We start from the raw sequence: 57,671 nt of genomic DNA, 5'->3' as shown, positions 1-57,671 counted from the left end.
TTAGAAAAATAAGCAGTTGTAGCCTATTAAACTGGTTGCCTAAAATGATTGTACAATCATTTTGAGGTAATCAGTTTTTTTGTGCTCTAAATATTTAAAAACACATGATAAACTATTTAATGATTGGAGGTGAATGAATGACATCAACTGAAGAAGGGAATACAGATACAAACCAATGGACAGCCAAAGAGCGTCGAGTCCATGAATATTGGATGAGAGAAGCGATTAAAGAAGCTCGAAAGGCTGAGAAATTACGTGAGGTACCTATTGGAGCAGTCGTTGTGTATCAGAACCAGATTGTTGGACGTGGCCATAATTTACGAGAAACGAGTCATAACGCAACCACTCATGCGGAAATGTTAGCTATTCAAGAGGCCAATCATACCTTAGACAATTGGCGATTAGCTGATTGTGATTTATATGTCACTCTAGAACCTTGTCCAATGTGTAGTGGGGCCATGATTTTAAGTCGAATTCGCCATGTTTATTTTGGCGCTTATGATCAAAAAGGTGGAACAGCAGGAACGTTAATGAATTTATTGACTGATTCACGGTTTAACCATCAAGTTGAAGTGACTGGTGGCGTCCTGCTCGATGACACTAAAGCTCTTTTACAAAATTTCTTTAAGCAATTACGTGCAGAAAAGAAAGCAATGAAAAAAGCAAAACGAGCAATAGAAAATGAGGATAAAGGGTAAATAATAAGTGTTGTTAGAGTAACAAATAAAAATTTTTTCATGCTTATAGTTAAATAGGAAGAAACTGTACGAAACCGCTTAGAATGTCTATTTGTAGAGCGTAACGACTTAAAAAGGTGTTAAAAAAATGTTATAATGAAGCGTATGCATGAATTAGGAGGTGGAATTTTTGGGAAGTAGTACAATTGATACGGTTGTGGCAACAGAAAAAGAAGCCAAAGCGATTGAAGAAGCCTTCAAAGACAAACGCGAACAACTTAAAGCTGATAATGAGCAAGCAGTTGAAACGCATAAATCTGAGGCGGACGATATTCTTGCAAAACATAAAGATGATTTGCAACGTGAAAAAGCTTCCGAGCTGGAAAGCTTTAAAGAAGCCAAAGATAATGAAAATCAAGAAACCATTCAAAAAATGGATAGTGATTTTCAAGCGAAGAAAAGCGAGCTCATTAATTACGTTGTTGGAGAGGTGAAAAAAGTTTATGGCAATAGCTAAAATGAGAAAAATCTCAATTGTTGCTGAACCTGAACTTAAAGCATCCATCTTGCGTGATATGCAGACTTTACAAAATGTCGAAGTGCGCGATTTACCGAGTGAACTAGCTGAAGATGAATTTCATGTGGAAGGAACGTCATCTGAAGCATATGTTGAATATTATACTTGGTATGAACGTGCTGAGGAGAGTTTGAGTGTATTGTCTCAATATCGGCAAAAACAATCGTTGAAGGATAAACTATTAGCCAAACGTCCAGTGATGTCAATGGATGAATTAAGCGCATCCGTTAATTTAGATGATGCCAAAGAGCTAATAGAAGACATTGAATCCTTGAAGAAACGACGGATTGCTATTCAAGATGAACGTGAAGCCGTTGAGAAAAGACAAAGTGAATTAGCAAATTGGCGTAGCTTGCCTGTTGACCCTAGCACATTTGCTTCGTTTAAATACTTTGATGCGACTTTAGGAACAATTCCTAATGATGAAAATCGAACCGCATGGAAAGCACTAGAAGCAACTGATGGGTTAAGTGTGGCTGAAGTTTATGCTAATGAAACAGAAATTGGATTAGTTGTTTTTGTGGATAATACGACAGACACTGATGTGACTGGAGTATTAAATGAACAAAACTTTAGCGAATGGGATTATCCTTATGAACAATCTCCCGACGCTAGTTTTAAAAAATTAGAAGATGAACGTAAGCAATTGATTAAAGACGAAGAGGAAGTTGTTAAATCCTTACAATCGTCTCAATCAGGACGAGAAACCTTACAATTAGCTGCCGAAGTTTTCTATAATCAAGCACAATTAAAAACTGCTGAAAATCTCACTTATGATAGTGATATTTTAACAGTGATTAGTGGTTGGGTGCCTGAAGATGAATATGCAAGTATTCAATCAACAGTTGACCATGACTACTCAGATGTTGTGTTATTAACAGAAGAAATTTCAAATCATGAAATTGAAAATAATGATGTCCCAATCAAATTAAAAAATAATGCATTTATTAGACCGTTTGAAACCGTTACGGAAATGTATAGTTTACCTAAATATACAGAAATTGATCCGACACCTTTCTTAACGCCTTTCTACATTTTATTCTTCGGAATGATGATGGCAGACTTAGGTTATGGATTAATTATGTGGATTGTGACATTATTTGCACTTAAAATGATGGACCTAAAACCAGGTCCTAAACGGTTTATGAAATTTGGTCATATTTTAAGTTATCCGACGATGATTTGGGGACTTATTTATGGGTCTATTTTCGGAGCGGCCTTGCCATTCCAATTAGTGAATCCAACAGAAGATGTTGAATTAGTTATTCTTTTATCTATTATTTTTGGTACAGTTCATATTTTCTTAGGATTAATTTTAAAAACTTATTCGGCTTCTCGTGATAAAGATTATGAGAGTGCTTATAGTGATGGATTAGGATGGTTACTATTACTACTTGGCTTAATTGTCATGCTAGTTGGTTCATCATTTGCGATGGATATTCCATTACTATTTACAATTGGTAAATGGACAGCTATTATTGCGGCAATCGGTATGATTGTTGTTCCAATGATTCTTAATGATAAAACCTTATTAGGAGCTGGACTAGGAGCTTATAACTTATACGGAATTGCTAACTATATTGGGGATTTCGTTTCATATACACGGTTAATGGCTCTTGGGGTATCAAGTGGTAGTATCGCTTTAGCGTTTAACATGTTGATTGCTTTCTTCCCAGCACCCGCGAGATTTACAATTGGGATTGTCATCTTAGCATTCTTACATATTTTTAATATGTTATTAGGATTATTGAGTGCTTATGTCCATGGCGCTCGTTTAATTTTCGTTGAATTCTTTGGTAAATTCTACGAAGGTGGCGGACGTGCGTTCTCACCAATTAAAACGTTACAAGAACATATTCGATTAAAAGATGTTAAAAATAATAATTAATTTTTTGGAGGTATAAATAATTATGGAAAACTGGATTACTTTCTTTGTTGACAATGGTGGCGAAATTTTTGCGATGTTAGGTATCGCTGTAGCAGTTATTTTCTCTGGTATGGGTTCTGCTCGTGGTGTTGGTCAAACTGGTGAAGCTGCATCAGCATTAATTAAAGAACAACCAGAAAAATTTGGTCAATCATTAGTTCTTCAACTATTACCAGGTACTCAAGGTTTATATGGTTTCGTAGTTGGTTTCATGATTTACTTACAAATTTCAGGCGGTGTTGATTTCGCCCAAGGTTTACAATACTTCATGGCTGGTCTACCAATTGGTTTTGTTGGTTTAATTTCTGGTAAATACCAAGGACAAGTATCTACATCAGCATTACAAATTTTAGCAAAACGTCCTGAAAATACATCAAATGGTATCATTTATGCTGCCATGGTTGAAACTTACGCTATCTTAGCCTTCGTTATTTCTTTCTTACTTGTTTTATCAGTTTAATCTTAGCTGAAGCAAAACAAGAAAGGAGGACTACGAGTGGCAGATATTCAAGAATTAACGCAATCGGTATTAGATAAAGTAAAAGCAAAGCATCAAGCAGATTATGATGAATACGCTGAAAAACTTGATCAAGAAAAAAATGAAAAAATGAACCGAATTGACGAAAAAATAGCAGCTGGTAAAGAACATAATGAAAAAGCTGCTGATGCGAAGTTACAACGTGATAAACAAAGTTATGTTAATGAATTACGTAATAAAACGTTAAAAGCAAAACAACAATTAATTCGTTCCGTTTACTCAGATAGTGTTACGGCACTTAATCAAATGAGTAGTGATGAGTTTAAAGAATTGATTCGTGGTGCTCTAAACCAAGTTGATACGAATAAAAATGCAACTATCCATTTGGGAGATAAAAGCCAAGACATTCTATCAACAACTGATAAAGAAGCACTACAAACAGAATTTTCAGGATTGGTTTTTGCTGATCAATCATTGAAAAACAAAAGTGGTTTTATCTTAGCAAGTGAAGGTATGGACTATAACTTTACTTATGAAGCAATTATTGATGAGCTTAAAGATCAATTAGCTCAAGAAATTGCTAAACGAGGATTTTAAGAGAGGAGTGGAACTATGCAAGATGTAGCTTATGGTGCGATTAACACCACGGTTCGAGTTAGAGAGTCCACTTTTCTAACTTCTTCTGATTATGAAGCTATGCTACGCGCCGATTCTCTTGAAGAAGCTATTTCAGTGTTACGGAAAATGGATTACCATGTGCCTGATGACATTTTAGAAACAAAAGATTTTGAGAGCTTTTTAAATCAAAGTCTAGAAGAAATTTATCGGGAATTATACGCAGGAATCCCTGATGACGCGATAGTTGATATCTTTGCTTTGCGTTATGATTATCATAATCTAAAAGTTCTATTTAAAGAATGGTATGCGGATAAAGACTTAAGTCGGATGTATTTACCATTTGGACGTTATGATGTGGACACCTTACGCCATGCGATTAAAACGAGCGAAGGTAAAACATTACATCAAGTGATGCGTCATAATATTGAATTAGTTAAATCCTATTACAATGATTATGAAGATGTGAATGGGATTTCTATTATGTTAGATAATGCTTATCTTGAACATATCGCGGCAATTAAAGAAGATATTTCTTCAGCTGATGTCGAAGAATATATTGATGTCGTGATTAATTTGCAAAACCTATCAACTTTAATTAGAGGAATGAAACAAGGCCGTTCTCAAGGTTTCTTAAGAAATATTATTAATGATAACGGATCTGTTTCTCAAGAAGAGTTGATGGCTTTAGCAGATCATAATGATTATGATGGTATTATTGAACGTTTTGCTTTATTGCCATATGGTGAGCCATTAAATGAATATGTTGGTTCAGGCGAAAATGTCGATTTAGTGTCTGTTGATGCGACAATTAGCGAAATTGAAGCAGACTTAATGAAACAAGCTAACTTACAAGCTTTTGGACCAATGCCTAGTCTGGCTTATCTTTACTTTAAAGAAAATGAAGTAAGTAATATTCGTTTAATTTTAACCGCAAAAGATTATGGTTTAGAAAAAGATCAAATTGAAGAAAGGATGCGACCTATCTATGGCTTATAAAATTGGTGTAGTCGGTGAAAAAGATGTCGTTGTTCCTTTTCAATTAATCGGCTTTGATTCATATCCAGTAGCAAATGCTAAACAAGCGAGAGAAGCAGTGGATAAATTAGCGAAAGATTCGTATGGGGTGATTTATTTAACCGAAACGATGGCGAAACAAATTCCCGATACAATCAGTCGTTATGATACGAAAGTTATTCCAGCAATTATTCTTATCCCTTCTCATCAAGGAAGTTTAGGTATTGCGAAAGAACGTGTAAACCGCAATGTTGAAAAAGCGGTTGGACAAAATATATTAGATTAAGAGGGAGGAACAGCTTTGAAAGACGGAAAAATTATTGAAGTTTCTGGACCACTGATTAAAGCAAGTGGGATGGATGAAGCAGCTGTTCGTGACATTTGTTTAGTTGGGGATTTAAACCTTACTGGTGAAATTATCGAAATGCACGGGGACACAGCGTTTATCCAAGTTTACGAAGAAACATCAGGATTAAAACCAGGCCAAGTTGTTAAGACAACAGGAGAACCACTATCAGTTGAGTTAGGTCCTGGTATGTTGACACGGATGTTTGATGGGATTCAACGTCCATTGCAAGATTTTATGACACAAACAGACTCATGGTTCCTACAACGTGGTGTACGGGTTGATGCCTTAGATCGTTCTGCTAAATGGGAATTTGAACCAAAAATGTCTGTTGGTGACGAAGTAACTGCTGGTGATATTGTTGGTACTGTCCAAGAAGGACCAGTTGTTGAGCATCGCATTATGGTTCCAGTTGGCGTTTCTGGTCGATTGGCAAGTATCGAAAGTGGCGAATTTACCATTGAAGATACAGTTTATCAAGTAGAAACTGAAAATGGTGTAAAAGATTTTACCATGATGCAAAAATGGCCGGTACGTCAAGGACGTCCAGTTCAAGAAAAATATGCACCAAACCGTATTATGTCAACTGGGCAACGGGTAATTGATACTTTCTTCCCAATTACTAAAGGTGGAGCAGCTGCCGTACCTGGACCTTTCGGAGCAGGTAAAACAGTTGTTCAACACCAAATCGCTAAATATGCGGATGCTGATATCGTTGTTTATGTTGGTTGTGGTGAACGTGGTAACGAAATGACTGACGTAATTAATGAGTTCCCTGAATTGGTTGACCCTAAAACTGGAGAATCCATCATGGAACGTACGGTATTAATTGCGAATACATCAAACATGCCGGTAGCTGCGCGTGAAGCCTCTGTTTATACAGGTATTACGATTGCAGAATACTTCCGTGACATGGGATACTCTGTAGCGATTATGGCCGACTCAACCTCACGTTGGGCAGAAGCGTTACGTGAAATGTCTGGTCGTCTAGAAGAAATGCCTGGTGATGAAGGTTATCCAGCTTACTTAGGATCACGTATTGCTGAATATTATGAACGTGCTGGTATTGTCCAAACGTTAGGACATGACGATCGTACGGGATCTGTTACTGCTATTGGTGCCGTTTCACCTCCAGGGGGAGATACATCAGAACCCGTTACTCAAAATACGTTACGTGTTGTTAAAGTGTTCTGGGGATTAGATTCTAGCTTGTCACAACAACGTCACTTCCCAGCGATTAACTGGTTGGATTCATATTCTCTATACCAAAATGACGTGACAAAACACTTATCAGAAGAACGTGGTGTTGACTGGTCAGGCATGGTTCGCCAAGCAATGGGTATTTTAAGTGAAGAAAGTTCACTACAAGAAATTGTTCGTTTAGTTGGTGTGGATGCTTTATCAGAATCAGACCGTTTAACATTAGTTGTTGCTCGGATGTTACGTGAAGACTACTTACAACAAAATGCCTTTGATGATGTCGATACAACAACATCTGATGAAAAACAAACTAAAATGTTATCTGTCATCTTACACTTCTCTGAAAAAGCACGTAAAGCAATGGATGTTGGTGCTTATTACGATGAAATCTTGAAAGGAACAAAAGAAGTTCGTGAAAAAATTAGTCGTATGAAATATATTCATGAAGATGATATTGCAGAATTTGATACCATTCTTTCTGATATTGATGAACAAATTGGAGCAACTATTCAAAAAGGAGGTCAAGAATAGTGTTAAAAGAATACAAAACAGTTTCTGACGTTTATGGACCTCTTATGATTGTCGATGATGTTGCGGATGTCAGCTATGACGAACTTGTCGAAATCCAATTACAAAACGGTGAAACACGAATCGGACAAGTACTAGAAATTGAAGAGGACCGAGCAGTTGTCCAAATTTATGGTGGCGGTTCAGGAATTAACTTACAAGAAACAAAAGTTCGTTTCAAAGGACACCCACTAGAATTTGGTGTTTCTGAAGATATGATTGGTCGTATCTATGATGGGTTAGGTAACTTAATTGATGATGGACCAGAAATTATTCCTGATGAAAGTCTAGATATTAACGGTCAAGCAATCAATCCAATGGCTCGTGATTATCCAGATGAATTTATTCAAACAGGTATTTCAACGATTGACCATCTAAATACTCTAGTTCGTGGTCAAAAATTACCGGTATTCTCAGGATCAGGTTTACCACATAAAGAATTAGCAGCCCAAATTGCTCGTCAAGCGACGGTATTAAATGATGACGAAAAATTCGCCGTTGTTTTTGCAGCGATGGGAATTACCTTTGAAGAATCTAAATATTTCATGGATTCATTCCGTGAAACAGGTGCGATTGATCGTTCTGTTATGTTCGTTAACTTAGCGGATGACCCAGCCATTGAACGGTTAGCTACTCCAAAAATTGCCTTAACAGCTGCTGAATACTTAGCTTATGAAAAAGACATGCACGTGCTTGTTATCATGACTGATATGACAAACTACTGTGAAGCGTTACGTGAAGTATCAGCTGCACGTCGCGAGGTTCCTGGTCGTCGTGGTTATCCAGGTTACCTATATACTAACCTTTCAACATTATATGAACGTGCTGGTCGTTTAGAAGGAAGTAAAGGGTCTGTTACCCAAATTCCTATTTTAACGATGCCAGAAGATGATATTACCCATCCAATTCCTGACTTAACAGGTTATATTACTGAGGGACAAATTATTTTAGATAATGATCTTAATAACCAAGGGATTGAACCACCAATCAATGTGTTACCTTCTTTATCTCGTTTGAAAGATAAAGGGACTGGTGAAGGCAAAACACGTGAAGACCATTCTTCAACAATGAACCAATTATTCGCAGCGTATGCGAAAGGTAAAGAAGCTAAAGAGTTATCTGTCGTGTTAGGGGAATCCGCTTTATCTGATACGGATAAACTTTACTTGAAATTTACCAATGCATTTGAAGAAGAATATGTCAACCAAGGTTTTGATACTAACCGTTCAATTGAAGAAACGCTAGAATTAGGATGGAAATTATTGAGTATCTTACCGAAATCTGAATTAACTCGGATTAAAGATGATATGATTGAAAAATATATGCCTGAAGGAGAGTGATGTTTAAATGGCGAATGCATTAAACGTCAAACCAACTCGTATGGAGCTTAGCAATCTAAAAGAAAGTTTAGATGTCGCTGAGCGTGGGCATAAATTATTAAAAGATAAACAAGACGAATTGATGCGTCAGTTTATTGATTTAATTAAAGAAAACAATGAATTAAGAAAACAAGTTGAAGAAGAACTATCAGGTGCCTTACAAAACTTTGTTCTTGCTTCTTCAACAATGAATGATGCTTTCGTTGATGAATTAGTTGCTATTCCAACTCAAGAAGCAACGTTAGAAATTCATCGGAAAAATGTTATGAGTGTTACTGTCCCAGAAATGCAATTTCATTATTCTGAAGAAAAAGAAGATAAAGAAAAAGATTTATCTTACGGTTACTTGAATACGTCAAGTGAACTCGATGAGTCATTAAATGTTATGAATGCTGTATTACCTAATTTATTGAAATTAAGTGAGATAGAAAAAACATGTCAATTAATGGCTGATGAAATTGAAAGCACTCGTCGTCGAGTAAATGCTTTAGAGCATCGGATGATTCCTGATCATCAAGAAACGATAAAATATATCGAAATGAAACTCGAAGAAGACGAACGGGCTTCAATTACACGAATGATGAAAGTTAAAGATATGGGTGAAGAAGAATAACACACCTAAAAGGCCTCCCGCTATTTTAATTAGTGGGAGGCCTTTTTTGTATTAACAATGACAGTTCACACAACAAGGGTCTAGTTCATTCATTGCCATCGCATTTTGTTGATACCAAGAAATGATTTTAGGATTTAAAGGATATTTTTCGCGTTGAGCAATCGTTTCGATAATCGGTAAGAAACGTTGTCTGAATTTATAAATATAACAAAGAATAACTTGATTGTGTTGAACACTAGGACCAATAACAAAGATATTTTTAGCACAAGTGGATTCATCTTGAGCGGTTAAGAGTGGTTTACCATTGGGCATAAAATCGAATAGATGATAAAACTGACGTTTAATAATAGGTTCAAATCCAGTAGCTAATAGCGGTGGTGTAGCTGATGTTATTTGTTCGCCATTAGTAAATGTTAGTCGATAGGTCTCTTGGGTTTTATCGATAAATTTTAATTGATGATTCGTGTACACAGGGATATTTTGACGGTAACGGTTAGCTCGTTGCCAATGTTCTTTGGTAATTGGAGCTAAATTGATGCTAGGATCAGGAACGTGGCTATCTAATCCAGTATGATCGGTATAAATATTGACTTCTTTGCCATTTAGATATAAATTCGTTGCTAAGTCAATGGCACTTTCATTTCCACCAATAACATTAAAATGATGCCCCTGTAGTTGATCAATGTTTTGGATATCACTATAGTGTCGTGCGAGATGGTTTCCTTGAATATCCGCCATATGGGGGTAACCATATTCTCCAGTTGCCATAACGACGTAGTTGGCAGTATACGTTGTTTGGTCGGTTTTAATTACATAGAAGGTGGGTTGGGATTTTATTAGTGTCACTTGACTATGTTCTTTGATTGGCAATTCGTAATAAGTTGCGACTCCTTTTAAATAGGTGGCATATTCTTTACCAGATAGGTGCTCTTTGCCAAAAGTATAAGCAGGTGACGTATCAGGGACGATGGCATTTAAATCTGGGAATCCGAAACCGTTAGTTGTAAAAGATGGTGTAATAAAACGTGTATATTCAGGCCAATGCAAAAAAGAATTTCCAATGGTTTCTTGTTCTAAAATAATAAAATCATTCCAATTGAATTGACTGAGAAGGCATCCCATTCCAATACCAGCTGCACCAGCTCCAATAATTGCTACTTTATAATGTTTTGACATAGGTAATCCTTTCATTGACAAATCGATAAAAGTATAATTAAATCGTAATAGTTACGGTTTAATCGTAACGTTATTTTTATTGTTTGTCAACAAGGAGGGTTATATGTTTGAATGGCTATGTTTTTTAAATATGTGGGTCATGATTTTTGCTGTCGGATTACTTTATATGGCGATGTTACCGCATGTTGCGAAAGAACAAATACTTAAACGTTTCTTTAGCGCTATGATTGTAGGAATTACAACTTGGTTATTGATAGGATATCCGCTAGCTTTTAATGACGGTAATGGTTTTATCGGTTATTGGTCTTTGGGATGGTTAAAACTGTTTACTGAGTCAATAATTAATCCATCAATGATTAAGGAAATGTTTGTTCAATTATGCTTTTGTCTATATGCGATTACAATGCTGATAGGAGGAATAATTGACCGATGTCGAATACGAGACTTATGTTTCATTATCACAATTTGGATAGTAGGATGTTACGCACCTTTAGCTCATATGATATGGACTAAGGAAGGATGGTTAGCTCAATTAGGCGTGATCGATTATTCTGGAGCACTTGTTGTTCACTTAAGTGCAGGATTTGTTGCTTATTTATTTGCTTGGTTATTTTCGCCACCAAGTGAGGATGCCAGAGAAATACCTAAAGATTACCCGTGGCAATTTATTAGTTCGATATTAATTGCTTTTGGTTGGTTCGCATTTAATATGGCTCCTGCAAAAGGATTTAATAATGAAGCGATGTTGGCATTACTCAATTCTATGATTAGCATTGTGATAGGAGTTATCGTAATGGGAATTGTCGGCTATTTTAGTCATCGGCGTATTCAATTAAGTGATTTGTGTGACGGTATGATTTGTGGGCTGGTGACGTCAACTTCAGCTGTAGGAATTGTCTCCCCATTTAAAGTGATGGTAATTTGCGGCGTGTCTTGTTTAACGATTAATTGGAGTCAGCGCCATCTATTGTCGCGTATATCGATATATGATAGTGTCGATTCTTTTTCAATGAATGGAATTGGAGGAGCTATGAGTGCACTAGTTTGTGGATTGATGTTTTCAGGGCAACAAGTAGAAAGACAATTGGTAGGAATTGTTGTAACCATCGCATTAGGAAGTTTTATTTTTGGTTTATTAAAATGTTTCGTCCGCTATTTAGAAAATCATTTGAACCAAGAGTCAATATATGATACACTACTAAGTGCCGAAAGGCCTTATGGCAAGGGTGGAGATGTGAACCGGGTCAGATCGGGAACGAAGCAGCTCTAAGCATTGTCCATTCTGTGCTATAAGATTGATAGGAAACAAACACCTCTTAAAGTAAGACAACGATATTACTTTAAGAGGTTTTATTTTGTTTGTTATTAAAATGTTAAATGAATACGATATACTATTTTTAAATGTTTAATTTCGACTCAAAGGAAGGTTAGTATGGAAAAGTTTTTACCGATTATTGTCGGTACCGATATGAATGCCTATAATATGATGACATCGTTTCATGAAGCTTATGGGGTACAATCTGTTCTAGTCGGTAAGGAAGAGGTACAATTTACACGAAATAGCGGATTGAAGAAGGCTGTCTATTTCGATGAAGATTTCGAGGACCCAGCTGTTTTTAAGCGAACCTTAAAAAAGGTAGCGGAGGGGGTGAAATCTGACGCTGAGTATTTAATTTTGATTGGTACTAATGATAAATATCAAAATTTGATTATTGACCATCAAGATGAATTGCGTCAAGATTTCCTACTGAATGTTCCAAAACCAGAAGTTCGTGATGCTTTATTTGAGAAAAAGGATTTTTATCAAACATGTGAACATTATGAGATGCCTATCCCTAAAACTTATTATTATGATTGTGATAGTCAGTTACCTTTTACGGGAGAAGTTACTTATCCAGTGGTTGTTAAACCTAACAATGGTGTTGCTTACTTTGCTCTAGATTTTCCTGGACAAGAAAAAGTTTATAAAGTGGAGTCAGCCAATGAACTCGACGAAGTCATTGAAATGATAAAGTCAGCAGGATATACGGATGAATTAATCATCCAAGATTACATTCCTGGCGATGATACTTACATGTTTGACGCGGTTTTTTACGCTAATTCGCAAGGTGAACCACAATTAATTACGTTTGCTCAAGTCGTTACTCAAGAACCGCAACCTTCAGCAGTTGGAAACTATACGGCATTGCTAACACGATTTAATAAAGACGTGATGAATCAATTAGTAACGTTTCTAACTAATTTGAATTATACAGGATTTGCTAATTTTGATTTGAAGTACGATGCCCGTGACAAAACATTTAAAATTTTTGAAGTGAATTTGCGTCAAGGTCGCTCAAGTTATTATACAACAGCGACAGGACATAATATGGCTGAATTTCTAGTCGATGATTTGATTTATCATAAACATAAGGATCTTTATTATTTAAATGAAGACTTTTTATTTAGCCTTGTCCCAGAAAGAGTGTTAGATCGTTACGTGACTAATGAATCAGTTTTACAAGATGCTAAAAGACATATTGCTGACGGAAAATGGGGAAACCCATTAAGTTACCAACCCGATTTAAATTTAAAACGGCGTATTTTTCTGAAATTACGTGCGATTAATTATTTGAAGAAATATCGTGAGCATCACTTTAACTAATCATATTGAAATAAAAGGAGGGAAAGGTAGTAACCCCATAATGTCGTACTTAATGTACGACTTTTAGAGGGTAGGCTACATACCTCCTTTTTTGCTTCCGTGAAAGATTGAATAAAATGATTGAGTTCCGTATAATGAGACTAGTATTGAGAGAGGTAAGGAGAGGCAAGTATGAGTTATCAAGCATTATACCGCGTTTGGCGCCCCCAACGTTTTCAAGATTTAGTCGGGCAAGAAGCTGTCACTAAAACGTTGAGTCATGCGATTCAATCCGGTAAAACGAGTCATGCCTATTTATTTACAGGACCGAGAGGAACGGGTAAGACAAGTGCCGCTAAAATTTTTGCTAAGGCGATTAATTGTCCGAATCAAACACATGGGGAGCCATGTAATACTTGTGATATTTGTCGCGCAATTACTGAAGGAACGTTAAGTGATGTTGTTGAAATTGATGCCGCCAGTAACAATGGTGTAGAAGAAATTCGCGAAATTCGCGATAAAGCGCGTTATGCGCCAACTGAAGCGGAATATAAAGTATATATTATCGATGAGGTTCACATGTTATCAACTGGAGCCTTTAATGCTTTATTAAAAACGTTAGAAGAACCTCCTGCTAATGTGATTTTCATTTTGGCAACGACTGAGCCACATAAAATTCCAGCAACCATTATCTCTCGAACTCAGCGCTTTGATTTTAAACGGATTGATCATCAGACGATTGAAAAACGGTTAGCCTATATTTTAGAGCAAGAAGAGATTGCAGTTGAACCAGGGAGTTTAGCTGTCATTGCTAGGGCTGCTAATGGAGGAATGCGTGATGCGTTAAGCTTATTGGATCAAGTGATTTCTTTTTCAGATGGCGAAATCACGTTACAATTAACGCGAGAAATTACGGGAACTTTGAGTGAGGAGCAGCTATTACAATATACTACTGCTCTATTGCAAGGTGAGATGCAACGTGCATTAACGACTTTACAAGATTTATTATCACAAGGACAAGACGCGAAACGATTTGTCGAAGAGCAATTATTATTTGCTCGTGATTTATTAATGAGTAAAGAAATGGATGAAGAGGCAACAGAAACATTAACTCAGCGATATGATGAAGCTTTCTTCCAGTTAGGGCAAGAAATGTCAGTTTCACAAATTCTTGTCCTAATGGATGCCTTTAAACAAACGCAAAGTGACATACGGTTTACTTTACAAGCGGATATTTATTTAGAAATTGTGACAGTTCAACTCGCACATGACTTACCAACGCAATCTCAGCAGCCATCAGAAATAACGTCTAATGAGACGGTAGAAGCTAATCATCAAGTTATGCAAGAACTCGCTAGCCTTAAAAGTGAACTTGCTGATTTGAAACAATCGATTGCTAAGGGAGATAGTAATCCAACTACGACATCATCTTCTGAGTTGAAAAAAAGAACCACGTCACGACATACTAAATCCTTTAAACCTAATTATACACAAATTTATCAAGTTCTTAATCAGGCAACTCGCCCTGATTTGGATCAATTAAATGCGGTATGGACAGATTTGATTGCTAGTTTACCTAATATGCAAGCAGCACTACTTAAACAAACTCAACCTGCTGCAGCGAGTCCTAAAGGATTTGTGATTCAATTTGCCTATGATATTTTATGTCAAAAAGTGGCGGATGATACTGAAGTTCAAGCGGTGATTGAAAATCACCTAGAAAATATGCTTGGTCATCAAAGTAAAATGTATGTCTTAACTCAAGAACAATGGCAAGAAACTCGCCAACATTATGTGACTGCTAGAAAAGAAGGAAGAACAGAAGAATTGCTAACCGGAGAAGCAACGGCAGATGAGGATGCGACTCCTGAAGCAATGACCCAAGACCATCAATCAGATCATGATTGGATAACTGAAGATGATAATCAACAAGCAGATGATATTGCGAAACAGGCAGTTGACCTATTTGGAGAAGAATCTGTTACAATAGTAGACGACTAATTAATAAGGAAGTGATTAATATGGCCGGTGGAATGGCAAATATGCAACAAATGATGCGTAAAATGCAAAAGATGCAAAAACAAGTGGAGAACACACAAAAGGAATTAGAAGCGAAAGAATTTACAGGTAAAGAACCATCAGGTATGGTGGAAGCGATTATGACTGGTGATAAAAAAATGAAAGCCATTAATATTCAACCGGATGCTGTTGATCCTGAAGACGTCGATATGCTTCAAGATTTAATTATCACTGCCGTAAACGATGGTTTATCACAAGTGGAAAAAGAAACATCAAATATGATGGGTCAATATACGAAAAATATTCCTGGTTTTTAATGTTACAGGCTAAAATAGGGACCTAGGTAGCAGTTTATTGATACCTAGGTTTTTATTATGATAAATAAACAGATTGAAAGAGAAAGGGTCGAAACATGCAATATCCAGAACCAATTGCTCATTTAATTGATAGCTTTTCGAAGTTGCCTGGTATTGGGCGTAAAACGGCTGCTCGGTTAGCCTTCTATATTTTAGATATGCCAGAAGGTGAGGTTTTACAATTTGCTAACGCGTTAATTGATGCGAAACGTGAATTGCAGTATTGTTCGATTTGCGGAAATATCACACAACATGATCCTTGTGATATTTGTACTGATGAAACAAGAAACGATGAGCAAATTCTTGTAGTAGAGCAAGTTCGTGATGTTGTGTCCTTAGAACGAATGCATGAGTACCATGGCAAATATCATGTATTACATGGTGTTTTATCTCCAATGGAAGGAACTGGCCCAGAAGATTTAAATATTCCTAGCTTATTATCGCGATTACAAGACGAAAAAATTAAAGAAGTCATTATTGCAACCAATGCAACAGCTGAAGGAGAAGCAACTGCCACATACTTATCGCGTTTAATCAAACCAGCTGGCATTAAAGTGTCACGGATAGCTTATGGATTATCGGTTGGCAGTGATATCGAATATGCTGATGAAATGACACTAATGCGTGCCCTGGAAGGACGTCGTGAAATTCGTTAAGGAGGAAATTGATATGACACCGTTTATCACTATCGAAGGACCAGATGGCGCTGGTAAAACGACATTAATTAAAGGGTTAGTATCGTTACTTAAAGAGCAATTAACAGTGCCATTGGTTTTAACGCGTGAACCAGGTGGCGAACCATTAGCAGAAGAAATTAGAGATATTATTTTAGATCCTACTCATACACAGTTAGATCCCCGAGCAGAAGCCTTACTGTATGCAGCGAGTCGTCGCCAACATCTTATGAATAAAGTGATTCCAGCTTTGCAGCAAGGACAAGTGGTGATTTGTGATCGTTTTGTCGATTCTTCGGTTGCGTATCAAGGGTATGGTCGTGAAATTGGTGTCGAAGGGATTATAGCTATTAATCAATTTGCCATTGAAGACCATATGCCAGATTTAACGATTTACTTAGACTTAACAGCTGAGGAAGGCATCAAACGAATCAAAGAACAACGGTCGAACGAAATGAATCGCTTGGATCGAGAAGAGATTGCTTTTCATGAACGAGTAGTGACTGGGTACCGTGTTGCAAATCAAAAAGCTGGAGACCGGGTAGTGACAATTGATGCCACACAAACACCAGAAGCTATGCAGCAAGAGGCCTTGAATATTATTAAAACGCGATTCCCTGACATATTTTAAAAAGGAGGGTAACGATGACAGAAACCACATGGGCTATCCAAGAAAAACAACCGCAATTATATACGATGATGGACCGAGTATTAAAAGCTAATCGTGTTGGCCATGCTTATATATTTGAGGGAATGTCTGGAGCGGGTCAAATTGATTTAGTGAAATATATTGCGGCTTATTTTGTTTGTCAAGCTGATAATAAACCTTGTGGTCATTGTCAACGTTGTCGTCGTATCCAATCTGAAGATTATCCAGATTTAATACATGTGAAGCCAGAAGGACAGTCTCTGAAAATCGACCAAATTCGGGGGATTAAACAGAAATTAACGATTAGTGCGTTGGAAAGCGACTATAAATTTTTCGTGATAGAACAGGCTGAAACAATGACAACTCAAGCCGCAAATAGTTTGTTAAAATTCATTGAAGAACCGTATCCTAATATGTTTATTTTTCTGTTAACAGCGAACAAAGATGCCTTGTTACCGACGATTTTATCACGTTGTCAAATCCTTCATTTTCAACAGTTAAATCCTAGTCAATTTGAAGTGACATTGAAAGAAGTAGGAATGGGAGATCAGATGGCACGCGTTCTTAGTCATCTGACGAATGATATAACCAAAGCACAAGAAATGGCTAATGATGAACTGTTTAACCAACAAATGAAACAAATTGTGAGATGGTTAGAATTACTAATTATTCGTGATCCTAGAGCGTTTACTATTATTCAAACCCAATTAATCAAGTTAACAAAAGACCGTGAAGACACATTAAGAGGGCTCGAATTGATGGGGTTGGCTTGGCATGATTTATTAGTGATGAAATTAAATGAGTCACAATATTTAGCAAACGATATGTTGAGTGACGAGTTAATTTATCCTCAACAAAAAGCGAAATGGACACCATTATTGCCTAAATTAACGATAGCTGATATCGCAAAAGGAGTTTATTTAGTTAATCACACTCAACGGATGATTCAGCAACAAGTGACAGTTCAAGGAGCATTAGAATATTTTGTTTTAGCATGGTGGAAAAAAGATTAAATCTATGAGATATAAAAAGAAGCTGGGAAACAGCTTCTTTTTATATTGTTAATGATTAGAATCAACTTTTTTATTAAAAGAAATTTGATAATCAGTCAATTGATAGCCTTGGCGTTTATACATTTCAATAGCCGTATCATCAACATCAGCTAGTAAGAAAATCGGACAATGGCGTTTTTGGGCTTCATCAATCACCCATTCCTGCATTTTTTGACCAATCCCTTGATGTTGGTAAGCATCAAGAACAGAAAAATTATCAATTTCTAAGCCGCCTGAAGAAGGGAAAATATCCATACTTCCGACTAAGCGGTTATCCAGAAAAGCTCCTAATTGTATCGCTTCTTGATTCTCAAAATAATAGGTAAGTTCTTTAATTTTTTCATCCACATAATCAGGTGCGATTTCACGATAAATGTGATTATTGAGGGATAAGTATTGCGACAAAGTAGCTGCTGTAATTGGCTGGACCTGGACAGTCGGATGTGAGTATCGTGTTGGTTGGAAATTAGAGGGGGATAATACCATTAACTGATTAATCGCCACCCCATATTGCTTTTGAGATAAAGTGGTTTGTAAGTCTTCAGGAATCCCTTCATTAGGAGGAAGAGCGAATGAATAATAGGAAAGATTGAGTTCTTCGATATAATCATCAAAAATACTTTCCAATAAGTTGAGCTCCTCAGTCAGTGGGACAATTTCCAATTCCATAATATTTAATGTATATGTTTGGGGGAGTTGTGAATTCCCAATAAATGTAAAATACTCTGTTTCATCGACACAATCAATCCAATGATGAATATCGTTAAAAGTAATCATAAGTCTGTTCGTCCTTTCATTGGATTAGTATACCATGCTCATTAATGTAATCACATTTACGATACTTTTTTGAGAATCTTGTGTTGGTTTCACTAGAGAGGCACAAAATATGGTATGATATGTGGTAGGTTTGTATGATAGAGTGAAGGAAGGTGTCGTGCCGTGAATAAGAAAGAAATGTCTGATAAATTACTAATGATGCAAGCGCAACTTCAAGAAATGAGCGAAACACTTGAAGAAATGAGTCAGGAATGGGATGAAGTTCTTGTAACGTCACATAATTTAGAAATGGAAAATCATTATTTGCGCGAACGATTAAATGCATCTCACCAACAATTAACATCACCAGTTAATGATGAGCCAGTTGAAGAAATCGCTCAAACAAGCGACTTAGGTCTTTCAAAAGCTCGACAAAATTTAATGAATATTTATGATGATGGATTTCATATTTGCAATATTTCCTATGGTCAACGTCGAGATAATGATGAACCTTGTATGTTCTGCTTGGATATTTTATATGGAAAACAAACAAAAGATGCTTAAAGGATAGATATTATGACGCAATTATATTCGAATGAACGATTTGATCGTCTAATTCCGCAACAATTAGATATTATTCAATCGACAGGAGCATTCACCTTTTCAATTGACGCTTTGCTGCTTGGAAATTTTGCCCGTATTCGTCCTAAGAAACGGCAATTGATTGTTGATTTTTGTTCAGGGAATGGTGTGTTACCGTTGTTACTGTCGGATAAGACAGAGGCACCAATTCATGGCATCGAACTACAAGAAGAAGTAGCTGATATGGCAAGACGGTCAGTACAGCATAATCATTTGGATGATCAAATTACAATTCATACAGCGAATATTCAAACAGCTAATAAGCTTTTTGCGAAAGATGCAGTGGATGTTATTACTTGTAATCCTCCATACTTCAAACTATATGAAGAATCCCGATTAAATCCTAATGATAAAAAAGCATTAGCGCGTCATGAGATTGCAATGACATTAGAAGATATTTTTATCCAAGCAAAATATTTATTACGAGGAAAAGGAAAACTTTATTTAGTTCATCGTCCAGAACGCCTTAGTGAATTGATTGTTGCTGGCAAATCTCGCCAATTAATTCTAAAACGGCTACAGTTTATTTATCCGAAACCAGGAGAACCAGCCAAAACGGTATTACTTGAATTTATGAAAAATGGGCAAGATAAAGGATTAATTGTTTTGCCACCATTTTATACGCAAACAGTAGATGATAATTATTCTGAGGAAGCAAGGCATATTATTTATGGCCAAGAGTAAGAAACACTATGTTTATGTGCTAGCGTGTGCTGATCAGACATTGTATACAGGATATACGACCAATCCGAAGCGACGAGAACAGGAACATCAAAGTAGGAAAGGCGCCAAGTATACACGACTCAAACGACGCCAACCTTGTCGGATGTTAATGACTAAAGCCTTTGCGTCTCGAAGTGAGGCAATGTCTTGTGAATATCGTTTCAAACAATTGACACGGTTGCAAAAAGAACGGTGCTTAAGAAAAATAGGAGTGAAGGCATTTACTGTTCAATCTAGTCAACAGCGAGTCGATTTAGATCTTCAAACCCCATTTTTAGATGATTGTTAACCTATAGAGGAGGAATGGCATGTTTCAACAACAAAGCTTTCAAACAATAGCAAGTGGTAAATTGTATTTAGTTCCGACACCCATTGGTAATTTAGATGATATGACATTTCGTGCTGTTGAGACGCTAAAATCGGTTGATTTAATCTTAGCTGAAGATACTCGCCATACACAAAAACTCCTCAATCATTTTGATATTCAAACACCAACTTTGAGTTTTCATGAACATAATTCAAAAAGTCGTTTAGATGACGTGATTCACCGTTTACAAGCAGGAGAAACCATTGCCCAAGTGAGTGATGCGGGAATGCCTGCTATTTCTGATCCAGGAGCAGATTTAGTTTCAGCTTGCGTTGAAAATCAACTCGCTGTTGTTCCGTTACCTGGAGCTAATGCCGCTTTAACGGGCTTAATTGCTTCTGGATTATCCACTGAACAATTTAAGTTTATTGGTTTCTTACCACGCAAAAAGAATGCTAAAAATGAAATGTTGGCGTCATTAAAAAATGAAACGGCTACGATGCTTTTTTATGAATCACCTTTTCGGATAAAGAATACGGTTGCTGATTTAGTGACAGCTTGGGGGGAAGAACGACAAGCAGTGGTGGTCCGTGAATTAACGAAGACGCATGAAGAATTTTTACGAGGACAATTAAGTGAATTGCAGACTTATTTTGAAGAGCATTCTGATGTTAAGGGAGAAATTTGCTTCATTGTTGCTGGTAACCCTACCCCTAATGAAGTGGATGAAGGAATAGAAGCAACGATTCGTGAAAAACCATTGTCTTGGCAAGTGGAATGGTGGATGTCAACGAAAGATTTAAGTTCTAAGCAAGCGATTAAAAAAGTGGCCAAAGAAAATCAGTTAAATAAACGAGAAGTGTATACTGCCTATCACATTGAAGGAAGTGACTAAGTGCTCTATTTAATTAGTTTTGCCCTCTTTGTGATGGGGGTATTCATTTTTGTATTAGCTCCTCAAAATTTAATTGATAATTTTATTATGATAGCAGGAGCCGTTATTTTATTTATTGCGATTCTCCTTGACCCTAATTTTGGAGAGTATACGGTTATTCAACAATTATTTATGACGGGTAGTCGAGTCGCGCTATTTTTGGCACCGTTAATTATGATTATTCTAGGAGTAGGGATGATTAGTTTTGCTATTCGTCTCTATCGAATTGAAAACAATCGTCTTCAACTGATGATTGGGTGCATGTTAGGAATTTTACTTATTGCCTTATTAGCAGTCCCTTATTATTTATTAGCATTTTTTCCAGGTACCGCTTATGAAGATTGGATAACACTTCCTAGTTTTGTTATGGCATATTTTGTGCTTTTATTTATTAATTATTTATTAGTCACACTGCGGCTATCTTTACTGGAAGATGAAGCCAAAAAAGAGTTTGTCATTGTCTTAGGTGCACAACTAAATGCAGACGGGAAACTTAACCGTGATTTAACTTCTCGTTTAGATATGGCTTTGCGATACGTAGAACGACAACAATATCTTCATCGAAAAATGCCCACAGTAATAGTAACAGGTGCGCAAACAATAGAGCATATTGCTAGTAGTGAAGCTAAACAAATGGCTGAATACTTGATAGCGCATGGATTAGATAAAAATCATATTATCTTAGAAGAAGAGGCTCAAAATACCCATGATAATTTCCGCTATACGAAAGCTTTAATCCAAGCAAAAGGGTATATTATGGAAACTACTCCAGCTGCTTTTGTGACGAATAATTATCATCTGTATCGCAGTCATTTATATGCCAACATGGAAGGGTGGTATCATATCGCGGGAATTGGGGCTAAAACACCATTTCTTGATCATCTTTTTGGTGTGTTTCGCGAATATATTGCGATTTTATTTATGCATCGAAAATTACATTTTTTAATGACTATTTTATTAATTGCGGTTGGCATTATTCATGTGATTTACTTTAGCCAAACAGCTCTTTCCTAGTGTTAGGAAGGTGCTGTTTTTTATGTGTTATTTTATTTTATATATTTTCTATTAAGCTTAACTTAAATTTTATAAGAGCTATTATAAATACAACCGATTGAAATAAGTAATAAAGGAAAGCCCATTTAACTAGGATATTCTTCTTAATAAAACAACCTTTTCTTGCATTCCTTGTGCACTTGTGATTAAATAAGTGAGTAATAATATTTGTGTGATGAGAGGGAGTATCATTGTGTTAAAAGAATTTCGTGATTTTATTGCTAAAGGTAATGTATTAGATATGGCTATTGGGGTTGTAATGGCGTCAGCTTTTACATCTATTGTGAATTCAATGGTTTCAGACATTATTATGCCTTTCGTAGAAGCTGCACTCGGCTCTACTGATTTTACTAGTATTGTAGTTAAGGTTGCAGGAATTACCTTTAGAATTGGGAATTTCATGCAAGCTGTCTTTACATTTTTAATTATCTCTATTGTACTATTTTTTGTTATGAAAGCAGTTGCTTCTCTTAAAAACCGCTTTACTCATGAGGAAGAGGAAGAAGAGGAAGAAGTTGATCCAACTGAAGCCTTACTAACAGAGATTCGTGATTTATTACGTGAAGAAAAACAATCTGCATCAAAATAAGGAAGAAAAATAGAATCCCTCTACAATAAATCTTTGACTTATTGTAGAGGGATTTTTAATTATCTCTTTTTACTAATATAATTTTCCACTGGATAGTCATCCCAATTAATTGTGGTTTGTCCATCAATATAAGAATGAGCTAATTCGTAGCCAATTAATGGGCCAGAAGTTAACCCACTAGAACCTAAACCACTAGCAACTGTAATATGAGGGGCATCAGATAAGTGACCAAAAAATGGGGCATAGTCACTCGTATAGGCCCGTGTTCCGATTTTAATTTGATCTGGTTTGATATCGGCCATGGTTGGGAAAAAGCGGTCAAATTCATCAATCAATTCTGTTAAGGGACTCATATCTTCGGTTAAATCGAAGCCTTTATCATCTTCATGGCTCGCACCAACGAAGATTTGACCTTGTTGGTGGGGAATGATATCTCCTTCTCCATCTAACATAATTAAAGGCAATTGGTCAGTTGGATAAGTTGTTTGGTAAACTGCTAACTGGCCTTTCTGTGGGCGAACATCTACATGATAATCGAGGGGTTCTAATAATTCAGCTAACCAAGCCCCTGTTACCAAAATAGCGCCCGAAAAATCTTGCCTTTCTGTATGATGACCACTAATTTGAACAGAATTTGCTGAGAGATGACGGATAGCGACTTGGTCCTCGATAATTTGCGCACCATTGTTAACGGCTAATTGTTGTAAGTCGTGGCAAAATTGCTCACCATCGATAATAGCTCCAGCATCTGTTTCAATAACATGAAAATCAGGATTAAGATTAGGAAATACGGATTGTATTTGTTCTGTAGAGATGATTTCTAATTGTTGAATGAGTGGCGCATTTTCTTGTCGCTTATGGCCAACTTTTAATAAATCATGGGCTAGCTTTTCTTTTTTCTTAACAATCCATGTTGTTTTCTTTTGATAGGCTTTTGTTTGTAACCCATCAGCTGCCATATCTTGTAATAAATCTAAGTAAAAGTGTGCTCCTTGATTCGATAAACGATACCACGGCTTATTACGTCTTTTAGAAAACCAAGGACAAATAATACCTGCTGCTGCTTTTGTGGCTTGCCCTTTTTGGTAATCAAATAACGTCACGTTTATATTTGGATCTTTAGATAAATAATAGGCGGCAGTTGATCCTACAATCCCACCGCCAATTACAGCAATATTTTTCATACAATCTCCTTCTAATCGTTAGTTTCTTCCTCTTTACTAGAAACAGAAGTATCCTTATTTTGTGAAGTATCGTCACGATATTTTAGGCGTTTAGAATGAATATCTTCAGCAGCTTTCTCTTCTTTTTCTTGTTGTTCTTGCCATTTTCGATAGGATTTTCTAGTCAATAATGGATTTTTAAGGCGGATAGTTTGCCAAATGCTCGTATTCTCTTCTTCAAGATCCTGATTATTTTCTTCATTATCCACTTCAACCGTTTGTTTTTGTTCCTGAGCTTGTTGATGGTTATCGACCATTGTAAAGATGCGATCACTGAAGTGAACTTTATCACTAAGTGCTAAGTAGCTTCCTGTAATCATTGCGATAATCCAAATTAACCAAACTGGGAAGCTGATAAGAAAGACTTGATAGTAGTGAGTGATAAATGGAATGGTAACGGCAGCCACTAATGACACAATGGTTGCTAACAAATAAAGAATGTTACCGTGACTATACCACGTTGCATCGAATGATCGATTCATCCTAAATTGAATCGCAAAAAATCCTGCTGAAAATAATGTTAAAATTTGGAGAGGAACCCCTAGTAAACTCACCGTAACAGGCATTTGAATAGCTGCTGAGATATCACCGTAGTACACACCACCACGAATGCTTTCAAAAATAGAAACAATGAACAAAGTTAGTAAGATATAGAGAGCAACATATTTAACACATACACTGACATCAATGCGATATTTGGGTGCTTTAATACGGCGCAAAATACTTTTACAATAGGATTCGCCATCCATACCAATAACCGCTTCAACAGACAATCCTTGACGTTCAGCAATTTGTAGACGCTTAATCAGTTTACTTAATTCATTATCCACAGCTACTGTTGGCGGTGTCGATAGATACAGATAGGCTTGGCAATCAAAGAAAAAATCTTGATATGGTGCTTCGAGCTGTTTAATGGCGTTTTGATTTTTTTGATAGAGCTCTTTAGAGGTAAGGGATGTTTCTTCAACCTCAATTTCTGACATAGTAATAACTCCTTTTATTCCTTAAATTTTTGGACGTAATTTTCCTGTTTTAGTCATTTGATGAATCTCAGCTAAAATGGGCTCAAAAAGCGAAACATGTGCTTTATTTTTTCCGTAATAGAGTTCATTAGGAAAATATAAACGCTGATCACCGTTTGTTTTCCCAGTAAAGGCTTGAACAAGGGTACTAGCTTGAGAGAGTTCGGTTAATGTGCCATCTTTTTCGAGTAATTCAATTTGAGTTCGTGGCTTTTTAGCTTCAGGGCGATAGAAATCATAAGGTAAATCGAAACTACTGTTCTGTGCCGTATAGTAAGTCGTATTATAGCCTAATTCTTCAATTAATTGGCATAATTCGCTTAACAAGTGCTGATCTGTCTCGCGATTATAGGTGACGGATTTAAAAGGTTTACGATTGAGAAAACGATTTGCTAAATCGCTTAAAATAGCATCATCATTTTGAGCTAGCCAATGAGCAAAGTAAGTTTGTAACACATTATCATCGAGATGTAGATAGTCAGTTAATGACCAATTTTGTTCAAAAAAGGGAATAAGAAAGGGCGCAGATTGTCCAATATTTACCCATTTAGAATGATAAAGGTCATTCGCACGTTGCATGAGTCGATTAAGTACCATTTCCATGCCGCGAGAAACAGGATGGAAATAGACTTGCATATACATTTGATAGCGACTCGTGACATAGTCTTCTACGGCATGCATCCCTGCATAATCAAAGAGAATCCCGTCCTTATAAGGATGCATAACGCGTAAAATTCGTGTCATATCAAAATTACCATAATTAGTTCCCGTATAATAGGAGTCACGGATTAAATAATCCATACGATCCGCATCAATTTGACTTGAAATCAATTGAACTACTTGTGGATTCGGATAGGTTTTATCAATGACAGAAGCGATTTTAGCGGGAAAATCAGCACTTACTTGACGCAATACCGTATTCACTTCGGTTTCTTCTGACAATATAATTGCTTGAGTGATTTCTTCATGATCCGTATTAAAAATTTTTTCAAACGTATGTGAAAATGGCCCATGACCAACATCGTGTAATAAAGCCGCACAGAGGACCACTAACCGTTCGTCGTCGTTCCATAATCCATCGTCTGGTGTTTGGGACGGATAATTGCGTTGGAATTTATCAACAATACGACGCGTCAATTCATAAACGCCTAGAGAATGCGAAAAACGGGAGTGTTCCGCTCCATGAAAAGTAAAACTTGAAGTGCCTAGCTGTTTAATACGTCTAAGTCGTTGCATCTCACGAGTATTAATTAAGTCTAGAACTAACTGATGTTGAACATGGATATAGTCGTGAACAGGGTCACGAAATACTTTTTCTGGAATTGTCTGACTAGCTTGCGTCATAGGCATCGTGTCCCTCCATTATGAAATAGCTTTTTGAATGCGTTGATTACGTTTAATCATTTGTTGGATAGGTCGTTTTAGCTGTTCAGTAGTAAGAACAACGTCCTTCGTTATTGTCTGCTCACCTTCACTGATACTCTTAATTAGTCGTTGACAAAATAATGTCTTATCCGCCAATTCAGGAATAAAGTCACTAAGATTGGCCATGGATTGTGGATCAACAGCTGGATAATCAACCGTTGTTGGTTGATCTTTGATGGTTTCTTGGTAAAATTGACGAATCAATTCCCCGCGAGCCATTTGGTTACCACTTAAAGAGAGGTAAACATAAATACCAATGGATTTTCCAATGCGTCTTTGCGCAATGCCAGCTATTTTTTTCCCTCTCATACTGACATCAAACTTTCCTGGACAATAGGAAGTTTCCACTTCACCAGTTGTTGCTACTTCACCGTATGATTTAAATATGGCATTCATACGATCTACCATGAAGGCATAGGCATCGTCAATCATCAAACGTTTATCATCACTTTTAAGGATAAGCGTAAAATTAATAATACCAGGATCGCTAACGACGGCTAAGCCTCCTGCTGGTCGTAATATTGGCATTAATTGTTTAGAATGGATTAACCAAGTGAGACCATCTGCTATAAAGGGGGCTTGCATATCCATTGCTCCCAAAAATACAGTGGGAGCGGTTGGCCAGAAATGTAACACTGCTTGAACGCCCAGTTCGTCTTTGTTTAAGGCATGCATAAAAGCATCATCCCATGCAAACGGTAAAATGAGTTCATCTTTTGATGGTTGGTGAGCTGCAATTCCTAAATTAATCATTTGGTGGTGGGGGTAAATCGTGTTTAAATTCATAGCGGAATCCTTTCCTTATAATGCTTTTATTATAACATATCAAACGAGTACACCAATTTTAAAATAAGTGTTAAAATGGACTAATTCATTGAAAATAAGATAGATTTTTGAAGTGAGGGATGGAATGAAAACGACAAATGTCGAGTTGCAAATCACATCAATTGTTGATCAAACAGCGCAAGTTGAAGAAGCATATGAGAAAAATCAGTGGCAAACGGATGGAAAAATTTATCAACGCCAACAACAATTATATCTTTGGTATGTTGAACCTCACGAAGAAGGAGACCATACTGTTCAAATTAAAGTAACTGGTGAAGATAATGTGATGATTAAACGTCGTGTTACAGGAGTTAATTACGTGTTGAATTTTAATCGTCAAAAAGCGACGCTAAATTATCATCCGATAACTGAAAAACAGGCGATAGAATTAGTAGGATTTTTAGATGACTTAGAGGTCTCTGCTGATGAGGTGAAATTTACTTATCGATTATATCAAGCAGATAACATGTTAGGGGTATATACTCATCGGTTAAATTTTGCTTCTAAAAAGTAACGTGATAAGAGAATTGTATTGAATTCATTGCCTTCCTGCATTGCAATTAACCACGGATTTGGTGTAATATAATAGAGATGTGCACTGAAGTGTCAATCATTCGTTGAAAGGATGAAATCATAGTGAAATTAAAAAAACTCGATGGCTTAAATAAAAACCAAATTGCTATGGTCGAAGTAGCGTATGCACTTTTAGAAGAAACTAATGTTGTTCATTCATTTGATGATTTATTAGTAGCAATTCAAGATTACCTAGAAATGCCACAAGATGAATTGGAAGAAAAAATGGCATTGTTCTATACAGAAATGAATGCAGATGGACGTTTTATTTCATTAGGGGATAACCGTTGGGGACTACGAGAATGGTATCCAGTTGATTCAATTGATGAAGAAATTATTTCAACGATTGAAGATGATGAAATTACGAAAAAACATAAAGGACGTCGCAAAAAAAGTAGTAGTTTTGCTTCAACTGAAAAAGATCTTATTGACTACGGATCTGATGACCCTGAAGATGAAGATTTAGATGACCAAGATGATGATTATGATCAGGACGATGATGACGATGAACTAGAAGAGTATTCTTCTGATTTAAGTTCATTTTCTAATGATGACGACGATGATGATGATTTAGAAGATGGCCTAGAAGGCGATTTAACCGAATTATCAGATGATGAAGACGACGATGACGATATGTAAGTTGTGACGTTAATAAGGATGGTTGAAATCAAATCTATCATCCTTGTTTTTTAAGTGTTATATATAAAATAAGTTAAATAACTAAGAAACCTTTTCGTTTTTCTTGTCAAATACATTGCAATAGAGTTATAATAAGTGCGAGCGATTAATCCGATGCATTTATAAATAGGAGGAATACAAAAATGGGACTAGTAAGTATGACAGACATGCTTAACAAAGCAAAAGAAGGACACTATGCTGTAGCGCAATTAAATATCAACAACTTAGAATGGACACAAGCTGTATTAGAAGCAGCTCAAGCTGAAAATTCACCAGTTATCTTAGGTGTATCAGAAGGTGCTGGTAAATACATGGGTGGCCCTGAAGTCGTTGTTCCTATGGTTGAAGCTTTAATGGAAAACATGAACATTACTGTTCCTGTTGCTCTACACTTAGACCACGGTTCTTCATTTGATACATGTAAACGTGCTATCGATGCCGGTTATTCAAGTGTTATGATTGACAAATCACACTTCCCATTAGAAGAAAACATTGAAATGACTAAACAAGTCGTTGACTATGCACACGAACGTGGTGCCTCTGTTGAAGCTGAAATCGGTACTGTAGGTGGTACTGAAGACGGTGTTACTGGTGGTATTAACTATGCTGACCCACAAGAATGTAAACGTTTAGTAGATGAAGCTGGTATTGATGCTTTAGCTGCTGCTTTAGGATCAGTTCACGGCCCTTACCAAGGAGAACCAGTATTAGGTTTTGATGAAATGAAAGAAATTTCTGATTTAACAGGTGCTCCATTAGTACTTCACGGTGGATCAGGTATTCCATTAGAACAAGTACAAAAAGCTATTGATCGTGGACATGCTAAAATCAATGTTAATACTGAATTACAACAAGTTTGGACTGCAGCAGTTCGTGAAAAATTAAATAACGATGCTGATGTTTACGACCCACGTAAAATCATCGGTCCTGGTAAAGAAGCTATTGTTGAAACATCACGTCAAACATTACGTGACTTCGGTTCAGCTGGTAAAGCTTAATTACCTTCATAATAAAGATGATTCTATAATAAATAGTGCTGGTGGGACATTTTTAAAAATTTCCCCCAACACTATTTTTAAATATACAAAAGTAATACGTTACAAATAAACTATCAGGGGAAGATTATAAATTTTCGGAGGAAAAATGTGGGGAAAATAAAAAAATTATGTCGAAATAATTGGCTTTTAATTTTGATTATCGCAGTTATATCTATATTTTTGATTTGGATGGGAACATTAAAAGGTGGAATGCATGTAGATGAGGTTTCATCATATTTACTATCTAATAGCTATTATAATATAAAATTAAACCGTGTTGACGAGTGGTTGCCTACCTCATATCTTTATGACATGGTAGCTACCCAATCAAATACTGCTTTTGAATACGGGTCTGTATTTTATAATCAATCTCAAGACGTTCACCCACCATTATATTATTCTATTATTCATACCCTTTCTTCTTTATTTATTGGAACATATAATAAATGGATAGGATTATCAGTGAATCTGCTCTCTTTTATTATTTCAGCTATTGTTGTATATAAAATCATAAGTATTTTTACTAATAATAAAATTATTGGTTATATTACAGTTATTATGTTCGGCTTGAGTATTTCAACAATTGATAATTTTGTTTTTATTAGAATGTACTTTCTGTTAACAGCTATTCAGTTGCTTCTACTATATGTTTCCTTAAAATATGTAGAAGATAATAATCATGTAAAATATCTTATAATTACTGCTTTGACAACGATTGCTGGAGGACTAACTCAATACTATTTTTATCTTTATGCTGTTTTTGTAACGATATGTGTAGCTGTAATTTTAATTAGTTTAAAAAAAATTAAGTATGCTATTTATTATAGCCTAACTTCACTATTATCAGTATTTACTGCATTTTATATTTTTCCAAGTGTATTTGACCATGTTAAGGGGTCCAATAGAGGTGAGCAAGTAGTAGGTGGATTACTTGGAGGGCTATCAGAAGAAAAATTTAAAGATTATCTTGATATAATAAACGCTAATACTTTTGCTGGATATGGGAAAGTAATAGTGTTTGTTTTGCTCTTTTTATTAATTATAATTTCAATATTATATATATTTAATAGAAAGCAAGTTGATTTTTTTAAACTAGAACAATTTATTTTAATTTTAATTCCAACTTGTCTTAGTTTCTTTCTAATAAGCCAGGTATCTCCATATCAAACATCACGTTATATTTTTGCTATAACCCCTATGTTTATTCTTGTGGTATTAATTTTGTCTCAGTTTGTATTTACAAGTCTATTAAAAAATGAGGTATTGGTAAGTTCAGTATTAATGTTTTTAGTGGGAACTATAGTAATGCTTGGTTTTACTGAGACTGATAAAATTGAATATTTGTATCCTGAAATGAGTTCAAATCATCAAAAAATTGAAAATTTGAATCTTAATAAAGCAGTTGTTATAACTGATAAAACGTTTAAAACAAAATCTCAGATAAATGAGTTAATCGAATTTAATCAGTTTAAACAGATAGATTTTTCTGGTGTTTCAGGTTTGTATAATGATGATAAATTAAGTAAAGAAAATGAATTTGTACTATTTGTTGAAAAAAATAATGATTCAGAAAGTGTTGAAAATGATATTCTAGAGAACACGAAATTTAATAATTGCAAAAAACTATATACTCATTCTTATTTTAATATTTATTTCGTTTCGTGATTTTGAATCATTTAAGATGTTATTGTCATATTTATATAAAAGAGTGTTGGTGGAAAAGACTAGAAAATTTCTCCAATACTTTTTTTATTTCAAAATTTATCGCAAATGCTCACACCCTAGTTGGGTTCGTATCGCCAGACTTGACGTTCTTTCGCATTTACCCTCTGTTTGTTTCACAAACTCCGGTTAAATGTCTCCAAGAAGTCAAGTCTAAACGGGCTACTCACACCCTGTTTTAGTCGGGTTCAGAAACGCTGATTCGAAGCCTCTTCAGAAAAATCAACCGTTTCAAAAAGCGAAACTTGGGCTTTTTCTTCCAGATGTTCGAATCAGAGCGCGTTTCTTCACACGCTTTGTAGTCGAGCTCTAAAGCACAACCACGGCTGCGTTTCCCTAAAGAGCTCCTTCTCTCTTGCAGAGAGGTATCGCTTTTAGGTCCAACGACCGTGGTTAAACGTGCTTTATCGCATCCTTTCTTCACACCCTTTTTTAAATTTTATTTAATCATTGTGCGATATGGTAGTCGAATGAAGGGATATTAGGTATAATAGGAAGAGTGCATACTTTCGTGTGACGATTGTATGAAGTGTTGTAACGGCTAATCATTTGTGTGATAACAATTGCTTTTAAGGTAGGAACAGATGATTGGCGTCATAATGCTGATACCTTGAAACATCGGAAAGGAAATTAAATGTATGAAAAAGTTTGTAATCAAAGGTGGACATCGCTTATCGGGTGAAGTTGAAGTCAGTGGTGCCAAAAATAGTGCGGTTGCTTTAATTCCAGCAGCTATTATGGCTGACTCTGAAGTTGTCTTAGAAGGAGTGCCTGATATCCAAGATGTACGCGCACTAATTGAAATTTTGCGTGATTTTGGGTGTGACGTTTTCTTCCAAGAAAATGTTTTAAAAATTGATCCAACACATATGCAAAATATTCCTATGCCAGATGGGAAGATTCAAAGTTTAAGAGCCTCTTATTATTTTATGGGAGCCTTATTAAGTAAATACGGCGAAGGTGTTGTTGGGTTACCTGGTGGTTGTTCATTAGGACCTCGTCCTATGGATTTACATATCAAAGGATTTGAAGCACTAGGTGCAACTGTTAAAAATGAAGAAGGAGCCATCCATTTAACCACTTCAGATAATGGTTTACAAGGTGATACGACTATCTATCTAGACGTTGTTAGTGTTGGAGCAACGATTAATATTTTATTAGCAGCAACACAAGCTAAAGGTGAAACTGTTATTGAAAATGCGGCTCGTGAACCAGAAATTATTGATGTGGCTGTATTATTAAATAAAATGGGCGCTAAAATCAAAGGTGCCGGAACGTCAACTATTCGCGTTGAGGGAGTTGATGAGTTGCATGGTGTGAGTCATCAAATGATTCCTGATCGTATTGAAGCGGGAACATACTTAACGGCAGCTGCTGCTATGGGTGACGGTGTCCGTATTAATAATGTTATTTATGAACATATCGAAAGTTTTGTAGCGAAGTTACGTGAAATGGGCGTTGATATGACAATCGAACAAGATGCAATTTACGTTCATCCTACGACGAAACCTTTAAAAATGGTCGATATTAAAACGATGCCTTACCCAGGTTTTGCGACTGACTTACAACAACCTATCACGCCATTATTGTTGTTAGCTGAAGGTAAAGGAATGATTGAAGATACAATTTATCCGAAACGTGTCAATCATATTCCTGAGCTACAGTTGATGGGAGCAAATGCTCAAGTAAAAAATGACCATATTATGATGGAGGGGCCAAATCATCTAATTGGTGCAACAGTACGGGCCTCAGACCTTCGTGCAGGAGCTTGTCTAATTAATGCGGCTTTAATTGCAGATGGTGTGACTGAATTATATGGAGCAGAAAATATCTTACGCGGTTATGATCATGTAACAGATAAATTGCATGCTCTAGGTGCTGAGATTGAATTAATTGAAGAATAATATGACAGAAATAGAGAGTGATTATTGGTTTAATCGAATCATCGTCTAATTGACAGTGACACAATAATGCTCTCTTTTTTGTTTACTTAGAAAGGTTTATATAATGTCCAAACAAACTGATCATGTGATGAGTCTCGAAAAATTACAAGAACTCACCTTAAAAGAAATTTATGCTTATGCGCGTGAATTTAAAATTCCGTATTATAGCCAGATGAATAAAAAAGAATTAATTATGGCGGTATTGAGAGCACAAGAAGAAAGCCAGGGATTTTTCACCGTAAGTGGGGTATTAGATATTACCGGCAATGAGTTTGGTTTCTTACGACCAATTAATTATTCCCCTAGTCAAGAAGATATCTACATTTCAAATTCACAAATTCGTCGCTTTGATTTACGGAATGGTGACTTAGTTTCTGGTACCGCTCGACCACCGAAGGAAAATGAACGTTATAATGGCTTAATGCATGTTTATAATGTGAATGGCCGCGATCCAGAAGATGCTAAACAACGGGAACATTTTCCTGCCCTAACCCCTATTTACCCCAATCAAAACATTCATCTTGAATCCGCTAAAAATCGAATTTCTACTCGTTTAATTGATTTGTTTGCTCCTATTGGCTTCGGTCAACGTGGACTAATTGTTGCGCCTCCTAAGGCGGGTAAAACGATTTTAATGAAAGAAATTGCCAATGGGATTTCAGAAAATTATCCGGATGTTGAATTAATTATCTTATTAATCGATGAGCGTCCTGAAGAAGTCACTGATATTGAACGTAGTGTGAATGCAGAAGTGGTGTCTAGTACGTTTGATGAGCGTCCAGAAAATCATGTTCGAGTGGCGGAGCTTGTTTTAGAACGTGCACGACGTTTAGTAGAAGATAAGCGCGATGTTGTTATTTTAATGGATTCAATTACTCGTTTAGCACGAGCATTTAACCTAGTGGAAAAACCTTCAGGACGGACTTTATCAGGTGGGATTGATCCGTCAGCCTTTTATCGTCCAAAACGATTTTTTGGGTCTGCACGTAATATTGAAGATGGTGGAAGCTTAACAATTTTAGCAACGGCTTTAGTCGATACTGGCTCACGTATGGATGATATGATTTATGAAGAATTTAAAGGCACTGGGAATATGGAATTACATTTAACACGTGAGTTGGCAGAACGCCGTATATTCCCAGCCATTGATTTAAAACGCTCTAGTACCCGACGTGAAGAGTTGTTGCTTAGTGAGGAAGAAGTACAAACATTGTGGGCGATTAGACGGTCATTACGTCAAAATCATTTAGCACAGACTGAAGAAATTATTCATGAACTAAAACGTACGCAAGATAACCAACAATTTATTGAACGTATGAAAATATTCACTAAAAATGACGCATAAAATAGCTTGTTTCTAAGTAGTGATTATGATAAAATGCTACTGTTATGTCAAAATAATCTCTAGATTAGCAAATAGTTTAGGGCGAGAGGAGAGAAAAACATGAAACAAAATATCCATCCAGATTACCAACAAGTTGTGTTTATGGATACAACAACAGGTTATAAATTCTTAAGTGGATCAACTAAAGGTTCAGAAGAAACAATCGAATGGGAAGATGGAAACACTTATCCATTAATTCGTGTTGAAATCAGTTCTGATTCACACCCATTCTACACTGGTCGTCAAAAATTCACACAAGCAGATGGACGTGTGGACCGTTTCAACAAAAAATACGGTTTCACAGATGCCAATGCCAAACCAGAATAAGCAAAGAAATATTAAAAGACCGACGTATTGTCGGTCTTTTTTTAATATCTAAAATCTTTAATAAAGAGGGTTATTGCTTTATCTATCTATTATTGGATGATAGGCTTTAGATAGAGAGTAGCTAGGCTCTCCGTATCAAAAACGGGCACTAACATGTCCGCAAATCCCTTAATAGCAACCTTCATACGTTTGCATGCCAGACGATTTTCTCCAAGCTATTAAGGAATGGTACTTAGGTAGTTATATACTATCAAGAAGGCCGAGGATATTTGCCTCGGCTTTCTTGATGGTTAGTTGTTAATTCGAAGAGGGAGTCCTAAGTCATTATTCAGGCGGACAAGTTGATACCCGAGTGCTATTATAGCACGTTGTGATTAGAAGAAGGATAGCTTTTAGTAAAATTAGACAAAAAAAGAGCCTGTGAAAACAGGCTCTTTTGCTTAGTTAGCTAAATTAATGGTTTGATAGATTTTCTAAATCGATAACCATCCGTCCACGGATTTTACCTTCTTCCATTTCATCAAAGATATCATTAATATCTTCCATTAGACGCATTTCACATTGAGGAACCACTAAGCCATCAGCTCCTGCTTGGAAAGCTTCTTTTAAGTCTTGACGTGTTCCAACTAATGAACCGATAACTTCGATACCATCTAATACTAAACGCGGAATATTTAGGTCCATAGATTCAGATGGTAGTCCGACAGCGACAATACGACCACCGGCACGAACAGAATCAACAGCTTGGTTGAAGGCAGAACGGGCAACAGCTGTTACGACTGCGGCGTGAGCGCCTCCTGTTTTGGCTTGGATAACTTCTCCAGGGTCTTCATTTAATGGGTTAACGGTTAAATCAGCTCCGTATTTTTTAGCGAATTCTAATTGCCCATCATTAATATCAACGGCAATGACTTTTGCGCCAAATACATTTTTAGCATATTGTAACGCTAAGTTACCTAAACCACCTAAACCAGAAATAACAATCCATTCGCCAGGAAGGATGTTGGCAGATTTAATGGCTTTATAAGTTGTTACCCCAGCACAAGTAATAGATGACGCAGCTGGTGATGCTAGTTCTTCAGGAACTTTAACGGCATAGTCAGCTGTAACAATACAGTACTCCGCCATTCCTCCGTCAGCTGTATAACCAGCATTTTTTACTTCACGACATAAGGTTTCACGACCGGTCGTACAGTACTCACAGTGACCACAACCTTGGAAGAACCAAGCAACACTTGCACGGTCACCGATTTCTAAACTTGTCACATCATCGGCAACTTCAATAACTTCCCCAATTCCTTCATGACCAAGGATAACGCCTGAAACATCCCCAAAGTCAGCGTTTTTAACGTGTAAATCAGTGTGACATACACCACAGCAAATCATTTTTAAGAGTGCTTCACCAGGACGTAGGTCACGTAAATCATGTTCGACAACCTCAGCTTTATGGTCTTTATTCGCAACAATAGCTTTCATTTTTTTATCAGTCATTATAATACCCTCCTGTATGTGATATCTTTCACATTGATTATAAAGGGGGTTTGGAATTTTATCAATGGTTATTGTTAAAAAAGTCACAAGTATTTTCATAAAAAAACCATCATATCCAAATGATGGCAGAAATGAAAAGGATTTTCGCTTAAATGACTTCTTTAATTTTCTCTTCCCATTTAGAATGATTAAGGGCACGAATATAAGCTAAGGCATCACTTTTTTCTTTCGGCGTACGGGAGGAAATAGCTGCTTGGTTACCGATATGATAAAACAGTTGCGGTTTATTGAGCAATGAAAAATGCCGGTGTTCAAAAGCAGCTAAGAATTCAGCAAACGAATTAGCTAACCATAGATGCCGATTGTATCGATAATCATAATACCAAACATCAGGGTGTTGACTGGGATGGTGCATATCATAACGTAAATAGGCACATCGCTCTTGATCCTCGAAAAAGATAATGGCGCGTTCTGGAATGAATGGCCGACAGGTAAACTGATTCTGATTCACAATATTAGGAATTTCAAAGGGTTCTTGGTTTGTATTCGCAAAAAGTCCTCCAATATAAGAAATATTCACAGCATTCAAAGCATCTAGAGTGGGATGAGAGGTAGGAACGTAACTATGATTCGTATATCTACCGTTCTGTTGATTTCAATAGATTGTGAAAAGCAATCGGCAAATCCGCAACCGTAATATCAGCATAGAGTGGTGATTGAGGAAGATAAGTATGATATTGTTTTTGGAATGGTAAAGGTATTAGGTTCATTTAAAGCTCCTTTCAAAAAATATAGTGTTTTTGATGTGATTTTGATATGATATATAGTGACGTTTTCAGGGGGAGATAACATGGAGAAAAATGAATGGTATGTTTTGACTAACCCTTTATCTCATCAAGTATTACTACGAGATTTGAACTTTTTTTATGACACGCTTTCTAGCGTACCAGAAAATATTCTATTATTGAACCAAAGAACAGCATTGGAACAATTTGATGAGTATATTAAATTTCATGTCATCAGTGGAAGAGATAAAGTTGAAAAATATTTTAAACAGCAACGAAATGGCCGACGATTAGGGGCACAATGGGTAGATTTTGAATCATTATCTTTATTGCACCAATTACATCCCCAAGAGCTAGCTGAATTATTATATTTAAAGCATATGACGATACCGTTAAACTCGCCGTTTTATTACAAACTGCGAAATCAATTTGTCTATTTACCAGTTGGACCTAATGTCGTAAAAATTTATTATCGGTCATGGGATGTGTTTTATCATCAATTTGCCAAAGCACTATGTTCACGAGTTGAATTAGGGCTTGGTGAACGTCGAATGACGTTAAATTGGAAGAAAAATAATGACGTGAAAAATTCGAGTGTTTGTATGCCATCCACAGATATTCTAATGGCATTAAGCGACTTCCTGCGCGAGGGAGTGGTTCTTGATTTTTCACAAATCCAACCCAACCAGAAGCATGTAGAAGTACCGATTTATTTGGCAGAAGATCATCTTGAAACATCAATCAAACATCGTCCAAATCTTAATCAATTAGGCACGCTGACTTATCATCGTGGCGAAAAAAATTGGACGTTAGACTAATGGAGGTTCATTATGGAAATTGTCTTATTATATGGTGGAAAAAGTGCAGAGCATGATATTTCAATTTTAACTGCACAATCAATTATTCAAACGATTGATTATCATCGTTACGCTGTTCAACCTGTTTATATTAAACAAGATGGAATTTGGGTTGCTGGTGAGAAATTAACTCAAGCGCCTGATAAAGAGTGGTCACTTACTTTAGAGATTGCTGATGATGCGAAGTATGGTGCTGATCAATCAACCGGACGTGAAGTTGTCCCTACTGACGTCCTTTCAGAAAATACATTAGCTTTCCCAGCTTTACATGGCCCTAATGGCGAAGATGGCACTATTCAAGGATTGTTTGAAACGTTAAATATTCCGTATGTTGGTGCTGGTGTACTAGCGAGTGCTGCTGGAATGGATAAATTAGTTTCTAAATATTTATTTGAAAAAGCAGGAATTCCGCAATTACCATATATCGGATTAACTCAATATGAATGGCAAACGGAACAAGAAACGCTTCTCAATGCGATTCAAAATCAATTAGGATATCCCGTCTTTGTAAAACCTGCTAATTTAGGATCAAGTGTCGGTATTAGTCAAGCAAATACTCCTGATGAAGTGGTTGATAGTATTAACTTAGCCTTACAATTCGACCGCCGAGTAGTTGTGGAAGAATCATTAGCTAATGCACGTGAAGTTGAATTAGCAGTGATGGGGAATGACTATCCAAAAGTTTCTGTACCAGGTGAATTGGTTAAGGAACAAGGCTTTTATGACTATGAAGAGAAATATATCAATAATACTGTTCAAATGGCGATTCCAGCCCATGTTTCCGATGATTTGATGGCACAGTTACAAACTTATGCGAAACAAGCTTATGTTGTGATTGATGGATCAGGTTTAACACGGTGTGATTTCTTTGTGACTCAAGATGAAAAAATCTATATTAATGAAGTCAACACATTACCAGGGTTTACTCAGTTTAGTATGTATCCAAGTTTATGGGAAGCGACAGGCAAACCATATGCACAGTTGATTCAAGAGTTATTAGATTTAGCGATGCAACGCTATGAGCAAAAACAACAAAAACAAAATCAGTTGGAACATTAACTGCAAGGAGTTTTTATGAAACCATTACAAATTAATGAAATTGTCAAAGCGGTCGAAGCAATAGATTATACTTCGGACCAACGTTTAATGACAGTTGAATCGGTAAGTTTTGATTCACGTGAATCGAAACCTAATAGTTTGTTTGTCCCATTACAAGGGCAAACAGATGGGCATCAATATATTGATAAAGCAATTGCTAATGGGGCAACAGCGGCCTTTTGGTCATTACCAATGGCTCAAGCACCTAAAGATATTGCGATTATTCAAGTTGAAGATACTTTAGTCGCTATGCAAAAATTAGCACAGTATTATTTAGAAGTGATTCAACCTAAAGTGATTGGTATTACAGGATCAGCAGGGAAAACGACGACTAAAGATATGACAGCTGCTGTACTATCAGCAAATTTTAATGTGCATAAAACAGAAGGTAATTATAATAATGAAATTGGATTACCTTATACGATTTTAGCTATGCCAGAAAATACGGAAATTCTTGTGTTGGAAATGGGAATGAGTGGTCCAGGTGAAATTCGTTTCCTAAGTCAATTAGCTAAACCCGATATTGCTATCATTACAATGATTGGAGAAAGTCATATTGAATATTTGGGTTCACGAGAAAATATCGCTAAAGCGAAGCTAGAAATTTGTGATGGCCTTGCCCCAGATGGTACGCTTATTTATCCTGGCAATGAACCATTATTGACACAGTTTATGCCAAAAGATTTATCAGCTAGACAATTAACAGTTGGTTTATCAGAAGAGCAAAACGTTTATGCTGTTGATATGGATTTAGATCAACAACATGTTCGATTTACAACAAATTTATCACCAACTTTTGAAATGGATATTCCAGTAACTGGGGCCTATAATGTTCAAAATGCGTTATATGCTTTAGCAACGGCTTATACATTAGGACTATCTATTGAACAAGTTCATGATAAGTTAGCTCATTTTCAGTTAACAGCGAATCGGATGGAGTGGTTACCTGGCTATAATGAGTCGCAACTGTTAAATGATGCGTATAATGCTAATCCAAGTGCGATGCGGGCTGTGGTTGATAACTTAGCGCAATTACCGATTGAAGATCATGCGAAACGCGTATTAGTTTTAGGCGATATGCTTGAGTTAGGACCTAATAGTCCTCAGTGGCATGCGTCAATTGCTGAAGTGATTTCTTCCGATGCTTATCAAACGATTTTTCTATATGGTAAGGAAATGAAGGCATTATATGAGGCATTATTGGCTAAAGGATTCGATACAACCAATGTTCAACATTTTGTCGATGATCGCGAAGCGTTAATAAAAGCTGTTAAGTCAGTATTAGCCCCTGATGACTTAGTACTAATCAAAGCAAGCAATGGCACTGGATTATTAGAAGTAGTGGAAGCTTTGAAGGTGCAGGCGTCATCTGAAGAATGATGAATAGATATTAACTTTCTGATAGATTCAAGGTTTGAGTTTGTGAGAAGGTTATGCTATTATTAATAAGCTTGAGGAAGATCAAAGAAATAAAAGATAGACACTAGATATTAATAGTCGAGCCATTGTTCGGCTATTTTTTATTTTAATGACCAACTCCTTAAGTTAATAGGAGGGAATACATGAAATTTCAAGAAATGAATTTGTCTACTCCGTTGCTACGAGCGGTAGATGAGATGGGCTTTGAAGAAGCCACTCCAATTCAAACACAAACCATTCCGTTAGGATTAGACGGGAAAGATATTTTTGGTCAGGCACAAACTGGGACTGGTAAAACAGCAGCTTTTGGATTGCCATTATTGGGAAAATTATCAATTGATGAGAAAAAGATTCAAGCGATTATTATTGAACCAACACGTGAATTAGCTGTTCAAACTGGAGAAGAATTATATAATCTAGGAAAATATAAAGAAGCTAAAATCGTGACAGTATATGGTGGTGCTGCGATTGGACGTCAAATTCAATTATTAAAAAGACAACCTGAAGTTGTTGTCGGAACACCAGGACGGATTTTAGATTTAATTCATCGAAAAGTGTTAAAACTTCATGATGTGGAAACTGTTGTTTTAGATGAAGCAGATGAAATGCTTAATATGGGATTTATTGATGACATTGAAGCAATTTTGCGCGAAATTCCTGAAAAACGGCAAACTTTACTATTCTCAGCAACAGTTCCCCAAGAAATTAAACGCATTTCGACTAACTTCATGCAAAATCCAGAACATGTGAAAATTGCAGCCAAAGAAATGACGGCTGATTTAATTGATCAATATTTTACGAAATGTAAAGATTATGAAAAATTTGATATTTTAACACGGTTTATCGATATTCATAATCCTGAGTTAGCGATTGTTTTCGCACGGACTAAACGCCGAGTAGATGAAGTGGCTCGTGGATTAATTGAACGTGGGTATTCTGCTGAAGGTATTCATGGGGATTTAACCCAACAAAAAAGATTACAAGTTCTACGTGAATTTAAAGCTGGTAAACTGGATATCTTAGTCGCTACTGATGTTGCTGCTCGGGGGTTAGATATTGGTGGCGTGAGTCACGTTTATAATTTTGATATCCCACAAGACCCAGAAAGTTATGTTCATCGGATTGGTCGAACAGGTCGTGCGGGTAATGAAGGGATGTCTGTCACGTTTGTTATTGGCCATGAAATGGACTACTTACGGACGATTGAGAATTTAACTCGTAAAAAAATGTCACCGTTAAGACCACCAACATCAGAAGAAGCTTTTTCCGGACAAATGCAAGCTTCAGTAGAACAAGTGGCGGAATATATGGATACAGCAGATTATGATAAATATCAAAAAGCTGTCGACTTTTTAACCACACAATATACTCAGGATCAATTGGCATATGCGCTATTAAAAGTTTTAACCAAAGACCCTGCTGATGTGAAAGTGAAAATTACGCCAGAACGACCATTGCCTAATCGAAATAAAAAAGGAAAACGTCGTCATAATAAAAACTATAAAGGACGTAAAAATAATCAACATCATAATAAAGGTGGCAAAAATCACCATAAAAATTCACAACGAAACAAAGGTAAAAAAGGCCACCAAGGGAAAGCAGAGTTTAAAATTCGGTAATGACTTGAGATAACGTCGATAAGAGGGTGAGAAAGTTTTGATATACGGTATTGGAATAGATTTAGTCGAATTAGATCGTATAGAACAAGCGATGCAACATTCTCAGTTTTTGCGACGTGTATTAACAGTTGAGGAAAGAAAGATGTGTTCTCAAATAAAAAACTATTCCCAGCAAGTGATGTTTGTAGCCGGTCGATGGGCCGCAAAAGAAGCTTATGCAAAAGCATTGGGAACAGGTATAGGAAGAGAATTAACGTTTCAAGATATTGAAACTTATTATCATAACAATGGTCAGCCACAAATAGTGTCTTCTAAATTTAAAGGGAGAGCATTTGTGTCTATTGCCCACCACAATTCATCAGCTGTTGCCGAAGTGATTTTGGAACAACCGTAATGAGAGAAAGAGCTGAATAATGATTTGGCTCTTTTTCTTTGTATTTAATCATAAAATATAAACAAAAATTGTATTTTGAATAAAAGAGGTTCTATAGTTTAATCCTACTTATTGGAAGTGCTCCAAAAAGTGAAGTGAATCGCAAGATAGTGATAATAATAACCATTAAAATCGACTATAATTAGCGATTTGTCGCGATTCTTGGTATATTATAGATGACCATATTTTTAGAAATAGACTAACAGGAGTTGGGAAAATGATTGAATTTAAAAATGTGAAGAAAGTTTATCCAGGAGGCGTAAAGGCAGTTAAAGATGCCACATTGACCATTGATGATGGAGAATTTGTCTGCTTTATTGGGACTTCTGGTAGTGGTAAAACAACGGCATTACGAATGATTAATCGGATGCACGACCCATCTGAAGGGGAAATTTTAATTAATGGTGAGAAAACGACGGATAAAGATCCCGTAAAATTACGTCGTGAAATTGGCTATGTTATCCAACAAATTGGACTTATGCCACATATGACCGTTTATGACAATATTATCATGGTGCCAAAAATGTTAGGTTGGTCAGAGGATAAATGTCAAGATGTTGCTAAACGTTTACTCAAACGAGTTGAGTTACCAGAAGAATACTTAAAACGGTATCCAGGGGAATTATCTGGTGGACAACAACAACGGATTGGTGTTATTCGGGCACTTGCTGCTAATCCTGAAATTGTATTGATGGATGAACCTTTCGGAGCGCTAGACCCTATTACACGAGATGCCTTACAAGACTTAGTGAAGGAACTACAACGTGAATACGGGAATACCTTTGTGTTTGTAACGCATGATATGGATGAAGCGTTAAACTTAGCTGATCGAATTGCTATTTGGCATGAAGGAGATTTATTACAATATGATACTCCTGAAAATATCTTAAAAAATCCTGCGAACGATTATGTTCGTGATTTCTTAGGTGAAGAACGACTTATCCAAGCAAAAACAAATTATCTAGAAGTTGGCAATATTATGCGAGCAAAACCATTAGCGATTAGTTTAGGTAAGTCATTGTCTGATGCTTTAACTGAGATGCGAGACAATAGTGTCGATAGTTTATTTGTCGTTGATGATAATCACCACTATAAAGGTCGGTTATCACTTTCTGATATTACCGCACAAAAAGATTATGAAATGAGTGTGTCAGATGCGATGCAAACGACAATTCGTCCGGTAAAAGAAAGTTCATTAGTCCAAGATACTATGCAACGTATTTTAAAAGGTCGAGTACCTAATGTTCCCATAGTCAATGATAAAAATCAATTAACAGGTATTGTGACGCGCGCAACATTAGTTAACTTAGTCTACGATAGTATTTGGGGCGATGATACGAATAGCATTGTTGCTGAAGGAGTTGAAGATAAATGATAGCGTTCTTTGAATCTCATGGTTCTGAGTTAATTCGATTAACCATTGAGCACTTATCACTTTCAGCAATCGCGTTATTTTTAGGAATTATTGTTGCAGTTCCTTTAGGAATCTTGTTATCTCAATTTCCTAAGGTTGCTAATGTGGTGATTAATATTGTGAGTGTTTTACAAACTATTCCGACGTTAGCATTATTAGCGTTAATGATTCCTCTATTTGGTATTGGGAAAGTTCCTTCAATTATTGCGTTATTTATTTACTCTTTATTACCCATTTTAAGAAATACGTTCTTAGGGATGCAAGGTGTCGATGCGAATTTACTTGATGCTGCTAAAGGTATGGGAATGAAGCAAATGCAAATTATTCGTAAAGTACAGTTGCCTCTAGCGATACCAGTTATTATGGCGGGGATTCGTTTATCTACCGTTTATGTTATTGCTTGGACGACTTTAGCTGCTTATATTGGTGGTGGCGGTTTAGGTGAAATGGTCTTTAATGGGCTAAACCTTTTTATGCCAGAATTAATTTTAGGCGGTACGATACCTGTCACTATTTTAGCATTAGTTATTGATTTTCTTATGGGACGGCTGGAAAAATGGGCTAGCTCAACCACTACTTCCGCGAAAGGAGAGAGTGAAGTTGAAAAAGCTTAAACAATGGTTTTTCTTAGCCTTAACAACAGTAGTTTTAACCGGATGTAGTTTACCAGGATTAGGCGGTAATTTGAGTGGACATAAAACCATTTCAATTACATCTGGTAATACAACCGAGATGCAAGTCGTTGGCTATCTTGTTGAAGGTATGATTAATCACTACATTGATACAGAAACAAATGTGATTAGTAACTTAGGAAGTTCATCAATGAACCACCAAGCGGTTATGGGTGGCGATGCTGATGTATCAGCGATTCGTTATACAGGAACGAGTTTAACTGGGGAATTGAATGAAAAACCAGAAACTGATCCTGATAAAGCGTTAGAACAAGTGAAAAAAGGTTTTGACGAAAAATTTGATCAAAAATGGATGCCATCTTATGGTTTCGCTAATACGTATGCTTTTATGGTAACAAGAGAAAAAGCTGAAGAATTAGGATTAGAAAAAGTTAGTGATTTAGAGCCTTATATTGATGACTTTAAAGTAGGTGTTGATAGTAACTGGATTAATCGTGAAGGTGACGGTTATGATGCCTTCGTCGACACGTATGGATTTGAAATCCCTGACTTATATCCAATGTCTATTGGATTAGTTTATACGGCTGCTGCTAATAATGAAGTGGACGCTGTATTAGGTTATTCAACGGATGGACGAATCATTTCTGAAGATTTAGTTGTATTGGAAGACGATTTACATCTCTTTCCACCTTATGATGCAAGTCCTGTAGTCACTCATAAAATTTTAGAGGAATATCCTGAATTAGATAAAGTATTACAAAAAATGGCCAATACAATTACTGATGAAGATATGCAAAAAATTAACTATGCAAGTGATGAATACTTACTTGAACCAAAAACAGTGGCTGATGAATTCTTAAAAGATAATAATTATTTTGAAGATGCTAAGCCATATGTCGAACCAGTAGATAAAGGAGTGTTAGAATAATGGAAAATATTAGTGAACTAGGCCTATGGGAGCAGTTATTTCAATACTTCCAAAACAATGGCTTCTATGTGTTATCACAATTTTTACGTCATTTTCTAATGTCCTTTTATGGTGTGGTTTTTGCGATGATTATTGCGATTCCGTTAGGTTTTTATATTGCTCATAATCCAAAAGGGTCACAATGGATTATTGCAATTGCTAATACGATTCAAACCGTTCCACAGTTAGCTTTATTATCAATTTTAATGCTAGTTTTAGGTTTAGGGACTAACTTAGTTGTGTTAACGGTCTTCTTATATTCACTCTTACCAATTATTCGAAATACTTATACTGGAGTAAGCAGTCTTGATCTCGGTTTAATCGATGTTGGGAAAGGAATGGGAATGACAAGATGGCAATTAATTTTTAAAGTGGAATTTCCACTGGCCTTACCTGTTATAATGGGTGGTATTCGTAATGCCTTTATTACAGGTATTGGAATTTCAACCATTGGGACCTTTGTTGGTGCTGGTGGTTTAGGTGATATTTTGACACGTGGTGTTAACGCATCTGATGGGACAAGTATTATATTAGCTGGTGTAATTCCAATTGCGTTAATGGCAATGGCAACTGACTGGTTATTATCATTTATTGAAACGAAGATGGATCCATCACGTGACAAAGCTTAAGGAGGTACGGATGGATGAATTGGATGTTATTAGTCCAAATCTTCGGAATAAACTTAGTCTATATTATGTTAAATACGATACGAACGCTTTTAACGATGAAAGGGTATCGTAAATCAGCTGTTTGTTTATCGGTAATGGAAGTGACGATATATACCTTAGGATTATCTATGGTAATGGCTTATCTCTCTAATCCAGTGTATTTAGTAGCTTACGCTCTAGGATTTGGTGTTGGCGTTTATTGTGGTATGTTGATTGAAGATTGGATGGCCTTAGGTTACTCTGTTGTCCAAATTTTCTCGCAAAATGCGGATCATACCTTACCTAACGCTTTAAGAGAGCGTGGTTATGGTGTAACTGTTCAGCCTGGATATGGTCGCGATGGTGATCGATTAATTTTAACGGTCTTAACACCGCGCTCAAATGAAGGAAATTTGCGACGAACCATTGATGAAATCGATAATAAAGCCTTTTATATTTCTTATGATGCTCGTTATATTCATGGTGGTTTCTGGACGAAACGAGTGAATCCACCAAAAATTGAAGAGTATGTCGAGAAAGATATGCAAGCTGAGGAAATTGTTGTGGATGAGATTCCAGATAAAGATACTTATCTAGAAGAAGCTACAGAATCATTACAAGATAAAGATGAATAAACAAAGAGGCGATTGGAGCAATCCAATCGCCTCTTTTTATATATTGATAAAGTTATTCTAAACCAACCCGATGGAAAATCGTATCGACATTGCGAATATGATAGTTAGGGTCAAACGCATCGTCTAAGGCTTCTTTATCTAAGTGGGTCGTAATTCGAGAATCATCTTCTAATAAGTCACGGAAATGGAGCCCTTCATCCCAAGCGCGTTTTGTTTTAGGTTGAACAAGGTCGTAGGCTTCTTCGCGTGATAATTCTTTTTCAATGAGTTTAAGCATCACACGTTGAGAGAAAATAAGACCATAAGTACGATTCATATTTTTCTTCATATTATCAGGGAAGACCGTTAATTGATCAACAATAGCAGCAAAACGATTAAGCATATAGTCAAATAATCCCTTTGCATCTGGTAAAATCATTCGTTCTGAACTGGAATGAGAAATAGTGTGGAGTCGTTGCCATTCATAATCATAAACATGCTGCTGAGTTAACTTATTTTGCGTTACATAGTTTACAACATCGTGGACAAGAAGCAGCTGGTATTGCGACTTATGATGTAAATGATGAAGACTGTCATTTACACTCAAATTTAGGGTTAGTGACTGAGGTATTTAATACGCCAGAAAGTATGACCAAATTGACTGGTGATTATGCCTTAGGACACGTTCGTTATGCGACTGATGGCAATAATATTTTGCGCAATGTTCAACCTTTTGTTTTTCGATTTCATGATCAAAAAATTAGTTTTGCTCACAATGGGCAAATTGTCAATGCAAAAAGTTTACGTAACCAATTAGAGGATCAAGGAGCTGTTTTTAATTCAACAAGCGATACGGAATTACTTATCCATTTGATTCGACGCAGTCCACAACCGACTTTTATGGAACAATTAAAGGACGCGTTACGTCAATTAGAAGGTGGATTTACGTTTGTTTTGATGGTTGGAAACCATATATATGGGGCAGTTGATCCATATAGTTTCCGTCCGTTAGTCGTTGGGCAATTTCCTGATGGTGGCTACATGTTAGCCAGTGAAACTTGTGCGCTTGATGTCTGTGGAGCAGAATTTGTTCGTGAAGTCAAAGCGGGAGAAATTATTCACTTCCATGAAGAGGAGTATGATTTAATTAGCTATACCGAAAATACCACAACGGCTATTGAAGCAATGGAATATGTTTACTTTGCTCGTCCGGATTCTAATATTGCAGGGATTAACGTTCATACAGCCCGTAAAAACTCTGGAAAACATTTAGCTGAGGAAGCTTCCGCTCCTGAAGCAGATATTGTGATAGGCGTGCCAAACTCATCCCTATCTGCAGCTAGTGGTTATGCAGAAGCTAGTGGGTTGCCTTATGAAATGGGATTAGTAAAAAATCAATATGTTGGACGCTCATTTATTCAACCCACTCAAGCGTTGCGTGACAAAGCGGTAAGAATGAAATTATCAGCTGTTCGTGGTGTGGTTCAAGGAAAAAGTGTAGTGATGGTTGATGATTCAATTGTTCGTGGGACGACATGTAAACGAATCGTTCGTCTGCTAAAAAATGCTGGAGCGAAAGAAGTTCATGTGCGAATTGCTAGTCCGTTATTTATGTTCCCATCATTTTATGGTATTGATGTTTCAACCAGTTCGGAATTGATAGCTGCCCACAAAACAGAAGATGAAATTCGTGAATATATTGGTGCTGATTCTTTAAGTTACTTAAGTGTCGATGGTTTAGTTGATGCGATTGGTATTGATTATGATGCACCGTATAACGGATTGTGTATGGAATCTTTCACTGGTTATTATCCTGCACCGATCGCTGATTTCAAAGAACGTTATTTAGAACAATTGACACCATTACAAGAAGCTTTTTTAGATAAAGGGAAGCAGGTGAACCATGCGAAATAATTATAAAGCTGCTGGGGTAGATGTTGAAGCAGGCTATGAAGCTGTAGAAAAAATGAAAAAGCATGTTGCTCGCACACAAAAACCTGGAGCTCTTAGTTCGTTAGGTGGCTTTGGTGGTTTATTTGGTCTAGATTTAGAACGGTTTAATCATCCTGTATTAGTTTCTGGTACTGATGGTGTCGGAACAAAACTTATATTAGCTATGGCTATGACTATTTATGACACTATTGGTATAGATGCGGTAGCAATGGTAGTTAACGATATTATTGCACAAGGGGCAGAACCATTATTTTTCCTAGACTACTTAGCTGTTGGAAAAAATAATCCTGATCGTATTGCGGATATCGTTTCTGGTATAGCTGAAGGATGTGTTCAAGCCGGATGTGAAATTGTCGGCGGTGAAACAGCAGAAATGCCTGATATGTATTCAGATGAAGAATTCGATGTAGCAGGATTCGCAGTGGGAGCAGCGAATAAAGAAGATGTTCTCACACCTGAACGTGTTGAAGATGGTGATGTATTAATTGGACTACTTTCTAGTGGTTTACATTCTAATGGCTTTTCTCTCGTCAGAAAAATTTTATTTAAAGATCATGATTATCAATTAACGGATATTATTCCTGAGTTAAATAATCAACGATTAGGTGATGTGTTACTCACACCAACAAAAATTTATGTGCAAGCAGTATTACCATTATTAAATAAACATTTAATACATGGGATTAGTCATATTACTGGTGGAGGTTTTAGTGAAAATATTCCGCGTATGCTTCCTGAAAACCTTACTTATCATATTGATTATTCAGCATGGGAAGTTCCTTCAATTTTCCGTTTTTTAGGGAAAGTAGGAGAGATTGACATATCAGAATTATACGATGTGTTCAATATGGGAATTGGTATGGTTTTAGCTGTTGCTCCTGACCAAGTTGATGAAGTGATGACGATACTACGAGCTCAGGAAGAAAAACCTGTTGTAATAGGTGATGTTCATGTGGCCTAAGTTAGCCGTCATGGCGAGTGGAAATGGATCAAATTTTGAGGCATTAGTAAAAGCCACTCAAAATCATACATTAGAAGCTGAAATTGTTTGCTTAGTTTGCGATCATGCGGATGCATATGTTATCGAACGAGCGAAACATCTTCAAATCCCAGCTATTATTTTGGAACCGCGTGATTTTAAAGATAAAAATCATTACGAGCGAGCTATTGTTAAAGGATTAGAGGCTTATGACGTAGATGTTATTATTCTTGCTGGCTATATGCGTATAGTGACACCTTATATGCTCGATAAATATCCAGGTCATATCTTGAATATCCATCCAGCATTACTCCCACATTTCCCTGGGCGACAAGGAATTCAAGATGCATGGGATGCAGGGGTGAGTCAAACGGGTGTAACGGTTCATTTGATTGATAGTGGCATTGATTCAGGACCAATATTAGCTCAGCAAACAGTCGATATTACAGAAGATGATACATTAGAAACATTAGAAGCGAAAATTCATCAGGTGGAACAAAGATTATATGCTAAAACCATTCAAGAATTTTTACAAGCAGAAAAGGAGAAATAGGATGCGTGCTTTATTAAGTGTTTCAGATAAAACTGATTTAGATAAAATAGCAACAGATTTAGTGAAACAAGAGGTTGAATTGATTTCAACTGGTGGAACTAAAGCTTATTTAGAAGATCATGGATTTCAAGTGACAGGAATTGAGGAAGTGACAGAGTTTCCAGAAATATTAAATGGACGAGTAAAAACACTTCATCCTCATGTTCATGCTGGTTTGCTAGCAGATCGTAATAACCAAGAACATATGGAAACGTTAGAAAAACTCCATATCCAATTATTCGATTTTGTTATTGTTAATCTTTATCCGTTTAAAGAAACAATTAGTCAACCAGACGTATTCTTTGCGGATGCTATTGAAAATATTGACATTGGTGGACCTAGTATGCTTCGCTCAGCTGCTAAAAATGGGCAACAAATTACAGTGATTGTTGATCCTGAAGATTATGAAGTCGTTGGAGAAGAATTACGTGATCAAGGCAGTGTATCAGAAAAAACGCACAATCGGTTACAAGCAAAAGCTTTTCGTCATACTGCAGCGTATGATGCATTAATTGCGGATTACTTAACCAAACGAACAGATGAACAATTCCCAGAAAAAGTAACAATGACTTTTGAAAAACAAAGTCATTTGCGTTATGGCGAAAATAGTCATCAAGCGGCAAGTTTTTATCGGGAACCATTAGCTAGTGAAGCCACCTTAACACAAGCAAAACAATACCAAGGAAAAGAACTTTCTTATAACAATATAAAAGATGCTGATGCGGCATTGCGAATGGTTAGAGAATTTGAAAAACCAACGGCAGTGGCTGTTAAACATATGAATCCTTGCGGGATTGGATTTGGTGATGATATTGTAACAGCTTTTGACCGTGCGTATGATGGTGATCCTGTTTCAATCTTTGGAGGCATTATTGCTTTAAACCGGCCAGTGACTGCTGAACTAGCTGAGAAGTTACGGAAAATTTTCTTAGAAATTATTATTGCACCAGAATATTCTGATGAAGCGTTAGAAATTTTAAGTCATAAGAAAAAAGTTCGTGTACTAGAGTTGCCTGTTAATGACCAAGTATCTACATCTCCACAAGTTGTTTCTGTTAGTGGTGGTTTATTAATCCAAGATAATGATAACGCGTTATTCGATGATGAAAACGTGTCGACACCAACGAAAAAACAACCTAAAGAAACGGATTGGGATAAAATTCGCTTTGGTATGCAAGTGGTTAAACATACGAAATCAAATGCGATTGTCCTAGTAAATGATAAGCAAACAATAGGAATTGGTGCTGGTCAAATGAATCGAGTGGGCTCCGCTAAAATTGCGATTGAAGAGGCGCTTGATAATGGCTTTGATTTAAGTGAAGCGGTATTAGCCAGTGATGCGTTTATTCCTATGCCAGATACTGTGGAATTAGCTGCTGAATATGGTATCCCTGTCATCGTTCAACCGGGTGGAAGTATTAAAGATAAAAAAGTGATTGCTGCTGCTGATGAAGCTGGAATTGCTATGGTAATGACAGGTTTACGTCATTTTAAACACTAGGAGGACTTATGAAAAAAGTATTAGTTATTGGTAAAGGTGGGCGTGAGCATGCCTTAGCTTACCATTTAAAACAATCTCCTGAACAACCAGAAGTTTATTGTGCGCCAGGTAATGTGATGATGGCAGCTGATGGTATTCAATGTATAGACATTGCTGAAACCGATAGTGAGGCATTAGCCTCATTTTGTCTAGATCATGATATTGATTGGTCAATTGTTGGTGGAGAGGCTCCTTTAAATGTTGGAATGGTTGATGAGTTTCAAAAGCAACAGTTAAAAATTATTGGACCAACTAAAGCTGCTGCTCAATTGGAGAGTTCAAAATCCTTTGCGAAGGACATTATGTCTCAATGTGGAGTATTAACGGCGGATAGTACGGTTTTTAATGACTACCGTTCAGCATTAGCATATACGCAATCTCATTCGTTCCCTACTGTCATTAAAAAAGATGGATTAGCAGCTGGAAAAGGCGTAACTATTGCGACAGATCAAGCAATGGCTCAAGCCACACTACAAGATATTTATCATGACGATGCAGAAGCTACTGTCGTCATCGAAGAATATTTAGAGGGTGAAGAGTTATCTATCTTTACTTTAGTGGGTGAGGATACCGTGATACATGCGGGTGTCGCCCAAGATTATAAACGTGCTTATGATCACGGTGTGGGGCCAAATACTGGAGGAATGGGTGCGATTACGCCAGTACCAAATGTAAATGATGAATTAGTCGTTTCTGCCTATGAAAAAATTATTTATCCAGTATTAGACCAAATGAAAGCCAATGGGACACCGTTTACTGGTGTGTTGTATAGCGGTCTTATGCGTACTAAAAAAGGCTTAGCAGTGATTGAATTCAACACTCGCTTTGGGGATCCAGAAACACAAGTGATTATGCATCATATGAATAGTTCGTTATTTGCTGCATTGGATGCTATTGTCAATAACCAATCATACACCGTTTCATTTGAAGAAGGTTATTCTTTAGGTGTTGTCGTTGCGGCTGAAGGTTATCCTCATACCCCTAAAAAAGGGTTTGAGTTAGGGCAATTAATAAGTGACTCAGGAATTAAAGTTTATGGAGCAGGTATTTCTGGTAATCAAACGACAGGTTATCAAGCAGCTGGCGGGCGCTTATTTATGCCTGTTGTTCAAAGTCAAACACTATCTGATGCGAATCGAAAAGTGTGTCATTGGATTGATGAGTTAGCGATACCACATACTTTTCATCGAACAGATATTGGTCAATAAATTAAAGTGGTGATTGGAAGTTCCAATCGCTTTTTTTATTTAGTGAATATTGTTGAGGGGTAGGGGGTTGTGGTAAACTATTTAATGTTGTTCGAAACCATCCAACATAAAAAAACTAGGGGGAAGAAAGATGTCAGTAAAGAAAATAGTTAATTTAGCAGTTGTTTCTGCGATATATGTGATTTTAACCTTACCATTTGCTAGTTTCGGTTTTGGGGCGATTCAATTTCGTTTAGCTGAGGGGTTGAATCATTTAGGAGCCTACCATAAAGATTACAAGTGGGGCGTTATTTTAGGTGTCTTTTTAACGAATTTACTTTTTTCAACCGATTTAGGTATTATTGATTTAATGTTTGGAACGGTTCATACCGCATTGAGCTTTTTAATTGCTGAATGGCTATTCCATAAAATTCATGATGAGAAAAAACGTTTAGTTGTTTTAACGCTAGTATTCTCTGTGATGATTTTTATTATTGCTTTAGAATTAATGTGGGTATTGAAATTACCATTCTGGGGAACATACTTCACACTATTTTTAAGCGAAATCATTATTATGGCGTTGACTGCTCCTATTATGCATCTAGCCAACAAACGGATTCATTTTAAACAATTAATGGAACATTAATGAAAAAGACAGCGATGAAAGATTCGCTGTCTTTTTTTATAAGAATATGTCTCGAGTATGGGTAGTAGCAACCACTTCAATGTTGTGTCGTTCTAGACCATTATATATTTTGTGTAAGGTATTTTCATTACAATCTTTATCTAAGTTAACAGTAACATAATTGGTAGATTTGCTTGTTTCACTTGCCAAGGAAATCATTGCTGTGATAGAACAATAACGACCAATAATCCGTGTGGCTTTTGCTAAAAATCCTTTTTTGTTTTGGGGAATGCTTAAGGTTAGAACATAACTTTCTTGGTTTAATCCCCATGCACGATACAATGCTTTCTCGAAAGCACGATGAGTAAGAATTCCCGCAAATGTGTGATCTTTATCTAAAATACTGATATAAGGAAGGTCACGAATTGCGAAAATGATTTGATAGAAAGAGCTATCGGTAAAAATATATTTCGTTGCGTTTTTAAGTAGATACGTGACGGGTAAATCAAGTGATCCATTCGTTAATAAATGTTGATAGATATGTTGACGATAAATGGTTCCGCGAAATAGCGTTCCTGACTTATCTAAAATAGGAATGCAGCGAAAATGATGTTTTTCCATTAAATCACTGGCTTCCTTTAAAGTGGTGTCCTCATTAACAAATAAGACATCGGATTTTTTGATACAGTAATGATTTAAATCCATAATTTTCCTCACTAATTTAATCGAATTCTAATAAACAGTATAACACAGCCTACATAATTAAAAACGATATTTTAGTATTTATCAAGGATTATTTTTGAATTCTAAAAATCCTTTTCATTAATAAAAGGGGAAATTAATATTTTTGTGAGAAAACTCATCATATAATGTGAACGGTTACCATAATTGACCCAAAATTGATGTGAGTGAATACGGTTTAAAAAGCGTAATGACAAGAACGTATATAAATATAATGATTGCAATTAGGAAATTTAGCTTCTATAATTGACTTAATTAAACATTTTTAATAACAAGGAGAGAATTCGATATTATGGGAGACCCTGGGGCCACAAATTTAGGTGGACAGATTATTTTAATTATTATTTTAACGGTTATTAATGCTTATCTAGCAGGGGCAGAACTAGCATTTGTTTCAGTGAATCAATCAAAAATTAAAGAGTTAGCGAATGAAGGGAATAAACGGGCTAAACAAGTGCTCCGTTTGTTAGATGATTCAGATGATTTCTTGTCAACTATTCAAGTAGGAATTACTTTTGCAGGATTCTTCTCATCTGCGTCAGCCTCAACAACTTTTGTGTCATATTTAGAACCACTATTGGCTAATGTGCCAGGTGGATCCACGATTGCTACAGCTGTCGTGACATTGATTTTATCTTACTTCACTTTAGTTTTCGGTGAGTTATATCCTAAACAGGTCGCTATTCAAATGCCAGAAAAATATGCGATGTTTACTGCTGGATCTATTAACTTCTTACAAACAATTTTTAAACCATTCGTATGGCTGTTATCAGCATCAACAGCAGTATTGAAAAAAATTACACCAATTGAATTTACCAATAATGAAGAGCATTTAACGCGTAACGAGATGCAAGCTGTTATTGCTAGCGGACGTAATGATGGTGTGATTGATGTTGATGAATTTCGAATGATGCAAGGGGTGTTATCTCTTGACACCAAATTAGCGAAAGAAGTTATGACACCACGAACAGATACCTTTATGGTCGATATTGAAGATGATTCACTTGAGGTACTCGAAGAGGTATTAAGTTCACAATATTCTAGAATTCCAGTTTATGATGATGATAAAGATAATATTATTGGTATTATGCATGCCAAAGATATTCTTCGTGAAGCAAATAAAGTTGGATTTGAACATATCAAAATTGAAAATATAGCTAAACCAGCTTACTTTGCACCAGAAACGATTTTTGTTGATGACTTACTACTCGACTTTAAACGGAATCACCAACATATGGCGATTTTAAAAGATGAATATAATGGTGTTGTCGGAATTGTCACTCTTGAAGACTTATTGGAAGAAATTGTTGGTGACATTGAAGATGAATATGATGAGATTTCTCATCTGTTCAAAAAAATTAATGATGATACATATATTGTGAACGGCGTTATGCCAATTTCGAAATTTAATCAACTATTTAAAGAAGATGTGGATACCGAAGAATCTGATACGATTGCTGGTTATATGATTGAAAGATTAGGTTATTTCCCAGAGGATCGCGCTGAAGAAGTGATTCAAATTGGGCAGTACGAATTAACAACAACAGCAGTTGAAAATGGTCGAATTCGGGGAATTCAAGTGAAGAAAAAATTTGATCTTGAAGATGAAAATGATGAAGAAGAATAATTAGTCGAATAGAGCTGAGTAATCTCAGCTCTATTTTCATTAATAGAAAGAGTGGTAGAAAATGTCTGAAAAACATCCAATCAATGAAATGCTTGATCGGCCAGTAGTCATGCCTAAAGTGTTAGACTATATGCGACAAAGTCAAAAAGAGTTTGCAGAACCAATTAATGAGCTAGAAAACTATGCGCATGAAAATCGAGTACCCATCATCCCACATGAAACAGCTGTTTTTCTAGATTTTTTACTAGGTGTTGTTAAGCCAACCGATATTTTGGAGATTGGAATGGCTATTGGTTTTTCAGCTTCTTTAATGGCATATAATCATCCAGAGCGACATGTTGATACTATTGATCGTTACGATCAAATGATACGAAATGCTAAGAAAAATTTTGAATCTTTTGGTTTAATGGACCAAGTGACCATTCTAGAAGGTGATGCCAAGGATATCTTGCCAGAATTAGATAAGACCTATGACTTTATTTTTATGGATTCAGCAAAAGCTAAGTATTATGATTTCTTCCCGTATTGTATGGATCGATTAAAATGCGATGGCTTGCTCATGATAGATGATATTTTCCAAGGAGGCACCGTATTTGATGAATTAGATACGATACCTAAACGTGTTCGAAAAATCCATAAAAAATTGAATCGGTTATTAGAAGTTATCCAAAATTGTGAAGGAATAGAAACGACTATTCTACCATTAGGGGATGGTGTACTCTTAGTTCGCAAAACTCAAAATCGATCTTTCCATAATGATTTTTCGCTATAAAATAGCTAGACTAAAGAGCCTTATCCGTCGATAAGGCTCTTTTAATTTTAGATAATTTAAAAAAGTTATTTACAACAGGTTAAAACCGTGCTAATATATTCATCGGTCGTTCTTAGAGCGACAATCTAATTCAAACTTTTTAACAAAATAAATTTTAAAAAGTTGTTGACATATTACAGGTTAACATGATATATTATTTAAGTCGCTTCGATGAGGCGACAACAACAAAACAAGTTGTTAAAAAATAATTTTAAAAAAGTATTGACAATCACTCCTGATTACGATATACTATAAAAGTTGCATCAAACAGCAACGATATAGACCTTTGAAAACTGAACAAAGAAGACGAACCAATTTGTGTAGGGAATCGATAACAATCGATAAACCAAACAATTCAAAGTAGTGAGAACTACTATAAATAAGTCAGCAATAAAATGAGCTAGCAAACAGCTCGTGAAAAACTTTCATGAGAGTTTGATCCTGGCTCAGGACGAACGCTGGCGGCGTGCCTAATACATGCAAGTCGAGCGAACCGACGAGGTGCTTGCACCTTTGACGTTAGCGGCGAACG

57 protein-coding genes, 1 rRNA gene, 1 other RNA gene, 3 pseudogenes and 1 riboswitch (1 of these 63 running past the window's edge) are annotated in these 57,671 nt (G+C 36.3%); of the genes and pseudogenes, 51 read left to right on the top strand and 11 right to left on the bottom strand.

Features of this window, described 5'->3' with window-relative positions:
* The 11 genes from B8955_RS04515 to B8955_RS04465 all read left to right on the top strand — a co-directional run.
* Window positions 1-12: the end of a cation-translocating P-type ATPase gene (locus B8955_RS04515; protein ID WP_084099060.1), read on the top strand. It extends 2,670 nt beyond the left edge of the window; only the last 12 of its 2,682 coding nucleotides appear in the window; its start codon lies beyond the left edge, outside the window; it ends in the stop codon at window positions 10-12.
* A gap of 125 nt (window positions 13-137) precedes the next feature.
* Window positions 138-698 (top strand): tRNA adenosine(34) deaminase TadA, encoded by a 561-nt coding sequence (gene tadA, locus B8955_RS04510; protein WP_084099059.1) that lies wholly within the window; start codon window positions 138-140, stop codon window positions 696-698.
* Window positions 699-867: 169 nt separating this feature from the next.
* Window positions 868-1,194: a hypothetical protein gene (locus B8955_RS04505; protein ID WP_084099058.1), complete on the top strand. Its 327-nt coding sequence runs from the start codon at window positions 868-870 to the stop codon at window positions 1,192-1,194.
* The gene (locus B8955_RS04500) at window positions 1,181-3,142 is read left to right on the top strand and encodes a V-type ATP synthase subunit I (RefSeq protein WP_084099057.1); all 1,962 of its coding nucleotides are present in this window, start codon (window positions 1,181-1,183) and stop codon (window positions 3,140-3,142) included. Before B8955_RS04505 ends, B8955_RS04500 begins: the two co-directional genes overlap by 14 nt.
* 22 nt (window positions 3,143-3,164) lie before the next feature.
* A complete protein-coding gene (locus tag B8955_RS04495; RefSeq protein ID WP_084099056.1) occupies window positions 3,165-3,641 on the top strand; it encodes a V-type ATP synthase subunit K in 477 nt (158 codons plus the stop codon).
* A 36-nt stretch (window positions 3,642-3,677) separates the two neighbouring features.
* Window positions 3,678-4,256 (top strand): V-type ATP synthase subunit E, encoded by a 579-nt coding sequence (locus B8955_RS04490; protein WP_084099055.1) that lies wholly within the window; start codon window positions 3,678-3,680, stop codon window positions 4,254-4,256.
* A 15-nt stretch (window positions 4,257-4,271) separates the two neighbouring features.
* On the top strand, window positions 4,272-5,273 hold the full coding sequence (locus B8955_RS04485) for a V-type ATPase subunit (protein ID WP_084099054.1): 1,002 nt from the start codon (window positions 4,272-4,274) through the stop codon (window positions 5,271-5,273).
* Window positions 5,263-5,577, top strand: a complete 315-nt coding sequence (locus B8955_RS04480; RefSeq protein WP_084099053.1) for a V-type ATP synthase subunit F — start codon at window positions 5,263-5,265, stop codon at window positions 5,575-5,577. The genes B8955_RS04485 and B8955_RS04480 overlap by 11 nt, the downstream gene beginning before the upstream one ends.
* 15 nt (window positions 5,578-5,592) lie before the next feature.
* Complete coding sequence (locus tag B8955_RS04475) at window positions 5,593-7,368, top strand: V-type ATP synthase subunit A (RefSeq protein ID WP_084099052.1); 1,776 nt, start codon at window positions 5,593-5,595, stop codon at window positions 7,366-7,368.
* Window positions 7,368-8,744: a V-type ATP synthase subunit B gene (locus tag B8955_RS04470; RefSeq protein WP_084099051.1), complete on the top strand. Its 1,377-nt coding sequence runs from the start codon at window positions 7,368-7,370 to the stop codon at window positions 8,742-8,744. Before B8955_RS04475 ends, B8955_RS04470 begins: the two co-directional genes overlap by 1 nt.
* Before the next feature lie 7 nt (window positions 8,745-8,751).
* Window positions 8,752-9,396, top strand: coding sequence for a V-type ATP synthase subunit D (locus tag B8955_RS04465; RefSeq protein WP_084099050.1), 645 nt, complete (start codon window positions 8,752-8,754; stop codon window positions 9,394-9,396).
* 51 nt (window positions 9,397-9,447) lie between these two features.
* Here the strand turns inward: B8955_RS04465 and B8955_RS04460 are convergent, their stop codons facing one another.
* On the bottom strand, window positions 9,448-10,572 hold the full coding sequence (locus tag B8955_RS04460; protein ID WP_159444433.1) for an NAD(P)/FAD-dependent oxidoreductase: 1,125 nt from the start codon (window positions 10,570-10,572) through the stop codon (window positions 9,448-9,450).
* 103 nt (window positions 10,573-10,675) lie between these two features.
* Between B8955_RS04460 and B8955_RS07100 the strand changes: the two are divergent.
* The 8 genes and pseudogenes from B8955_RS07100 to holB all read left to right on the top strand — a co-directional run.
* Window positions 10,676-11,647: pseudogene (locus B8955_RS07100) on the top strand (hypothetical protein); the annotation flags it as partial.
* Between the two features lie 136 nt (window positions 11,648-11,783).
* Window positions 11,784-11,872: signal recognition particle sRNA small type (gene ffs, locus B8955_RS04450), an RNA gene on the top strand.
* A 132-nt stretch (window positions 11,873-12,004) separates the two neighbouring features.
* Window positions 12,005-13,216: a carboxylate--amine ligase gene (locus tag B8955_RS04445; RefSeq protein ID WP_084099039.1), complete on the top strand. Its 1,212-nt coding sequence runs from the start codon at window positions 12,005-12,007 to the stop codon at window positions 13,214-13,216.
* A 171-nt stretch (window positions 13,217-13,387) separates the two neighbouring features.
* Window positions 13,388-15,196: a DNA polymerase III subunit gamma/tau gene (gene dnaX, locus B8955_RS04440; RefSeq protein ID WP_084099037.1), complete on the top strand. Its 1,809-nt coding sequence runs from the start codon at window positions 13,388-13,390 to the stop codon at window positions 15,194-15,196.
* A 20-nt stretch (window positions 15,197-15,216) separates the two neighbouring features.
* Window positions 15,217-15,531: a YbaB/EbfC family nucleoid-associated protein gene (locus B8955_RS04435; protein ID WP_084099035.1), complete on the top strand. Its 315-nt coding sequence runs from the start codon at window positions 15,217-15,219 to the stop codon at window positions 15,529-15,531.
* Window positions 15,532-15,626: 95 nt separating this feature from the next.
* A complete protein-coding gene (recR, locus tag B8955_RS04430) occupies window positions 15,627-16,226 on the top strand; it encodes a recombination mediator RecR (protein WP_084099033.1) in 600 nt (199 codons plus the stop codon).
* 13 nt (window positions 16,227-16,239) lie between these two features.
* A complete protein-coding gene (gene tmk, locus B8955_RS04425) occupies window positions 16,240-16,875 on the top strand; it encodes a dTMP kinase (RefSeq protein WP_084099031.1) in 636 nt (211 codons plus the stop codon).
* A gap of 14 nt (window positions 16,876-16,889) precedes the next feature.
* Window positions 16,890-17,906, top strand: a complete 1,017-nt coding sequence (holB, locus tag B8955_RS04420) for a DNA polymerase III subunit delta' (protein ID WP_084099030.1) — start codon at window positions 16,890-16,892, stop codon at window positions 17,904-17,906.
* 48 nt (window positions 17,907-17,954) lie between these two features.
* Here the strand turns inward: holB and B8955_RS04415 are convergent, their stop codons facing one another.
* The gene (locus B8955_RS04415) at window positions 17,955-18,722 is read right to left on the bottom strand and encodes a GNAT family N-acetyltransferase (RefSeq protein ID WP_084099028.1); all 768 of its coding nucleotides are present in this window, start codon (window positions 18,720-18,722) and stop codon (window positions 17,955-17,957) included.
* A gap of 162 nt (window positions 18,723-18,884) precedes the next feature.
* On the opposite strand from B8955_RS04415, the gene B8955_RS04410 reads away from it, so the two are divergent.
* From B8955_RS04410 to mscL, 6 genes are all read left to right on the top strand, one after another.
* A complete protein-coding gene (locus B8955_RS04410; RefSeq protein WP_084099026.1) occupies window positions 18,885-19,265 on the top strand; it encodes an initiation-control protein YabA in 381 nt (126 codons plus the stop codon).
* A gap of 12 nt (window positions 19,266-19,277) precedes the next feature.
* The gene (locus tag B8955_RS04405) at window positions 19,278-20,027 is read left to right on the top strand and encodes a tRNA1(Val) (adenine(37)-N6)-methyltransferase (RefSeq protein ID WP_084099024.1); all 750 of its coding nucleotides are present in this window, start codon (window positions 19,278-19,280) and stop codon (window positions 20,025-20,027) included.
* The gene (locus B8955_RS04400; protein WP_084099022.1) at window positions 20,014-20,355 is read left to right on the top strand and encodes a GIY-YIG nuclease family protein; all 342 of its coding nucleotides are present in this window, start codon (window positions 20,014-20,016) and stop codon (window positions 20,353-20,355) included. Before B8955_RS04405 ends, B8955_RS04400 begins: the two co-directional genes overlap by 14 nt.
* A 19-nt stretch (window positions 20,356-20,374) precedes the next feature.
* Window positions 20,375-21,268 carry a 16S rRNA (cytidine(1402)-2'-O)-methyltransferase gene (gene rsmI, locus B8955_RS04395; protein WP_084099020.1) on the top strand — a complete coding sequence of 298 codons (894 nt, stop codon included), beginning with the start codon at window positions 20,375-20,377 and terminating at the stop codon, window positions 21,266-21,268.
* Complete coding sequence (locus B8955_RS04390) at window positions 21,269-22,321, top strand: YdcF family protein (RefSeq protein WP_084099018.1); 1,053 nt, start codon at window positions 21,269-21,271, stop codon at window positions 22,319-22,321.
* A gap of 232 nt (window positions 22,322-22,553) precedes the next feature.
* Window positions 22,554-22,949: a large conductance mechanosensitive channel protein MscL gene (mscL, locus tag B8955_RS04385; RefSeq protein WP_084099016.1), complete on the top strand. Its 396-nt coding sequence runs from the start codon at window positions 22,554-22,556 to the stop codon at window positions 22,947-22,949.
* Between the two features lie 59 nt (window positions 22,950-23,008).
* Here mscL and B8955_RS04380 read toward each other — a convergent pair whose 3' ends face one another.
* Genes B8955_RS04380 through B8955_RS04365 form a run of 4 tightly spaced genes read right to left on the bottom strand, consistent with a single transcriptional unit; the run spans window position 23,009 to window position 27,405 of the window.
* Complete coding sequence (locus B8955_RS04380) at window positions 23,009-24,133, bottom strand: NAD(P)/FAD-dependent oxidoreductase (protein WP_084099014.1); 1,125 nt, start codon at window positions 24,131-24,133, stop codon at window positions 23,009-23,011.
* An 11-nt stretch (window positions 24,134-24,144) separates the two neighbouring features.
* Entirely contained in the window at window positions 24,145-25,155 is a 1,011-nt protein-coding gene (locus B8955_RS04375; RefSeq protein WP_084099012.1) for a hypothetical protein, read from the bottom strand.
* 21 nt (window positions 25,156-25,176) lie between these two features.
* Window positions 25,177-26,538, bottom strand: a complete 1,362-nt coding sequence (locus B8955_RS04370; RefSeq protein ID WP_084099130.1) for an HD domain-containing protein — start codon at window positions 26,536-26,538, stop codon at window positions 25,177-25,179.
* 18 nt (window positions 26,539-26,556) lie between these two features.
* Window positions 26,557-27,405 carry a lipoate--protein ligase family protein gene (locus tag B8955_RS04365; RefSeq protein WP_084099010.1) on the bottom strand — a complete coding sequence of 283 codons (849 nt, stop codon included), beginning with the start codon at window positions 27,403-27,405 and terminating at the stop codon, window positions 26,557-26,559.
* Window positions 27,406-27,529: 124 nt separating this feature from the next.
* Here B8955_RS04365 and B8955_RS04360 point away from each other — a divergent pair, with 124 nt between their 5' ends.
* The 7 genes from B8955_RS04360 to B8955_RS04330 all read left to right on the top strand — a co-directional run bounded on the left by B8955_RS04360 (window position 27,530) and on the right by B8955_RS04330 (window position 35,108).
* Window positions 27,530-27,958, top strand: coding sequence for a DUF1934 family protein (locus B8955_RS04360; protein WP_084099008.1), 429 nt, complete (start codon window positions 27,530-27,532; stop codon window positions 27,956-27,958).
* A 122-nt stretch (window positions 27,959-28,080) separates the two neighbouring features.
* Window positions 28,081-28,656 (top strand): DNA-directed RNA polymerase subunit delta, encoded by a 576-nt coding sequence (gene rpoE, locus B8955_RS04355; RefSeq protein ID WP_084099006.1) that lies wholly within the window; start codon window positions 28,081-28,083, stop codon window positions 28,654-28,656.
* A gap of 182 nt (window positions 28,657-28,838) precedes the next feature.
* The gene (gene fba, locus B8955_RS04350) at window positions 28,839-29,693 is read left to right on the top strand and encodes a class II fructose-1,6-bisphosphate aldolase (RefSeq protein WP_084099004.1); all 855 of its coding nucleotides are present in this window, start codon (window positions 28,839-28,841) and stop codon (window positions 29,691-29,693) included.
* 147 nt (window positions 29,694-29,840) lie between these two features.
* Window positions 29,841-31,397: a hypothetical protein gene (locus B8955_RS04345; RefSeq protein WP_084099002.1), complete on the top strand. Its 1,557-nt coding sequence runs from the start codon at window positions 29,841-29,843 to the stop codon at window positions 31,395-31,397.
* Between the two features lie 695 nt (window positions 31,398-32,092).
* A complete protein-coding gene (locus B8955_RS04340) occupies window positions 32,093-33,358 on the top strand; it encodes a UDP-N-acetylglucosamine 1-carboxyvinyltransferase (protein ID WP_084099000.1) in 1,266 nt (421 codons plus the stop codon).
* Between the two features lie 103 nt (window positions 33,359-33,461).
* Window positions 33,462-34,742 carry a transcription termination factor Rho gene (rho, locus tag B8955_RS04335; RefSeq protein WP_084098998.1) on the top strand — a complete coding sequence of 427 codons (1,281 nt, stop codon included), beginning with the start codon at window positions 33,462-33,464 and terminating at the stop codon, window positions 34,740-34,742.
* A 99-nt stretch (window positions 34,743-34,841) separates the two neighbouring features.
* Window positions 34,842-35,108, top strand: coding sequence for a type B 50S ribosomal protein L31 (locus B8955_RS04330; RefSeq protein ID WP_084098996.1), 267 nt, complete (start codon window positions 34,842-34,844; stop codon window positions 35,106-35,108).
* A 453-nt stretch (window positions 35,109-35,561) separates the two neighbouring features.
* On the opposite strand, the gene adhP is transcribed toward B8955_RS04330, so the two are convergent.
* The 3 genes from adhP to B8955_RS07030 all read right to left on the bottom strand — a co-directional run bounded on the left by adhP (window position 35,562) and on the right by B8955_RS07030 (window position 37,369).
* Window positions 35,562-36,584 (bottom strand): alcohol dehydrogenase AdhP, encoded by a 1,023-nt coding sequence (gene adhP, locus B8955_RS04325; RefSeq protein ID WP_084099129.1) that lies wholly within the window; start codon window positions 36,582-36,584, stop codon window positions 35,562-35,564.
* Window positions 36,585-36,747: 163 nt separating this feature from the next.
* A complete protein-coding gene (locus B8955_RS04320; protein ID WP_084098962.1) occupies window positions 36,748-37,179 on the bottom strand; it encodes a hypothetical protein in 432 nt (143 codons plus the stop codon).
* Between the two features lie 58 nt (window positions 37,180-37,237).
* The gene (locus tag B8955_RS07030) at window positions 37,238-37,369 is read right to left on the bottom strand and encodes a hypothetical protein (protein WP_268760131.1); all 132 of its coding nucleotides are present in this window, start codon (window positions 37,367-37,369) and stop codon (window positions 37,238-37,240) included.
* Window positions 37,370-37,449: 80 nt separating this feature from the next.
* Between B8955_RS07030 and B8955_RS04315 the strand changes: the two genes are divergently transcribed.
* The 10 genes from B8955_RS04315 to B8955_RS04270 all read left to right on the top strand — a co-directional run bounded on the left by B8955_RS04315 (window position 37,450) and on the right by B8955_RS04270 (window position 47,105).
* Window positions 37,450-38,202: a hypothetical protein gene (locus tag B8955_RS04315; protein ID WP_084098960.1), complete on the top strand. Its 753-nt coding sequence runs from the start codon at window positions 37,450-37,452 to the stop codon at window positions 38,200-38,202.
* 12 nt (window positions 38,203-38,214) lie between these two features.
* Entirely contained in the window at window positions 38,215-39,300 is a 1,086-nt protein-coding gene (locus B8955_RS04310; RefSeq protein ID WP_084098958.1) for a D-alanine--D-alanine ligase, read from the top strand.
* 15 nt (window positions 39,301-39,315) lie between these two features.
* Window positions 39,316-40,719 (top strand): UDP-N-acetylmuramoyl-tripeptide--D-alanyl-D-alanine ligase, encoded by a 1,404-nt coding sequence (locus B8955_RS04305; RefSeq protein ID WP_084098956.1) that lies wholly within the window; start codon window positions 39,316-39,318, stop codon window positions 40,717-40,719.
* A 182-nt stretch (window positions 40,720-40,901) separates the two neighbouring features.
* On the top strand, window positions 40,902-42,377 hold the full coding sequence (locus tag B8955_RS04300) for a degradosome RNA helicase CshA (RefSeq protein ID WP_084098954.1): 1,476 nt from the start codon (window positions 40,902-40,904) through the stop codon (window positions 42,375-42,377).
* Between the two features lie 37 nt (window positions 42,378-42,414).
* Window positions 42,415-42,771 carry a holo-ACP synthase gene (acpS, locus tag B8955_RS04295; RefSeq protein ID WP_084098953.1) on the top strand — a complete coding sequence of 119 codons (357 nt, stop codon included), beginning with the start codon at window positions 42,415-42,417 and terminating at the stop codon, window positions 42,769-42,771.
* Window positions 42,772-43,027: 256 nt separating this feature from the next.
* Window positions 43,028-44,185 carry an ABC transporter ATP-binding protein gene (locus B8955_RS04290; protein WP_084098951.1) on the top strand — a complete coding sequence of 386 codons (1,158 nt, stop codon included), beginning with the start codon at window positions 43,028-43,030 and terminating at the stop codon, window positions 44,183-44,185.
* Window positions 44,182-44,838 carry an ABC transporter permease gene (locus B8955_RS04285; protein WP_084098949.1) on the top strand — a complete coding sequence of 219 codons (657 nt, stop codon included), beginning with the start codon at window positions 44,182-44,184 and terminating at the stop codon, window positions 44,836-44,838. Before B8955_RS04290 ends, B8955_RS04285 begins: the two co-directional genes overlap by 4 nt.
* Entirely contained in the window at window positions 44,825-45,784 is a 960-nt protein-coding gene (locus tag B8955_RS04280; protein WP_084098947.1) for an osmoprotectant ABC transporter substrate-binding protein, read from the top strand. Before B8955_RS04285 ends, B8955_RS04280 begins: the two co-directional genes overlap by 14 nt.
* Window positions 45,784-46,452 carry an ABC transporter permease gene (locus tag B8955_RS04275; protein ID WP_084098945.1) on the top strand — a complete coding sequence of 223 codons (669 nt, stop codon included), beginning with the start codon at window positions 45,784-45,786 and terminating at the stop codon, window positions 46,450-46,452. Before B8955_RS04280 ends, B8955_RS04275 begins: the two co-directional genes overlap by 1 nt.
* Window positions 46,453-46,466: 14 nt before the next feature.
* A complete protein-coding gene (locus tag B8955_RS04270; RefSeq protein WP_084098943.1) occupies window positions 46,467-47,105 on the top strand; it encodes a DUF2179 domain-containing protein in 639 nt (212 codons plus the stop codon).
* 52 nt (window positions 47,106-47,157) lie between these two features.
* On the opposite strand, the pseudogene B8955_RS04265 reads toward B8955_RS04270, so the two are convergent.
* Window positions 47,158-47,547: pseudogene (locus B8955_RS04265) on the bottom strand (adenylosuccinate lyase); the annotation flags it as partial.
* A gap of 2 nt (window positions 47,548-47,549) precedes the next feature.
* On the opposite strand from B8955_RS04265, the pseudogene purF reads away from it, so the two are divergent.
* The 6 genes and pseudogenes from purF to B8955_RS04235 all read left to right on the top strand — a co-directional run.
* Window positions 47,550-48,998: pseudogene (gene purF, locus B8955_RS04260) on the top strand (amidophosphoribosyltransferase); the annotation flags it as partial.
* Window positions 48,988-49,998: a phosphoribosylformylglycinamidine cyclo-ligase gene (gene purM / locus B8955_RS04255; RefSeq protein ID WP_084098939.1), complete on the top strand. Its 1,011-nt coding sequence runs from the start codon at window positions 48,988-48,990 to the stop codon at window positions 49,996-49,998. The pseudogene purF and the gene purM, both read left to right, overlap by 11 nt.
* Window positions 49,988-50,569: a phosphoribosylglycinamide formyltransferase gene (purN, locus tag B8955_RS04250; RefSeq protein WP_084098937.1), complete on the top strand. Its 582-nt coding sequence runs from the start codon at window positions 49,988-49,990 to the stop codon at window positions 50,567-50,569. Before purM ends, purN begins: the two co-directional genes overlap by 11 nt.
* A gap of 1 nt (window position 50,570) precedes the next feature.
* Window positions 50,571-52,109 (top strand): bifunctional phosphoribosylaminoimidazolecarboxamide formyltransferase/IMP cyclohydrolase, encoded by a 1,539-nt coding sequence (gene purH / locus B8955_RS04245; protein ID WP_084098935.1) that lies wholly within the window; start codon window positions 50,571-50,573, stop codon window positions 52,107-52,109.
* 8 nt (window positions 52,110-52,117) lie between these two features.
* Window positions 52,118-53,356, top strand: coding sequence for a phosphoribosylamine--glycine ligase (gene purD, locus B8955_RS04240; protein WP_084098933.1), 1,239 nt, complete (start codon window positions 52,118-52,120; stop codon window positions 53,354-53,356).
* A gap of 80 nt (window positions 53,357-53,436) precedes the next feature.
* Window positions 53,437-53,481: riboswitch (PreQ1 riboswitch) on the top strand.
* Window positions 53,482-53,486: 5 nt separating this feature from the next.
* Window positions 53,487-53,981: a QueT transporter family protein gene (locus B8955_RS04235; RefSeq protein WP_084098932.1), complete on the top strand. Its 495-nt coding sequence runs from the start codon at window positions 53,487-53,489 to the stop codon at window positions 53,979-53,981.
* A gap of 36 nt (window positions 53,982-54,017) precedes the next feature.
* Here B8955_RS04235 and cbpA read toward each other — a convergent pair whose 3' ends face one another.
* Window positions 54,018-54,665, bottom strand: a complete 648-nt coding sequence (gene cbpA, locus B8955_RS04230; RefSeq protein WP_084098930.1) for a cyclic di-AMP binding protein CbpA — start codon at window positions 54,663-54,665, stop codon at window positions 54,018-54,020.
* A 328-nt stretch (window positions 54,666-54,993) separates the two neighbouring features.
* Here cbpA and B8955_RS04225 point away from each other — a divergent pair, with 328 nt between their 5' ends.
* The 3 genes from B8955_RS04225 to B8955_RS04215 all read left to right on the top strand — a co-directional run.
* The gene (locus B8955_RS04225) at window positions 54,994-56,328 is read left to right on the top strand and encodes a hemolysin family protein (protein ID WP_084098928.1); all 1,335 of its coding nucleotides are present in this window, start codon (window positions 54,994-54,996) and stop codon (window positions 56,326-56,328) included.
* A 61-nt stretch (window positions 56,329-56,389) separates the two neighbouring features.
* Window positions 56,390-57,100, top strand: coding sequence for an O-methyltransferase (locus tag B8955_RS04220; RefSeq protein WP_084098926.1), 711 nt, complete (start codon window positions 56,390-56,392; stop codon window positions 57,098-57,100).
* Between the two features lie 462 nt (window positions 57,101-57,562).
* A 16S ribosomal RNA gene (locus tag B8955_RS04215) occupies window positions 57,563-57,671 on the top strand; the annotation flags it as partial.

It is taken from the genome of Aerococcus suis, assembly GCF_900176325.1.
Taxonomy (GTDB): Bacteria; Bacillota; Bacilli; order Lactobacillales; family Aerococcaceae; genus Aerococcus; species Aerococcus suis.
The sequence above is the reverse complement of the archived record's forward strand: the minus strand, read 5'-3'. Positions and strand labels throughout refer to the sequence as shown.

Excerpts from the sequence above, each read along its gene's own strand:
- tadA (WP_084099059.1), top strand. The coding sequence starts at position 138 with ATGACATCAACTGAAGAAGGGAATACAGATACAAACCAATGGACAGCC.
- B8955_RS04500 (WP_084099057.1), top strand. The coding sequence starts at position 1,181 with ATGGCAATAGCTAAAATGAGAAAAATCTCAATTGTTGCTGAACCTGAA.
- B8955_RS04495 (WP_084099056.1), top strand. The coding sequence starts at position 3,165 with ATGGAAAACTGGATTACTTTCTTTGTTGACAATGGTGGCGAAATTTTT.
- B8955_RS04485 (WP_084099054.1), top strand. The coding sequence starts at position 4,272 with ATGCAAGATGTAGCTTATGGTGCGATTAACACCACGGTTCGAGTTAGA.
- B8955_RS04480 (WP_084099053.1), top strand. The coding sequence starts at position 5,263 with ATGGCTTATAAAATTGGTGTAGTCGGTGAAAAAGATGTCGTTGTTCCT.
- B8955_RS04465 (WP_084099050.1), top strand. The coding sequence starts at position 8,752 with ATGGCGAATGCATTAAACGTCAAACCAACTCGTATGGAGCTTAGCAAT.
- B8955_RS04460 (WP_159444433.1), bottom strand. The coding sequence starts at position 10,572 with ATGTCAAAACATTATAAAGTAGCAATTATTGGAGCTGGTGCAGCTGGT.
- B8955_RS04445 (WP_084099039.1), top strand. The coding sequence starts at position 12,005 with ATGGAAAAGTTTTTACCGATTATTGTCGGTACCGATATGAATGCCTAT.
- dnaX (WP_084099037.1), top strand. The coding sequence starts at position 13,388 with ATGAGTTATCAAGCATTATACCGCGTTTGGCGCCCCCAACGTTTTCAA.
- B8955_RS04435 (WP_084099035.1), top strand. The coding sequence starts at position 15,217 with ATGGCCGGTGGAATGGCAAATATGCAACAAATGATGCGTAAAATGCAA.
- recR (WP_084099033.1), top strand. The coding sequence starts at position 15,627 with ATGCAATATCCAGAACCAATTGCTCATTTAATTGATAGCTTTTCGAAG.
- tmk (WP_084099031.1), top strand. The coding sequence starts at position 16,240 with ATGACACCGTTTATCACTATCGAAGGACCAGATGGCGCTGGTAAAACG.
- holB (WP_084099030.1), top strand. The coding sequence starts at position 16,890 with ATGACAGAAACCACATGGGCTATCCAAGAAAAACAACCGCAATTATAT.
- B8955_RS04415 (WP_084099028.1), bottom strand. The coding sequence starts at position 18,722 with ATGATTACTTTTAACGATATTCATCATTGGATTGATTGTGTCGATGAA.
- B8955_RS04405 (WP_084099024.1), top strand. The coding sequence starts at position 19,278 with ATGACGCAATTATATTCGAATGAACGATTTGATCGTCTAATTCCGCAA.
- B8955_RS04400 (WP_084099022.1), top strand. The coding sequence starts at position 20,014 with ATGGCCAAGAGTAAGAAACACTATGTTTATGTGCTAGCGTGTGCTGAT.
- rsmI (WP_084099020.1), top strand. The coding sequence starts at position 20,375 with ATGTTTCAACAACAAAGCTTTCAAACAATAGCAAGTGGTAAATTGTAT.
- B8955_RS04380 (WP_084099014.1), bottom strand. The coding sequence starts at position 24,133 with ATGAAAAATATTGCTGTAATTGGCGGTGGGATTGTAGGATCAACTGCC.
- B8955_RS04375 (WP_084099012.1), bottom strand. The coding sequence starts at position 25,155 with ATGTCAGAAATTGAGGTTGAAGAAACATCCCTTACCTCTAAAGAGCTC.
- B8955_RS04370 (WP_084099130.1), bottom strand. The coding sequence starts at position 26,538 with ATGACGCAAGCTAGTCAGACAATTCCAGAAAAAGTATTTCGTGACCCT.
- B8955_RS04365 (WP_084099010.1), bottom strand. The coding sequence starts at position 27,405 with ATGAATTTAAACACGATTTACCCCCACCACCAAATGATTAATTTAGGA.
- B8955_RS04360 (WP_084099008.1), top strand. The coding sequence starts at position 27,530 with ATGAAAACGACAAATGTCGAGTTGCAAATCACATCAATTGTTGATCAA.
- fba (WP_084099004.1), top strand. The coding sequence starts at position 28,839 with ATGGGACTAGTAAGTATGACAGACATGCTTAACAAAGCAAAAGAAGGA.
- B8955_RS04340 (WP_084099000.1), top strand. The coding sequence starts at position 32,093 with ATGAAAAAGTTTGTAATCAAAGGTGGACATCGCTTATCGGGTGAAGTT.
- rho (WP_084098998.1), top strand. The coding sequence starts at position 33,462 with ATGTCCAAACAAACTGATCATGTGATGAGTCTCGAAAAATTACAAGAA.
- B8955_RS04330 (WP_084098996.1), top strand. The coding sequence starts at position 34,842 with ATGAAACAAAATATCCATCCAGATTACCAACAAGTTGTGTTTATGGAT.
- adhP (WP_084099129.1), bottom strand. The coding sequence starts at position 36,584 with ATGAAAGCTATTGTTGCGAATAAAGACCATAAAGCTGAGGTTGTCGAA.
- B8955_RS07030 (WP_268760131.1), bottom strand. The coding sequence starts at position 37,369 with ATGAACCTAATACCTTTACCATTCCAAAAACAATATCATACTTATCTT.
- B8955_RS04315 (WP_084098960.1), top strand. The coding sequence starts at position 37,450 with ATGGAGAAAAATGAATGGTATGTTTTGACTAACCCTTTATCTCATCAA.
- B8955_RS04310 (WP_084098958.1), top strand. The coding sequence starts at position 38,215 with ATGGAAATTGTCTTATTATATGGTGGAAAAAGTGCAGAGCATGATATT.
- B8955_RS04305 (WP_084098956.1), top strand. The coding sequence starts at position 39,316 with ATGAAACCATTACAAATTAATGAAATTGTCAAAGCGGTCGAAGCAATA.
- B8955_RS04300 (WP_084098954.1), top strand. The coding sequence starts at position 40,902 with ATGAAATTTCAAGAAATGAATTTGTCTACTCCGTTGCTACGAGCGGTA.
- B8955_RS04290 (WP_084098951.1), top strand. The coding sequence starts at position 43,028 with ATGATTGAATTTAAAAATGTGAAGAAAGTTTATCCAGGAGGCGTAAAG.
- B8955_RS04285 (WP_084098949.1), top strand. The coding sequence starts at position 44,182 with ATGATAGCGTTCTTTGAATCTCATGGTTCTGAGTTAATTCGATTAACC.
- B8955_RS04275 (WP_084098945.1), top strand. The coding sequence starts at position 45,784 with ATGGAAAATATTAGTGAACTAGGCCTATGGGAGCAGTTATTTCAATAC.
- B8955_RS04270 (WP_084098943.1), top strand. The coding sequence starts at position 46,467 with ATGAATTGGATGTTATTAGTCCAAATCTTCGGAATAAACTTAGTCTAT.
- purM (WP_084098939.1), top strand. The coding sequence starts at position 48,988 with ATGCGAAATAATTATAAAGCTGCTGGGGTAGATGTTGAAGCAGGCTAT.
- purN (WP_084098937.1), top strand. The coding sequence starts at position 49,988 with ATGTGGCCTAAGTTAGCCGTCATGGCGAGTGGAAATGGATCAAATTTT.
- purH (WP_084098935.1), top strand. The coding sequence starts at position 50,571 with ATGCGTGCTTTATTAAGTGTTTCAGATAAAACTGATTTAGATAAAATA.
- purD (WP_084098933.1), top strand. The coding sequence starts at position 52,118 with ATGAAAAAAGTATTAGTTATTGGTAAAGGTGGGCGTGAGCATGCCTTA.
- B8955_RS04235 (WP_084098932.1), top strand. The coding sequence starts at position 53,487 with ATGTCAGTAAAGAAAATAGTTAATTTAGCAGTTGTTTCTGCGATATAT.
- cbpA (WP_084098930.1), bottom strand. The coding sequence starts at position 54,665 with ATGGATTTAAATCATTACTGTATCAAAAAATCCGATGTCTTATTTGTT.
- B8955_RS04225 (WP_084098928.1), top strand. The coding sequence starts at position 54,994 with ATGGGAGACCCTGGGGCCACAAATTTAGGTGGACAGATTATTTTAATT.
- B8955_RS04220 (WP_084098926.1), top strand. The coding sequence starts at position 56,390 with ATGTCTGAAAAACATCCAATCAATGAAATGCTTGATCGGCCAGTAGTC.